The sequence below is a fragment of the Amycolatopsis sp. NPDC059235 genome, assembly GCF_042754125.1.
Taxonomy (GTDB): Bacteria; Actinomycetota; Actinomycetes; order Mycobacteriales; family Pseudonocardiaceae; genus Amycolatopsis; species Amycolatopsis albidoflava.
Genome location: NZ_JBHZAG010000009.1, coordinates 1 through 54,601, shown reverse-complemented (window position 1 = coordinate 54,601; position 54,601 = coordinate 1). Strand labels below are relative to the sequence as shown.

Below are 54,601 nucleotides of genomic sequence, written 5' to 3'. Positions count from 1 at the left end.
AGACCGAGCTGTACGCCGACAGTCACGACGGCGACCTCGCCGGTGTCGCGATGGCGATGTTCGTCCTGCGCCATCTCGGTCGCGGCGCTCCGCGACTCCGCCGTGCCGCGCTCGTCGGCCGGTTCCTCGCCACTGCGGGCCGGTCGGTGCAGCAGGTCATGCAGGCGCATTGCCAAAGCGCGAGCGAGCTGGCCGGACGGCTCGACCTCGGCGAGGACGTCTGCCGTCCGCTGCTGCAGTCCTTTGAACGCTGGGACGGCCGCGGCGTCCCCGGCGACGCCGGCGGTGCGGACCTCGACCCGGCGATCCGGCTGGTCCAGCTCGCCGACAACGTCGAGGCCTTCCACGACACCGCGGGCGTCGACGGCGCGGTCACCGTCGCCCGGGAACGCCGGGGCACGCAGTTCGACCCGGCCCTGGTCGACTGCTTCCTGAACCACCGCGGCGACATCTTGGCCGGGCTGGACCGGATCCAGGCGTGGGACGAGGTGATCGCCCTCGACCCACGGCTCGGCGTCCAGCTGTCCGACGACGAACTCGACCGTGCCCTGCAGGCGTTCGCCGACTTCGCCGACCTCAAATCCCCGCCGCGGCTAGGGCACTCTCGCGGAGTCGCCGCGCTCGCCGCCGACGGCGCGACCAAGCTCGGCCTCCCCGCGCCGGACGTCCGATTGGTCCGCCGAGCCGGCTGGGTGCACGACATCGGGATGATCGGCGTCCCGAGCGCGATCTGGAACGCGACCCGGCCGTGGTCGCTCGCGCAGGCCGAACGCGCCCGCACGCATCCGTACCTGACCGAACGGATGCTCGCCGGAATGCCCGGCCTCGCCGCGGTCGCCCGCTGCGCCGCGCAGCACCACGAACGACTCGACGGTTCCGGTTACCCGCACGGGCTTTCCGGCGACGCGCTGCCGATGACGTCGCGGATCCTCTCCGCAGCCGACGTCTACCACGCACTCGGCGAACCGCGCCCGCACCGCGCCCCGCTGGCTCCCGACGCGGCCGCGCGAACGCTCACCGCCGAAGCCCGCGCCGGACGCCTCGACCCCGACGCGGTGAGTGCGGTCCTGACCGCTGCGGGGCAACGGGTTCGCCGGACTCCGGACGGGTTGACCGCGCGGGAAACCGAGGTCCTGCTGCACCTGGCCCGGGGGCTGTCGAACCCGGAGATCGCCGCCGCGCTGACGGTGTCCCGCAAGACGGTCTCGACGCATCTGGAGCACATTTACGCGAAACTCGGCGTGACGACTCGGACGCAGGCCGCGCTGGTCGCGATGCGCCGTGGTTTGACGGGGTGAAAGATCGGGCAGTTACCCGATCCTCTGAGGTGCGTCGGGTCGTAAACCTGAGGCATGACAACACAACTCCAGGCCTCCCGCATCTCCAGAGCGGGCGCCTTCATCGAAGCATTGAGCAGACAGGACTTCGCGCGGATGTCGTCCGCAATGGACAGTGAGGTGCGGTTGACGGCCTTGCTGCCGCCGGGATTGCGCGAATTCCACGGTCCGGCCGAGATCACCGCCGCGTTCACCCACTGGTTCGGCGAGGTCTCCGATTTCGAACTCGCCGAGGGAGAGGTGGACCGGGTCGGCCCGCGGCTGCACCTGCGCTGGCGAGCGCGCGTGCGTGCGGAACGGCTGGGGGAGGGGTGGTTCGCGGTGGAACAGCAGGCGTACGTGGACGATGACGCGGACGGGCGGTTTTCGCGGATGGTGTTGCTGTGTTCGGGCTATTGCCCGGAGGACGGGGCACGCTGAGCGGGCCAGAGGTCCGTGAGGGGAACCCTGAGGGAATCAGAGTCCCTCAGGGTTCCCCTCACGGACGTCAGCACGCAGTCGTCAGCACACAGTCGCAGGGGCGCGAAGCGGGCATTTCGTCGCTGCTGACCGGCATAAGCGCTCACGAGGTCCGTCCGTCATCCGGCGAGAACCGAAGTCTCCCAAGCGAATCCGTCCGGATCCGTGATCCGCCCAGCGTTCCCGCCGATGGTCAGCAGATGCGAACCCGAACCCTCCTCCGGCACCCCGGCGTCCTTCGCCAACGCCTTCCGGCCGTAAAGGGCCAGCTTGATCGGGCTCGTCTCGAATTCCACATACTTGCGCCCGTAGCTCTTGCCCACCGCAAGCCCGTGCGAGACGTAAAACTGCTTGGTCGCCGCCACATCCGACGCGCCCAGCAGCAGCACCATCTGGTCGTATTCCCGAACCCCCGCGCTGGAATCCTTCTTCGTGGAAGTCGCGACCTTCCAGATCGCACCATCCGGTGCCTGCACAACCCCGCCGAAACCCCACAGCGACTTAGCGGCGGGCTTCAGCGAAGTGGCGCCTGCCGCAAGCGCGGCGTCCAGGTAAGCGACGGCGTTGGCGGGCTGGGAAACGGTGAGCGACAAGGTAAATCCGCGGAATCCGGTGCTCGGCGCGGCGGCCTGGCGGAAGCGGAGACGGTCGCCCAGATCGAACGCGGTGGTGTAGAAGCGCTCGGCGGCGGCGACATCGGGAACGTCCAGGGTGACAAAGTCGAATGAGGTCATGCCGTAAACGCTAAATCCGGCACCAGCCCCGACGCTTCTTGATTCCTGATCGCTTACCGAGCCGGACGCCCGGCCAGCCACGCTTCGCGCCGGCGCGGTGACGCTCGAGACAACCAAGCGTCCTCGACGACCTCGGTCAGCTCTTGCCGCGTCAGCGAGCCGAGGTGGGCGGCCCGGACTAGCACCGACAGATGGCCGTCGAAGTGCGGAGTGGTGAAAAACGGGCTGTCCGGGTCCTGGACCAGCGCCTGCTTGTCCGATTCGGACGGTACCCAGAACACGATCACGTCCGGATACCGCTGCCCGGTCTCCGGGTCGAAGGCGTCCGGCCGCGGCGTCCGGAAGAACACGAACGACTTGCCGCCGACCTGGTACACGGGGTTCTCCCGCGAGCCGCGCACCACCGTGACGTGGGGCATCCCCAGCGCCAGCTCGTGCACGTCCTCGACCCGCGCCCGCATGACCTGCACGATACGACTTCCAGCGCACCGCGTCAGGTATGAACAGGGCATGGTCACGCTGGATCGGCTCGTCAACGTCCTCGGTGGGTACGGCGCGCGGTTGTGCTGCTGTCCCGTCGCGCGCGAGGTCGCGTTGCGGGACGTGGTGATGGACGACCCCGCCGACCCGCGCGGGTTGCGCGGCGACGTTTACCTCGCGGTGGGCGTCGAATCGGTGCTCGAAGCCGTCGAACGGGCCGTTCAAGCGCGGGCGTCGGTCGTGTTGGTGCGCGGAGCGACGCCGCCGGGGCCGGACGAGGTCGCGAAAGCGGAGGACGGCCAGGTCGCGGTGCTGCTCGTGGACCCGGAGGTGTCGTGGGGACAGCTCGCGGGCGTCGTCTACGGCCTGGTGCTCGAAGGGCGCGAGACGGAATCCGGCCGCGGCCCGACCGACTTGTTCGCCCTGGCCGACAGCCTCGCCGACGCGCTCGGCAGCGCGGTCACCATCGAGGATCAGCTGTCGCGCGTGCTCGCGTACTCCAGCCGTCAGCAGGGCGCGGACCGCGTGCGGCTGGAGACGATCCTCGGGCGGCGAGTGCCGGACCAGGTGCGCGAGCTGTTCGAGCGCCGCGGCGTGTTCGCGCATCTCGCCCAGTCGGACGAGCCGTTGTTCGTCGAGGCTGATCCGGAGCACGGGCTGACCGGGCGCATGGTCGTCGCGGTCCGGGCCGGGCGCGAGACGCTCGGGTCGATCTGGGTGGAGTGCGAGGAGCCGCTGTCGGACGTCCGGCGCACTGTCCTCCACGACAGTTCCCGCACGGTCGGGCTGCATTTGCTGCGCTCGCGGGCGAGCGCCGACCTCGAACGGCAGGTCGAGTCGGACCTGGTGATCCGCCTGCTGGAAGGCACCCCGGACGCCCCGGCCGTGCTGAGCAGACTCGGTTTGCCGCCCGGCCGGTTCCGCGTGGTCGCGCTCCAGGCGCACATCGCCGACGAACGGCACGCCGCGCTGCTGCTCGCCTTCGAGCGCGCGACCACCGGATTCGGCTGGTCACGGCCGGGCCGGAGCACGCTGTTCAGCAACACCGTCTACACCGTTCTGCCCGGCGAAGACGTCGAGACCGCCCGCGCGTGGATCGACGGGATCCGCGACGCGTTGCCGACGCAGGTCACGGTCGCGGCGGGGATCGGCGCGCCCGCGTCCACCGCGGAGCTTCCGGCCAGCCGGCGGGAATCCGACGAATGCCTCGCACTGCACGACGTTCGCCCGGAACCCGGCGCGGCCGTCGCGTACGACGAGTCCTGGGACGACATCCTGGTCCTCCGCCTGCGCGCCGCCGCGGCAGCGGGACGGGCCCCGGCGCGCGGTCCGATCGCGGATCTGGCCAGGCACGACGCGGCCAACTCGACCAGTTATGTCGCGACCCTGCGCGCGTGGCTCGAGACCCAAGGCGACCTCACCGAAGCCGCCGAACGGCTCGGCGTGCACCCCAACACCATCCGCTACCGGCTGCGGAAGATGGCCGACGTGACGCCGCTGCGGCTCGACCTGCCCGCGAAACGGCTGGCGATGATCATCGAGCTCGCCGTCGCCGATCCGCAGGATTGACCGATCCGGACAATCGGTCTTGCTCCGTTTGGCCGAACTCGACAAAGACCGCCCGCCGGATCCGGGTCATCCTGGCCGCACCAGCACAACCAGCGGCACGGCGTGGCGGAGGAAGACATGGGCGATCTCGACCGGAGGGACGGCGGACCGCGTTCGGCGATCGTGGTCGGCGCGGGCATCGTCGGGCTGTCGACCGCCTGGTTCCTGCAGGAACGCGGCGTGCGGGTGACCGTCGTCGACCGCGAGGGCATCGCGGCGGGCTCGTCGTGGGGCAACGCGGGCTGGCTCTCGCCGGGGTTGTCGATCCCGCTCAACGAACCCGCCGTCCTCCGCTACGGCCTGCGCACCCTGCTCGACCGGCAGGCGCCGCTGCACGTCCCGGCCACTCCGGACCCGCGGCTGTGGCAGTTCCTCGCCCGCTTCGCGGCGAACTGCACCCACCGTTCCTGGAACCGGGCAGTGCGCGCGAACCTGCCGTTCAACGAGGAATGCCTTGAAGCGTTTGACATCCTGACCGCCAGCGGCGTGGACGCGCCGACCATCGACGCGCCGATCACTGCCCTGTTCGAGACCTCGGCGAAGGCCCAAACGCTGGTCAAGGAGCTGGACCGGCTCGGCGATGCCGGGCAGAAGGTGTCCTGGACCCAGCTCGCCGGGCCGGAACTGCGCGAGCACTTCCCGCAGGTCACCGACCGGATCGGGGCCGGCATCCGGATCGACGGCCAGCGGTATGTCGACCCCGGCCGGTTCGTCGAATCGCTCGCCCGGGCGGTGGTGAGCCGCGGCGGCACGATCCGGCACCGGTTCGAGGTCGCCGCGATCCGCAGGCACGAGTACGCCTACACCGTGCTGTCGGCGAACGGCCAGACGGTCAACGCCAACGCCGTCGTGCTCGCCACCGGCGCGTGGCTGGGCGAACTCGCGCACAAATGGGGCGTGCGCGTCCCGGTGCGCGCCGGGCGCGGGTACTCCTTCACCGTGCCGACCGACGATCCGGTGCCGAGCCCGATGTACCTGCCGGACATCCGGGTCGCGTGCACTCCGTACCAGGGCGGGCTGCGGGTGGCCGGGACGATGGAGTTCCGCAAGCCGGACGACCCGCTGTACCCGGCGCGCGTCGACGCGATCATCGCCTCGGCCCGGCCGCTGCTCAAGGGCCTGCGGTGGGACCAGCGCACCGACGTCTGGGTCGGCTCGCGCCCGGTCAGCGCCGACGGGCGGCCGGTGATCGGCCAGACCGGCGCGCCGGGGATGTACGTCGCGGGCGGGCACGGCATGTGGGGCCTCTCGCACGGCGCGGTCACCGGGAAGCTGCTCGCCGAGCAGATCGCCACCGGCAGGTGCCCGGAAGCGCTGCGGCCGTTCGACCCGCTGCGGTGACCTGGGCATGTCCGCCGAACCCGCCGGTCCGCCGCTGACCGGCGACGAGCACGCCGAGCTGATGTTCCTGCGCGCGGAGAACGCCTTGCTGCGCACCGAAAGAGACATCCTGGTGAAAGCCGCAGGCTGGTTCGCCGCCGACGCCGGCGTGCTCGACCGCCGCACCGAGCCCGAGCCCCGCTGACCGCCGCGGGACTCCTCGAAAGTCCGTGGGGGCTGGACGCCTCCTGCTAGCCCGGCCCCCACGGACGACATCCGAAAGGCACCTCTCATGTCGACGACCTCTTCGCGTCCCTGGCTGACCGCCGACGCGCACGCCCGCCTCGTCGCGGAACTCGCTGACCTGCAACGAGAACCCGAACTCGGCGAGGGCGCGGGCGAGCACGACCGGCTCGACCGCAGGCAGCACCGGCAAGCGCGGATCCGGCAGCTCCAGGACCTGCTGCAGAACGCCGTCGTAGGCGAAGACCCGCCGGACGACGGAATCGCCGAGCCCGGCATGGTCCTGACCGTCCGCTACGACGACGGCGGGGTCGAGACTTTCCTGCTCGCCGCCCGCGACGAGGGCGGCACCGACCTCGAGGTCTACTCGCCGGACTCGCCGCTCGGGCGCGCGCTGGACGGCGCCAAGCCGGGGGAGCAGCGGGAGTACGAGGTGCCGAGCGGCGCGGTCGTGCGGGTCACCCTGGTCGAGGCTTATCCCTACGGGCGCTATCAGAGCCATGGCTGAAGCCCGTTTCGTGGCTACCCTGAAAGAGTGACCGACGAAGAGCTCATCATCGAGTTCGCCCTCGCCCGGCTCGACAACCCGAGCCTCGACCTCGAGGAGGTCGCCGCGCTCCTCGTCCGCCGGGTCGGACCGGACCGGATGCTCGACCTCGCCGCGCGCAACCTCGAGACGCGCGGCGAACTGCGCGGCGCGATGTTCGAGTCGGCCGTCGAACACGTCTTACGCGTGGTCCTGACACTGCGCGGCCCGGCTGACTGAGCCGTGGACAATTCGCTGACCTGCGTGGACAACACCCCGCTTTGACCGTGGACAGCCAGCGGTTGAGGACAAAACGGGCGGCGCGCTGGGATGAGTGCACCGGGATTTCCCGGCTGTAACTCCATTCCGTTTCGTCCGAGGGGACACCCATGAAGATCGGCAAGACGCTGATGGCCGCCTCCGCGCTGGGGATCGCATTCGCCGGGATCGCCGCGCCCGCCGCGTCGGCGGACACCGCGGCTCCGGTGAGCGCGCAGAGCAAGCACACCGCGAGCATCAAGTGCACGAAGCCGTCCGGGAAGAAGGCCAACTACTCGTGGGGCGACGGCGCCACGAATGTCACCGTGTACTTCAACAACCACTGTTCGCACAAGGTGTCCGCGGGCATCGTGCTGAAGGACACGAACGGCGCGATGAGCGTCCAGTGCATGACCACCAACGGCGGCACCAAGGGCAAGAAGAAGTTCCACATCGGCCTTGACCACTCGGTCGTGCGCATCCAGAAGGGCTGCAAGCTCTGAGCCCGGTTCGCTGATCAGCCGGGCAGGCCCGGGGCTGCGCCGCCCCGGGCCTCCTGGCAACCTCCAAGGGTCGATGTCGATCATTGGAGGTGGCATGAGCGAGCCCGCGGCCGGGCAGCCCCAGGCCCGCCGAGGTCGCAAGCACCTCGTGCCCGACGCGGGCGCGGGTCCGGTCTCTCGGTTCGCCTGCGCGCTGCTGGACTTGAAGCGCGAAGCGGGCGACCCGTCCTACGACCGGATGCGCACGGAACTCGGCGCTGCGGCGTCGAAATCGGCGCTGTCGGCCGCCACGCGCGGACGCAGCGCGCCGTCCTGGCCGACGACCTGGGAGTTCGTCCGCAGCCTCGCGGTGACCGGCCTCGGCCGCGACGAGGAGACGGTGCGGCGCGAGTGGCTGGCGCGCTGGGAAGAGGCGGTCGAGGGGCAATCGGACCCGGCTTGGGCTGCTTCGGAGAGTCCGGCTGGGTCTGCGGGCGGTGCCGATTCCCGAGAGCTGGCAGCCGATGACCCTTCTCTCGTTGAGAGTCACCCTGTCGCTCCGGCCGCGGAACCGGCCAAGACCCGCCGCTGGGGTTCGATCGTCGTCGCGGCAACCGTTCTGGTCGTCCTCGGACTCGTCGCCGCGGTCGTAGTCCTGGCCACCCCGTCGTCCCGCGACAAGGAAGCCGCCGCCCCGCATTACCCGCTGCCCGGCGACTCGTCCGGCTTCGGTGGCGACGGCCTATCCGGCGACGTCACCTTCCCCGACGGCGCGAAAACCCGCTACGGCCAGACATTCACGAAAATCTGGCGGCTGAAGAACACTGGCTCAGTACCGTGGCGCAGCCGCTATCTGCAGGTCGCGGGCGGCACCACGGTGCTGTGCCCGTCCCCGCCGCGCGTGCCGGTCCCGGACGCCGAACCGGGGCAGCTGGTCGAAGTGAGCGTCCCGGTGACGCCGACCGGCACCGGCGTCTGCCACGTCTTGTGGAAGATGGTCGACGAACGGGGCGCGCTGGTGTTTCCGGACCGGACCGGGATTTTCTACCAGGTCACCGTCACTGTGGAGTAACCGGAGAACGCGCCGATAGTCCTTTTCGGACTGTCCACAATCGCGCATTGCCGCTGGTCACCGCCCTGGGCAAGAAAATCGTACCTTTTTCCCCGTTCGCTCGTTCCGGTCCCGCAGATTCCATTGTGGACATTTTCCGCCGATGCCCGCCGTGGTCGCGGGACGAATTGGCGAACCAGGAATGGCCGCCGGGAAGCGGTAGCGGTCACATGACAATGAGTATCCGAAGCGAACCCTTCGCAGGATCACCCCTCCGGGTGGGGCGAGGGGCAATCCGCCATCGGAGCCTCGGCTCCGGTAGCTCAGCGTGAGAAAAGCCCTTCGGCGAGGCCGCGTTACATCACTCTTTAGTGGTGAAATTGCGATAATTGTGGTCACTGGAACCGCCGGGCGGGCGCGCTGCGCGACGGATCTTGCTTTGCGTTTCCAGGGCGTCTTGATAATGTCGCGCTCTGCCAGCGACCGACAGTTGTGCTCGGTCACGCGTGGATTCGGGGATCCGTGCGGCGGCTCCATTCTTGATGTTCGGAAGGACAATTCATGCGTTCTGCCCTGCTGCGCGGACGGACCGTCGCGGTCGCTGTTCCCGCGCTGGCTTTGCTCGCCGCCGCCGTCGCCCCGCCGGCGCTCGCCGCCGGGTCGCCCGCCGGCTCGGCTTACGGCGCGTCCGCTTCGGTCTCGCTGCTGCCCGGCGTGCTCGGCGACAAGGGGATCACGGTCGACACCGGCAAGATCGCCCCGTCCTCGACGGAGGGCCCGGAGTCCGCGCAGGTGGTGAACGTGCCGCTGAAGGGCCTGGTCACGGCGAAGGTCATCAGCAGCTCCGCGAAGCAGGACGGCAGCAGCGGCCCGGTCGACTCGAAGGCCTCGATCGTCGACGCCGCGCTCCCGGTGCTCGCCCCGCTCGCCGGCTCCACCCCGACCGCCCGCGTGATCAGCTCCGAGTGCAAGTCCACTCCGGACGGCATCACCGCCTCGTCCGAGCTGGCCGGCCTCGACCTCGGCAAGATCGGCAAGCTCCCGGTGTCGACCAAGCCGAACCAGAAGCTCGGCATCGACGGCGTGCTGCAGGTGATCGTCAACGAGCAGATCAAGCACTCCGACGGCAGCCTCACCGTCAACGCGCTGCACATCAAGCTGCTCGGCGGCGACGTCACCGGCGCGCTCGGCAAGGGCGACATCGTCCTCGCCTCGGCCACCTGCGCCAAGGTCGCGGGCAACCCGACCACCCCGCCGTCGTCCACCCAGCCCTCCGAGCCGGGCAAGCCGGGCACCCCGCCCGCCGAAGGCCCCGGCCAGGTGACCGTCGTGCCGGTCGGCGCGCCGGAGACCGGCGACGGCACCCTGGCTTCGGTGACCGCCCGGTGACGCGTTCCCGGTTCGGGCTTTTCGCGCTCCTGCTGGCTTTCGTCGCGAACTTCGCCCTGCTGGGCTGCGGTTCGGCGGAGACCCCGCCTGCCGCGGCCCCGGCGAGTTCCGCGGCGGCCGCGCAGCAGGTCGCGGACCCGGTCTCGCTCGACGTTCCCAGCATCGACGCGCATTCGTCGCTGGTGCCGCTCGGCCTCAACGACGACAAGACCGTCCAGGTGCCGCCGGTCGACCAGCCGCTGCAGGCAGGCTGGTACCACTTCGGCCCCAAGCCGGGCCAGGTCGGACCGGCGGTCGTCCTCGGCCACATCGACGGCAACCACCAGAAGGGCATTTTCTGGCGGCTGCACGAGATGAAGCAGGGCGACAAGGTCGTGATCGGGCGCAAGGACGGGTCGAAGGCCTCGTTCACGGTGACCAAGGTGGACCAGATCGCGAAGAAGACGTTCCCCACCGAAGCCGTGTACGGCAACACCACCGACTCGCAGATCCGGCTGATCACCTGCGGCGGCGCGTTCGACCCCGAGAAGAAGAGCTATCTCGACAACATCATCGTGTACGGCACGCTCGACAGCTGAGCGACTGATACCGGGGCCTCGTCGTTTCGCGCTCGGGCGAAGCGGCGGGGCCCTTTGTCATTCCCCTGCTGTCATTCCCCGGCGAGCTCGTCGGTCGCGGCCCGGCCCGCTTCGGCGGTGCGGCGCAGGAATCCGGCGATCAGCATGAGCTCGTCTTCGGTGTAGCCGGCGCACAGGTCGTCCATCGCTGAGTTCATCCCGCCGTACACCCGAAACAGCTCCTGCGTGCGTCCCGGAACCGCCCGCACGGTGACCGCGCGCCGGTCGGCCGCGTCCGGATCCCGTTCGCGCACGATCCATCCGCCGCGCTGCAACCGGTCGAGGATGCCGGTCACGGTCGCCGGATGCAGGCCAGCGCGGCGGGCGAGCGCGCTCGGGCTCAGCGGTCCGGCGAACGAGATCAGCTCCAGGCAGTCGAGGTCGACGTCCTTGAGCTTCAGCTGTCCGCCGACCTGGTGGTTCAGCAGCGACAGCTGATTGCGCAGTTCCCGCAGCGACTCCTTGAGGGCCACCGTGGTGCGCCGCCTGCGCCGCGCCGTGTCCGTTCCGGATGCTCCGGAAGCCATCTGCTCCGCCTTCCCCTTTTCCCGCTGGTCAGCGTAGCCGGGTCAGGCGGCGGCGAGCAGCGCTTCCCCGGCCGGGGTCAGCACGGCGGGCACCGGCTGCCCGAGCCGCCCCGGTTCGCTCGCGCGCAGCAGACCGGCGTGCGCCAGCGCGTGCGCGGTGAACTGGTCGCTGCACGGCAGGCCGTCCACGAACAGATCCGGTTCGCAGCTGCAGGTCAGCCGTCCGCGCCCGGCGGCGACGGCACGCAGCATCGAGATCCCGCGGCGGGTGACGGTGGTGGTCATGGCTGCCTCCTCGAAGCGCTCTCACCGATACGTCGAACGGGCAGCCCGGATTTCGACCTAACCTGACGAGGGAAAGCCGACCGGAAGAACGCGGGAGCCCCCATGCTGATCGACGACCTGCACACCGTCCTGCCGGACGACCGGATCGTGCGGGACCCCGACGTGCTGCGCAGCTTCGCGCACGACGAGGCGGAGTGGGCTCCGTACGGCGAACCGGCGGTCCTGGTCCGTCCGCGCACCGCGGACGAGGTGCAGGCGACGGTGCGGCAATGCATCAAGCACGGCACGCCGGTGGTGCCGCGCGGCGCGGGAACCGGGCTGTCCGGCGGGGCGAACGCGCTGGCCGGATGCGTCGTCCTGGCGACCGACCGGATGACTGCGATCAAGGAGATCGACCCGGTGGAACGGCTCGCCGTGGTCGAACCCGGCGTGGTCAACGACGATCTCCGCGCGGCCTGTGCCGAACACGGGCTTTGGTATCCGCCGGACCCGGCCAGCTCGCCGTGGTCGACCATCGGCGGCAACGTCGCGACCAACGCGGGCGGCGTGTGCTGCGTGAAGTACGGCGTGACGCGCGATTACGTGCTCGGGCTGCAGGTCGTCACCGGCACCGGCGAACTCGTCCGGCTGGGCCGCCGCACCGCGAAGGGCGTGGCCGGGTACGACCTCGCCGGGCTGATGGTCGGGTCGGAGGGGACGCTCGGCGTCATCACCGAAATCACCGTGCGGCTGCGGGCGAAACGCGCGCCGGAGGCGACCGTCGCCGGGTACTTCGACTCGACCGTCGCGGCGGGGGAGGCGGCAGCGGCGATCCGCGCTGCCGGGATCGTGCCCTCGGCGCTGGAGCTGGTGGACCGGCATTGCCTGGCCGCGGTGGACGCCTGGAAGAACATGGGCCTGTCCGCGGACGCGAACGTGGTGCTGCTCGGTCGCAGCGACGTGCCGGGCGGGCACGAGGCCGCGGTGATGGTGGAGTGCTTCGAAAAGGCCGGGGCGACCTGGGCCGCGCAGTCGACCGACGAGGCCGAGGCGGACGCGCTGTTCGCCGCCCGGCGGCTGGCGTACCCGGCGCTCGAGCGGCTTGGCCCGGTGCTCACCGAGGACGTCTGCGTGCCGACGCATTTGGTGCCGGAAATGCTCGCCCGGATCGATTTGGCCGCACAACGGCATGACACGCAAATCGCTAATATTGCGCATATCGGCGACGGGAATCTGCATCCGCTGCTGATCACGCCAACCGGCGACGACGACGCGCAGCGCCGCGCACAAGGCGCGTTCGACGACATCGTCGCCGACGCGCTGGAACTCGGCGGGACGGTGACCGGCGAGCACGGCGTCGGCCTGCTGAAGCGTCCCGGGCTGGCGAAAGAGCTGGGACCAGCGGTTCTCGACCTGCACCACGCGGTCAAGAAGGCCCTCGACCCGCACGGGATCCTCAACCCCGGGAAGGTCGTCGGAGGTCCCGCACAGCGGTAACTCGACCGAGTGAAAGTAAACAGTCCACAAAGGATAGTCATCCGTTTGTGACCCTTGTCTCCCGGTCGTTTTCTTTTGTTGGTTGCCTACCGCAAGCAACTTGCTTAGCCTAGCTAAGGGAACGGCTGGGAGAGGGGTTTTCGACGGTGGCGGAGCGCAGGACGTATTCGATCGCGGAACTCGGTCCGCGGTACAAGTGGATCGCGCTGTCCAACACGACGCTCGGGATGCTGATCGCGACGATCAACTCGTCGATCGTGCTGATCGCGCTGCCCGACATCTTCAAGGGCATCGGCATCAACCCGCTGGAGCCGTCGAACACGAGCTACCTGCTGTGGATGATCATGGGATTCCTCGTGGTCACCGCGGTGCTGGTGGTGGCGTTCGGCAGGCTCGGCGACATGTACGGCCGGGCGAGGATGTACAACCTCGGCTTCGCGGTGTTCACCGTTTCCTCGATCATGCTGGCGATCACCTGGTTCGGCGGCGACGCGGCCGCGCTGTGGCTGATCGGCTGGCGGATCGTGCAGGGCGTCGGCGGCGCGTTCCTGATGGCGAACTCGTCGGCCATCCTCACCGACGCCTTCCCGGCCAACCAGCGCGGGCTCGCGCTCGGCATGAACGGCGTCGCGGCCATCGCGGGCTCGTTCCTCGGCCTCGTGGTCGGCGGCGTGCTCGCGCCGGTGAACTGGAACCTGATCTTCCTGGTGTCGGTGCCGTTCGGCGTCATCGGCACGGTGTGGGCGTACCTCAAACTGCACGACACCGGCGTTCGCCAGCACGCGAAAATGGACTGGTGGGGCAACATCACCTTCGCCGTCGGCCTGATCGCGGTGCTGGTGGGCATCACCTACGGAATCCAGCCGTACGGCACTTCGCAGACCGGCTGGGGCAGCCCGATGGTGCTGTCGTGCCTGATCGGCGGCGTCGCGGTGCTGATCGCCTTCATGGTGATCGAGACGAAGGTGCCCAACCCGCTGTTCCGGCTGTCGCTGTTCCGGATCCGCTCGTTCAGCTGGGGCAACCTGGCGAACCTGACGGCGTCGCTCGGCCGCGGCGGGCTGCAGTTCGTGCTGATCATCTGGCTGCAGGGAATCTGGTTGCCGCAGCACGGTTTCACCTTCGAGCAGACGCCGCTGTGGGCCGGGATCTACATGCTCCCGCTGACCATCGGCTTCCTGGTGGCCGCGCCGACGTCCGGCATCCTGTCCGACCGGATCGGCAGCCGCGCGCTCGCCTCCGGCGGCCTGGTCATCACCGCGGCGACTTTCTTGTTGCTGACGCTGCTGCCGGTGAACTTCGACTACTGGGCGTTCGCCGGGATCCTGCTGCTCAACGGCATCGGCATGGGCATGTTCTCCTCGCCCAACCGCGCCGAGGTGATGAACAGCCTTCCCGCCGACGCGCGAGGTTCCGGCGCGGGCATGATGACGACCTTCCAGAACGCGGCGATGGTGCTGTCGATCGGCTTCTTCTTCAGCCTGATCATCGCCGGCCTGTCGGACCACCTGCCGATCGCGATGTCGCAGGGCCTGACCCAGCACGGTGTTCCGGAAGCGGCCGCACAACAGGTCGCCCACCTGCCGGCGGTCGCGGTGCTGTTCGCGGCTTTCCTCGGCTACAACCCGATCCAGCAGCTGCTGGGCGGCCAATTGGGCAGTCTGCCCGCGGACCAGGCGAACTTCCTGACCGGACGCAGCTTCTTCCCGAACCTGATCTCGGGCCCGTTCCAGGACGGCCTCGCGGTGGCGTTCGGCTTCGCGATCGTGGTGTGCCTGATCGGTGCGGTGGCGTCGCTGCTGACGAAGGACACGAAGAAGTCGTCGGAGTCGGTGGGGGAGGAACTGGCCGCGGTGGCTGGGGAATCCGGTGGCGGGCCTAGCGAGCTGGTGTCTCCTCGGAGCGACCGCTAGCGGCTTCCGTCTTCCGGCCAGAGCACGGCTTGGGCGACGATCACGTTTTCGCCGTTGAAGGTCAGCGCTGGGCCCTCGTGCAGGCGGTAGCCGAGCGCGAGGGCTTCGCTGACCCGGCGGCAAAAGGCAGCGTCGTCGGGACCGGTGAGGACTCGGTAGGCGGGAAGACCGTCGGGGGGTTGGCTCATGGGGTCATGATTCCAGGTTGACCGCTGTGGCGGCTACGAAGATCGCGACGGACTTTCGTTGCTCCGGCGAGTTGTCTGTGGAATCGTTGCTGCCAGGCCAGGCTGAAAGCAGGTTGGTGCCTCGGGAAGACAGCGCGAGCGCTCTAACGCAGTCCGCGAGAGCCTTCCACTTGAGAGACTTCTCCTTGCTTCGCTTTGCCGGTCGGTCCGGCGAAGATCGAGTTCGCCGAAGGTTCAAGCCCCCGCTTGATCTCGTCCATAGTCGCGTCAGCGTAGCGGCTTCGCGCGGGAAGCACGGGCCACCAGCAACGCCGTCCCCAGCGCACCCACCGCACCCACGCTGATCGCCCCGAAACCCAGGCGGAACGCGGCATCAGCATCCGGCAACCGTCCGGCGATCAGCACCGCGAACACCGCGCCGCCGAGCGATCCGCCGACTCGCAGCAGGATCGTCACCTGCGCAGCCGCATCCGGAAGTCGTGACGGTTCGACAGTCTTGTACGCCGCGATCCCCATCGGCATGCTCACCAACGCCACCGAAGCCCCGTACCCGGCAAGCAAAACCTGCACCACCACACTAGGCGCATCCACCGACAGGAACGCGAACGGCACCGTGCTCACCACCGCCAGCGCCGCACCCACCAGTGCGACCGGCGCGGCACCATACCGATCCACCGCCCGCCCCGTCACTGGCGCGATCGCCGCAGTGGCACCGGCGAAGCCGAGCAAACTCAGGCCGGTGCCGACGAAATCCAAGTGCCGACCCAGCTGGAAATACAGCGTGACCACGATTCCGCTGCCGAAGATCAACGCCCCGTTGAAAGCAGCGGCCAGACTCGCCGCCCGGTAAAGCCGGTTGCGGTACAAGGAAAAGTCCAGCAGTGGATGCGGATGCCGACGACACCGCGCCACGAACCACGCCAGCAAGACGAGACCAGGCAACAGAATCGGCAACTCAAGCCGTCCGGTGTCTCCCCACGTGGTGATGGTGTAGAGGACCAGAGGCAGCCCAGCCGCGATCAGGGCCAGGCCGACGACATCGATCCCGCCTGTGGTCTCCCGAGAGCCGCGCGGCACATACCGGAGTCCGAGAACCAGGCCGACCGCCCCGATCGGCAGATTGATCAGGAACAGCCACGGCCACGAAAGTCCGTGCAGGATCAGCCCTCCGGCAAGCGGTCCGAGCGCGGGCGCGACGCTCACCGCGATCCCGAGCGTCGCCATGACCCGGCCTAGCCGAGCGGCGCCGACCTGTTGTCCCAGAACGGTTTGCCCGGCCGGGATCAGAACGCCCCCGGCCAACCCTTGCAGGAACCGGAAAGCGATGAGCGCCACGACATCCGGGGCGGCCGCGCACAAGCCGGACGCCACGGTGAACGCGGCGAGGGCGACAAGCCACACCCGGCCCGCGCCGAAGCGTCGCGCCAGCCAGCCGGTCAAGGGAAGCGACAGGGCGAGCGCGAGCAGGTAGCCGCTCGCAACCCATTGCGTCACCGAGAGATCCGCGCCCAGATCGCTGCTGATCGAGTCGAGGCCGATCGTCACTACAGAAGCGTCGAGACCGCTGGCGAACGCGCCGAACACGATGATCCAGCAGATCCGCCACGTCTCGCGGTCGATGGGGGCGGCGACGGTGGTCACGGCGAGACTCGCAAGGTGCGCAGCGCGGTCGACCAGTCGACAAGTTCCCCCAGCATCCGCGTCAGGATGCCTTCGTGGTGGTCCGCGGGCGCGAAGGTGCCAGGCTCGGCCAGGTCCGGGATGACGAAGTCGGTGAACAAACCCAGCGCGACCTGCGAACGCACGCAGGCGACCTTGACCTCGGCGAGCGTGAGCCGCAGGTGCTCCACCGCGCGCGTGCCGCCGTTGGTTCCGTAGCTGACGAAACCGGCGGCTTTGTCAGCCCACTCGGAAAACAGGAAGTCGATGGCGTTCTTGAGCGCCGCGGGCATGGAGTGGTTGTACTCGGGGGTCACGAAAACGAAGCCGTCGAAGCCGTCGATCAACTCGGCCCAGCGCTGGGTGTGATCGTTGCGGTAACCGCCGATCGCGGCGGGCAGCGGTTCGTCCAAGAACGGCAGGTCGATGTCGGCGAGGTCGAGCACCCGCACCTCGGCCCGGTCACCGAGAAAGGCGGCGGCGCGGTCGCGGGTCCATTCAGCGACCTGCGTAGCGCGACGGCCGGGTCGGGTGCTTCCGGAGATGACGGCGATGCGAAGCGGAGAAGTCATGCCCCGAAGGTACAACGATCGTTGTAGTTTTTGCAACGATCGTTGTACTTCGGCATACTGAGCCGGTGCGGACGGACAAACAACGTGCTCTGCTCGACGGCGCCCTGCGAGTTTTCGCCAGGGACGGCTACTCGCGCGCCAGCATCGACGTGCTCGCGGCGGAAGCCGGCGTCTCGTCACGGACGATCTACAACCACTACGGCGACAAGGCCGGACTCTTCCGCGCGGTGATCCTGGACAGCTCGGACCGCGTCGCCGAACGCCAGATCGCGGTCGCCGACAAACTGCTGGGCCGGATCGCGAACCTGGAGGCCGACCTCGTCGAATTCGGCCTCCAGTGGGCGAAACGCGACCCGGAAACCGAACCGCACTGGGCGCTGGTGCGGCAGATCCAAGCGGACTTCGACCACATCGCCCCGGAGACAGTCGCAGCCTGGAAGGAACGCGGCCCGACCCGCGTAAGGCAGGCATTGGCCGGACACCTGCGCAGGCTCGCCGCGGAAGGCCACTTCGAACTGGAAGACCCGTCGCTGGCCGCGGTACACCTCGTGCAACTCACCGCGGGCAGCGCCGCCGCGGCCGAACCGGGGGAAGACTGGGAAACGGTGATCCGGTCGGGGGTCGGGGTTTTCTTGCGCGCTTACGCGCCGGGGGCTACCAGCCGAAGCTGATGGGGACGTGCTGCCATGAACCAGGATTTCAGGAAGTTCGACGAATTCGTGCACGCGACCAAACCCGGAGGCCGGAGCGACCTCAGTTTCCTGGCGGAAACTCCCCGCGTCGAAGAGTTGATCGCTCGTGGGCTGCGGGAAAATCTGACCCGCTCCGACTGGCGGTGGTTCCAGACCTACCTTTCTCTGGCCGGGAAACGCCCCTCGGCCCAGTATGTGCCGGTGTTCGCCGAGGCGTTGGATCTGCGTGACGGGGGTGTCAATCCGGGGGACGTGCTCGCCTACCTGCTTGACATCAAGGATCCTTCGTCAGTGCCCGCGGTCGAACGCGCGTTGCACTGGCGGCCGGACTGGGACGAGTTTCACGACCTGGCGTTCAAGGCACTCGACGTGCTGCTGGCGGTCGATGACGATGCGGCGTGGCGGGTGATCGAGTCGGTGCGGGACGACGACCGGGAGCGCGTCCGCGAGATCGCGAGGAGGGTCCTGGCGAGACGCGCGAACGGCTGACCGGCGTCGAACCGCGTGAGGAGCCGGATCTCAGAAGCCGAAGCTGACTCGTTCGATCTTCACCGGCTTGGCGGGAAGACCGTCGAGCGGCCCGCGTTCGCTCGGGATGATCCCAGCCGCCACGATCCGGTCCAGCACGTCCATCCCGCGCACCACACGACCCAGCACCGAGTAATTCGCCGGAATGTGCGCGAACGAATGCACGATGAAAAACTCCGACCCGTTGGTCCCCGGCCCCTGGTTCCCCATCGCCACAGTGCCGCGCTCGTAAGTCTCCGCCCCGGTGACCTCATCCGGGAACTTGTACCCGGGCCCGCCCTTTTCGACCTCGTAAATATCGCCGCACTGCAGAACCCCGAGGCGCGCGGAGTTCGTCAGCCGCCAGCATTGCGAGCGGTCGTAGAAGTGCTGCAGCGCCAGGCTCGCCATGTTCGCGACGGCGCACGGGGCCGCTCCGCCGCTGTTGAGGCGGACGGTGACCGGGCCGTAGTTGTAGTGGAAGGTGACGTAGATCGTCCCGCGGGTGAGCGCGAACGGCAGCGGGCGCAGCACGGGACGCGCCGCCGGGTTCTCCGGCGTCGGCATGAAGGTGCATTTCACTACCGGCGGCTTCGCCGAGGGAGCAGCGCTGGCCGGGGCCGCGGTGCACAGGGAAAGACCGGCGATGACGGCGGCCGCGAGCGCGGCCCAGCGTGGCTTCATGGGCCCGGAAACTAGCGAATCAGGGGCCGCCCGCGCCAGGGCTTACTTGCGCCAGGCGGTGCGGCTCTTGCGCAGGTCGAGCAGCAGGAGCAGGACGATGAACGCGGCGAGCCCGACGAGCCACACGTTCTCGGTGTTGTTCTCGTGGTTGCCCTTGATCATCAGCAGCAGGATGACCGCGGACAGCCAGCCCGCGATGCGGGTGGCCTTCGGGAACGAGCCGTGCCAGCCCCACTCCGCCGACGGCTCGTCGCGCGGGTCGACCTCGGGGCGCTTCTCGACCGCCTTGCCTGCCACGACCACTCCTTCAAACCGCCAGACGTTGTGCCTCCGCATGATCCCACACCGCTGGCCGCCGCGCGGACACGACCCGGGCCATAATGCTTGCTGATGACTACTTCGCGAAGCGTCCTCGTGCTGGGCTCCACCGGGTCTGTCGGGACCCAGGCGCTCGACGTCGCCGCACGTAATCCGCATTTGTTCACGATCGCCGGCCTCGCCGCCGGCGGTTCCGACCCGGCGGCGCTCGCCGAGCAAGCGATCGCGCACGAAGTAGCGGCCATCGCCGTGACGAAGCCCACGGCGGTCGAGGACGTGCAGCTCGCGCTGTACGCCGAGGCGCAGCGCAGGGGGTACTCGAAGGGCGAGTTCCGTCTTCCGCGCATTCTCGCGGGCGCTGACGCGGTCGGCGAACTGATCGATTCGGTGCCGGTCGACGTCGTGCTCAACGCGGTGCCCGGCTCGCAGGGCCTCGACCCGACGCTGCGCGCGCTGGCCACCGGCGCGACGCTCGCGCTGGCCAACAAGGAATCCCTCATCGCCGGCGGTCCGCTGGTCCTCGCCGCGGCGAAGCCGGGACAGCTGGTGCCGGTCGACTCCGAGCATTCGGCGATGGCGCAGGCGCTGCGGTCCGGCGAGGACAACGAGGTCGCGCGGCTCGTGCTCACCGCGTCCGGCGGCCCGTTCCGCGGGAAGAAGCGCGCGGACCTCGGCGAAGTCACCGTCGAGCAGGCGATGGCGCATCCGACCTGGTCGATGGGCAGGCTGATCACCATCAACTCGGCGACGCTCGTCAACAAGGGCCTGGAGCTGATCGAGGCGTCGCTGCTGTTCGGCATCGAACCGGCGCGGATCGACGTGACGGTGCATCCGCAGTCGATCGTGCACTCGATGGTCACCTTCGCCGACGGCTCCACCATCGCCCAGGCGAGCCCGCCGGACATGCGGCTGCCGATCGCGCTGGCGCTGAACTGGCCGCACCGGGTGCCCGGCGCGGCCGCCGCGTGCTCCTGGGACACCGCGGCGAGCTGGACGTTCGAGCCGGTCGACAACGAGGCGTTCCCGGCCGTCGAGCTGGCTCGCGAAGCCGGTGCCGCGGGCGGCTGCCTGCCCGCGGTTTTCAACGCGGCGAACGAGGAATCGGTGGCCGCGTTCCTGGCGGGCAAGGCCGCGTTCCTGTCGATTGTGGACACCGTGTCGCGGGTGGTGTCCGACGCGGGCGAATGGCGGCGCGAACCCCGCGACGTCGCGGACGTGCTCGCCGCCGAGCAGTGGGCCCGCGCCCGGGCCGCCGAGCTGCTGGGATGAGCGCGACCGGTGCGCGAAGGCGGGCCGGTTGATGCAACACTGGTTTCACGCTGGCGGCGGATACTTGAACCCGTGACTTTCTCGGGTGGTCTCACCGCCTGAAGCCGTGGAAGAAGACGAAACCTGCCGCCACCGCATCGCGGGCCGCGGCTGAGGGGTGAGGTGCAGGGCCCGTGCTTGCCTATGTGATCGGCGTGGTGCTCTTCGCGCTCGCGATCTGTGTTTCGGTCGCGTTGCACGAAGCGGGCCACATGGTCACCGCCCGGATGTTCGGGATGCGGGTCCGCCGCTACTTCGTCGGCTTCGGGCCGACGGTGTTCTCGTTCCGGCGCGGCGAGACCGAATACGGCCTCAAGGCGATCCCGCTCGGCGGCTTCTGCGACATCGCGGGCATGACCGCGCTCGACGAGGTCACCGCGGAAGAAGCTCCGCGCGCGATGTGGCGGTTCAAGGCCTGGAAGCGGACCGTCGTGATGTCGGCCGGTTCCATCACGCACTTCCTGCTCGGCTTCATCGTGCTGTTCATCATGGCCGCGACCATGGGCCTGCCGAACGTGGACCAGAAGCCGATCGTCTCGACCATCTCCGACTGCGTGCGCGGCGGCACCACGGTCGACCAGGTCAACAACCCGGTCTGCCAGCCCGGCGACCCGGCCCCGGCGAAGAAGGCGGGCCTGCTGCCCGGCGACGTCGTGGTCTCGGTGGCGGGCAAGCCGACGCCGACCTGGGACGTGATGGTGACCCAGGTCAAGGCGGTCTCCGGGCCGGTCCCGGTGGTCGTCGAGCGCGGCGGGAAGCAGGAGACGTTCGTCGTGGACGTGCCGAAGGTGACCCGCCCGGCCGCGAACGGCGGCACCGAATCGGTGGGCGCGGTCGGCGTCGGCGTCGCGCGGAGCATCCAGTACGGCGTTGGCGGCGCGTTCGGCGGCGCGGCGTCGTTCACCGGCGACATGTTCGCCCGCACGTGGGACGGGCTGATGGCCTTCCCGAAGCGCATCCCGGCCGTCTTCAACTCGATCTTCGGCGGCGAGCGCGACCCGGACACCCCGGTCAGCGTCGTCGGCGCGAGCAGGCTCGGCGGCGAGGCGGTCGAGGCCGGGCTGTGGCAGGTCTTCCTGCTGCTGCTGGCCAGCCTGAACTTCTTCATCGGCGTGTTCAACCTGCTGCCGCTGCTGCCGATGGACGGCGGGCACATCGCGATCGTCTGGTACGAACGCGTCCGCGACTGGCTGCGCGGACTGCGCGGCAAACCCGCGGGCGGCCCGGTCGACTACACGAAGCTGTCCGCGATCACGATGGTCTTGGTGGTGATCGGCGGCGGCGTCACGCTGCTCACGGTGACCGCCGACATCGTCAATCCGATCCGCCTGCAGTAACCGCGCGCACCGGCCGGGTCACGCGTGCGTGCCCGGCCGCCCGAGAAGGGGTAACGCTGCTCACCGCGTCGGCTGACTTCGTTGAAACGCGCCCGGGTGGGGTGGGTACGCTGGAAGCGTGACCGTCGCGTTAGGTATGCCCGCTCTGCCCCCGCCCGTCCTCGCCGAGCGTCGCAAGACCCGCCAGCTGATGGTGGGGTCGGTGGGCGTCGGCAGCGACCACCCGATCTCGGTGCAGTCGATGACCACGACGCTGACCTCCGACGTCAACGCCACCCTGCAGCAGATCGCCGAGCTGACCGCGGCGGGCTGCGACATCGTGCGCGTGGCGTGCCCGTCGGCCGACGACGCCGAGGCGCTGCCCGCGATCGCGAAGAAATCGCAGATCCCGGTGATCGCCGACATCCACTTCCAGCCCAAGTACGTGTTCGCCGCGATCGAGGCCGGGTGTGCCGCGGTGCGGGTGAACCCGGGCAACATCCGCAAGTTCGACGACCAGGTCAAGGAAATCGCGCAGGCCGCGAAGGACCACGGCACGCCGATCCGGATCGGCGTCAACGCCGGGTCGCTCGACAAGCGGCTGCTCGAGAAGCACGGCAAGGCCACCCCGGAGGCGCTCGCCGAATCGGCGATGTGGGAGGCGTCGCTGTTCGCCGAGCACGATTTCCACGACATCAAGATCTCGGTCAAGCACAACGACCCGGTCGTGATGGTGCGCGCCTACGAGATCCTCGCCGAGCAGTGCGACTACCCGCTGCACCTCGGCGTCACCGAGGCCGGGCCGGCGTTCCAGGGCACGATCAAGTCCGCCGTCGCGTTCGGCGCGCTGCTGCGCCAGGGCATCGGCGACACCATCCGGGTGTCGCTGTCCGCGCCGCCGGTCGAAGAGGTCAAGGTCGGCGCGCAGATCCTGCAGTCGCTGAACCTGCGGCCGCGGAAGCTGGAGATCGTGTCGTGCCCGTCGTGCGGGCGCGCGCAGGTGGACGTGTACACGCTCGCCGACCAGGTCACCGCCGGGCTGGAGGGGATGGAGATCCCGCTGCGCGTCGCGGTGATGGGCTGTGTCGTGAACGGCCCCGGCGAGGCGCGCGAGGCCGACCTCGGCGTCGCGTCCGGCAACGGCAAGGGCCAGATCTTCGTGAAGGGCGAGGTCATCAAGACCGTGCCGGAGCACGCGATCGTGGAGACCCTGATCGAAGAGGCCATGCGGATCGCCGAGGAATCCGGCGAGAGCATCGGCGAGGGCGCGCCGAGCGTCACCGTCGGCTGAGTTTTCCGTCTGTGAAGGGCTCCTTGAGGGAATCTGATTCCCTCAAGGAGCCCTTCACGGCTTTTCGGGGTCAGACGCGCTCGAGAAGGACGACCGGGACCTGTCTCCCGGAAGCGGCCTCGAACTCGGCGAATTTCGGGACCAGCGCGATCTGCTGCGCCCAGATCCTGGCGCGTTCTTCCCCAGCGGTGAGCCGTGCCTCAACCGGGATTTCTCCCGCGCCAGCCTCGATGACAGTCCGCGGATTCGCCATGAGATTGCGGTACCACGCCGGGTCGTGCGGACTGCCGCCGTGCGTCCCGAAAACGGCCCAGTCGTCCCCGACCGGCTGGTAGAACAGCGGGCTGATCCGCGCTTTCCCGGTTTTCGCGCCGACGTGGTGCACGAGAATCAGCGGCATTCCCTTTTCCGGAAAACCCGGCATATGCGGCGGTATCGGGCGGCCCGCGGCGGATTCCTCCGGACTGCTCCACGCGACATATCCGGCGTTCTCCCGGAATTCGGCGCGGATCCGGACATTCCAGTCTTCGAGGGTGGGCACGGCATCTCCTTCACTAGGCGGAGCACTTGCTCCGCAAACTAGCACACTAGGAGGAGCGCATGCTCCGGGTAAGCGAGTATGCTCGTCGCATGGCCGTGGCTGAACCGCACACTCCTGCCCGCCGTCGCGCCCTGCGCGCGGACGCGATCCGCAACCGGGAGGCGATCGTCGAGGCCGCCGCCGAGGTCATGGCGGAGCAGGGAGCCGCGGTCGACGTCCGCGAGATCGCGCGGCGCAGCGGGGTCGGCATGGGCACGCTGTACCGGCACTTCCCGAAGAAGGAAGACCTGGTCCGGACGGTTTTGGACCAGGACTTCTCCCGATGGGCCGAGGCCGCGCGCCAGGCGGCGATCGAGGCGGAGGACCCGTGGGCGGCGCTCACTGACTTCTACCGGCAGGCGTTGTCCGGCTGCGCCCGGCACCGCGCGATCATGGAAAGCTTCGCGCTGACGGGGACTGATCCCGATCCGACGGGGATTCCGCAGCTGCGCGCGGTGCTGGAGGAGCTGCGGGCGCGGGCGGCGGAGTTGCTGCGTCCCGGGGTCACTACGGAAGATTTGGTGCTGTTGCTGATTTCTCTGGGGTATGCGGCGCAGTTCACGGATGAGTGCCGGCCGCACATGTGGAACCGGTTGCTGCTGATTTCGCTGGACGGGCTGCGGGCTGAGCACCGCGAGCCGTTGCCGGAAAGCTAATCGCCTCCGCCGGGGGCGACGGTGAGCCCGTGGCGCGGATCCGGCACGGCTTCGAGCGCCGCCTTCACCGCGGGCTGGTCGCAGAATTCGTCGCGGATGGTCTCGGTCCTGAAGGCGATCTCGAAGACGACGCCGCGTTCGTGCGTCCGCCACGACCATCGCACGGCGCGGTCGATGATCGCGGCTTTGAGGAGCGCGTCGAAGTAGGTGCGGCGCCAGGCGCTCGCCGGGGCTTCTCCGTCGAGCACTTCGATGAGCAGCCAGGGGTCTGACATTATTCGGCGTCGCTCAGGAGGAGAAGCGCGTAGTAGGCCAAGAAATGCTGCACCGCATACGGTCCCTCGGTCACCTGCGATAAGGAGGCCTCCGCATGCTCCCGCGAAGCCGCCTCGATCGCCGCAATCCGGATGTCCCCACTCGGCAACGCCGCCGCGATCCGCCGCCAGCACCAGGCGCGATGCAGATTGAGCCCGTGGAGATGGGCGATCAACCCGTCGGAAGCATCGGTCACTACAGCCGGGGTGAACAACGCTGCCGGGTTTCGGTCGGCGATTCCGGGCAGGAAACCTTCCAGCCAGACCCCGAAATCGGCGGCCGGCATCAGGCGGCTCATCAGCTCAGCCTCGGCCAGCGCCGGGGTGAGGAAGTCGGCTCCGGACGGCTCCCAGGCGCCGGGGTAGTCGCGGTCCGAGCCGAACCAACGCCAGGCCGTCTTGGTGATCACCTCTCGCAGTCGCGGTTCGCCTCGGGATGCCAGGTAGTCGGCGTACGGCAGCGCGCGCGAGAGTCCGAAAGCGCCGTTCTCGTGCAGGCCGTAACGGATCGGATAGGTGACCTTCGGCAGCCAGTCGAGAAAGCGGGAGACGAAAAGCCTGCTCAACGGCTGGAGGGCAGCGGACCAGCGCGCGGCGTCAGGGTCGTCCCAAGTGGCGGTTTCCCTGGTCAGAGCCAGCAGGATCGACCAGCCGTACGGGCGCTGGGTCGTGCGATGGTGCTCCGGCGCGAAGCAGGCGGCTTCGGCGGCCAACGCGGGCTCGGTCAGGTGCGCATTCAATACGTCTCGGATCTCGTCGGCCGGGACGAGGGCAGGGTAGCGGCGCAGCAGATGTGCCAGCACCCAAAACATTTCGACGCACGAATGCCAGTCGAAGCTGCCGTAGAAGCACGGGTGCAGCTCGCGGACCGGCGGAACGGGAGCGTCGTCGATGCGCCAGTGGCTCTCGTAGTGCGGATACTCGCGCACGACGTTGGTCAGCGCGATTTTCGCGAACTCACCGGCGTGCGCGCCGGATAGCCCGGCCATGTCAGCCGCGCAGGTGATGTTGGGCGGCTTCGCGGATCTGCAGCCGCACGTTCTCCAGCGAGGCCGCGACCTCGTCGATCTGCCGGATCGCGATCTGCACCGACCCCTGGATCGCCGTCGCGGAGCCGGTTTCGCCGAGCAGGCCGAGCACCTGGGCCTGCAGGGCTTCCAGTTCTTCTTTGGTGGCGAGGGCGATTCCGGTCGGCACTTGGTCGGCCAGCAGTTCGAGCTGCTGCGCCTGTTCCTGGATCGTCATCGGGCTTCTCCTCATCGTGGGGACCGCTCTCCCGTGGTAGCAGAATTCGCCCGCGTCCGGGGCTAGCCTGGTCGCGTGAGTCACAGCTGGGCCGCCCGTCCGCCGCATCCGGTGCTGCGGGGCCTGGTCACGCGCTACGTCGGTTACGCCCAGGAGAACGGCACCCTCGGGGTGCACCGCGGGCTGCCCTCGCGGCACCTCACGCTGGTGATCAGCCTCGAAGAGCCGATCCGATACGCCGGGCTCGCCGGAGCCGGAGCGCTGCAGAGCGTCGTCGGCGGCCTGCACACCGAGCCCGCGCTGATCACGCAGGGCCGGGTGCAGCGCGGCGTGCAGCTGGAGCTGGACCCACTGGGAGCGCGGACTCTGCTGGGCGTCCCGGCCGCGGAATTGACCGGCCGGGTCACCGACCTGACCGACTTCGGCGGCGACCTGGCCCGCCTGCCGGACCGGCTGGCCTCGGCCGAGGATTGGCGTGCCCGATTCGCGATTCTCGACGAGGTGCTGGCCGCTCGGGCGGTCGAGCGCGCCGATCCGCCGCCGGAGCTGAACCGCGCGTGGCACGAATTGCGCCGCAGCGGCGGGTTGCTGCGGGTCGGCGATCTGGCGGACGAGGTCGGCTGGAGCCGCCGGCATCTGGGAGAGCGGTTCCGCGCGGAGCTGGGGCTGGCCCCTAAGCAGGCGGCGCGCGTGCTGCGTTTCGAGCGGGCGGTGGGGTTGTTGCGTAGCGGGCGTCGTGATCTGGCCGGGATTGCTTATGCGGCTGGGTATTACGACCAGGCGCACTTCACGAACGAGTGGCGCTCGCTGGCGGGGTGCTCGCCGCGGACGTGGATGGCGGAGGAGCTCCCGGCGCTGAGCTATCAGACCGACGTCGACGATCCCGTTTGAGCGCGGTCCATTCCTGCTAACGCGGAATCAAGCCAGGGTGTCCTTTCGGAATGGTCAAATGGCGCGATCGCCGGTAGTTCACGTCGCAGAACGGGCACTGAGTCAGCGGTCCGGACTCGCGGCGCTTGCTCAACGGCTCGAACGCCACTGTCGCGGTTTCGCCGCACAAAACGCTGGCATCCGCGCACCTTTCCCACCGGATTTGCAGCCGACAGTTACCACCGTGAGGCTAAGAGCGATTGCTACGCTGGAGGGGCACCAAAGGGACACCGCAGGCTCACGGCAGGAGTGCCTCGCATGGACGGCCCAGAGCAGCCCGGAGACAGCGTTGCCGAGCGGCTCAAGCGTGCCCGCAAGCTCAAGGGACTCGACCAGCGTCAGCTCGCGCAGCGCATGAGCTTCTCGCACTCGCTGGTCAAGAAGGTGGAACAGGGCGTCAAACCGCCTAGTGCCGCTTTCGTCGCAGGTGCGGCCCGCGCGCTCGGCATCAAGGTGTCCACGCTCTATGGAACCAGCGAGAACGAGGTTCTGGACGAGCCGAGCCAACAATCCTCGGGCATTGCCGACCTGCGCAGCGCACTAGACGCATATGACGAGCCCCGCCCTGAAGGCGACGCGCTCACTCTCGACGACGTCACGGCTCGGCTCGTCGCGGCTTCGGACAAGGTGGCGGCGCTCCAGCACGCCGACGTGTTGTCGGAGCTGCCGAACCTCCTGCATCATCTGTACGTCCTCGCCGGCGAACCCGGTCGCGCCGGAGAGCTGGGCCGGGCCGCTCTGCACGACGCCTACCGGATGTCGGCGACTGTCGCCGGACGCTTCCGGCAAGCCGACCTCGCCGCGATCGCCTCCGAACGGCACGTTCAGCTCGCCCCGCGTACCGGAGACCCGCTGCGGATCGCCATCAGCGCGTACCACCGCAGCACGCGTTATCTGCAGCATGGCGACTACCGCAACGGTCTTCGCCTGCTCGACCGCGCTCGGGAACACGTCGGCACCAGCACGGCCGGTCGCGCCGTGGCGATCCAGTTGGACCTTCGCTCGGCGATCATCGCTGCCCGTGCCGGAGACACCGCCGAGGCGGACGACTACGTCGGCGAGGCGCGCTCTTATGCCAGGGAGTTTCGCCCACCGTCCGCTCCTTACTACGGAGTGGATGCGAGTGCGACGAACATCGTCGTCCATTGGTGCGCGACACCGGTCGAGAACTACAACGGCACCGAAGCAGTCCGACGCGCTTCTGCTGTCGCGGTTGTCGATCCGCGTCGGCCGGAGCGGGTCGGGCACCACCACATCGACATGGCCCGCGCGTGGATGCTCCACGGCGACCGCGAGCGGACGCTCGCCGAATTGAACGCGGCCAAGGAGGTGGCGCCGAACGCGACCCGGCACCATCCTTCAGTGGTGGAGACCGTGCGGATCCTCGCCGCGTCCGAGCGCCGCACCACCGAATCGCTTGCCGGGTTCGCCCGCTGGGCAGGCATCCGCATCTGAACGAATCCGTACCGCTGCGGCGTCGCGTCCTCAACGGAGGAGCTCCCGTTTCTCCAAGACGAGACAAAGCCCGCCGCCGCAGAATTGTTGGCATGACACCACAACCGACAGTCTGGCCAGCTTTCCGTTACAACGACGCCAGCGGCGCGATCCGTTTCCTCGCCGACGTCCTGGGCTTCGAAGAAACCCTCGTGGTCCCCGGCGAGAATGGCGTCGCGCATGCCGAACTCCGTTGGCCCGAGGGCGGTGCCGTGATGCTGGGCAGTTGCGGCGGGCCTGCCGACGGAGTGCACGACGAGATGAAACCTGGCACCAGCGCGGTGTACGTGGTCTCGGATCGAGTGGACGAAATCTACGCCCGCGTGCGCGAAGCCGGTGCCGAAATCAGCCTGGAGCTGCACGACACCGACTACGGCTCGCATACGTTCACCGTCCGCGATCCTGAGGGGAATGCTTGGACGGTCGGGAGTTACCGGGGCGCTTAGCCCTCGGGGTAGAAGACGAACAGCGTGCAGCCGGTCGCCGTCGCGGGGACGTGCCACGAGCCAGCGGGGGCGTGGATGAACGTGCCGGCCGGGTAGTCGCGGGCGCCGTCGTTGAAGACGCCGGAGACGACGAAGACTTCTTCGGAACCGGGTTCGTGCACGTCACGTTCGGGCCATGTGCTGCCGGGGTCGAATTCAACAACGTTGGCGTGCGCGCCGTTTTCGCCGGTCCACAGCGGACGGAGGCGGATGCCGGGGAACAGCTCCTTCACCGGGGCATCGTCGACCGCGACCGAGGTGTAGCCCGGCTGGGCAAGGATTTCGGGGTGCATGAGACCCAGCTTGGCTTTCCCGGCGCACGCGGGACAGTGTCAGGAAAGACGTCATAGGGTACTTTCTTGCCATGCATCGCGTGGTGGCTCTCGTCCAGCCGGTGCAGTCGACGTTCGAACTCGGCTGCGGCGTCGAAGTGTTCGGCACGACCCGGGGCGGGGTGCCGCAGCACTACGAATTCGAGGTGTGCACGGAGAATCCCGGGCCGGTGCCGACCACGGCCGGCTACGAAATACACGTGTCCAGCGGGCTTTCGGCGCTTTCCAAGGCCGACACGGTGCTGATCCCGGGCTGGACGCCCGTCGAGACGCCGCTCTCGCCGAAGGTGCGCCGGGCGTTGCTGCGCGCGCACGAACGCGGCGCGCGGCTGGTCACGATCTGCTCGGGTTCTTTCGCGCTGGCCCAGACCGGCCTGCTGGACGGAAGAACGGCGACGACGCACTGGGCGCGGCTCGACCAGCTGCAGCGGGATTTCCCGAAACTGCGGGTGGAACCGGACGTGCTTTACGTCGACCACGGCGATGTCGCCACGAGCGCGGGCGCGGGAGCGGGCATCGACCTGTGCCTGCACCTCGTCCGGCGCGATCACGGGGCGGCGCACGCGGCGCTCATTTCGCGGCACATGGTGATGCCGACGCATCGCGAGGGCGGGCAGGTGCAGTACGTGCCGCGGCAGGTGTCGGCGGACGCGTCGTTGGACGGGCTGCTCGACTGGGCGGGAGAACGCTTGGGTACGCCGTTGTCGGTGGAGGATTTGGCTGCCCGCTTGACGATCTCCCCGCGGACGCTGGCCCGCCGGTTCGCGGATCAGCTCGGCACAAGCCCGGGTGCGTGGCTGCTTTCGCGGCGGGTGGCGGAGGCGCGGCGGTTGCTGGAGGAGACGGATCTGCCGGTGGACGCGATCGCGGCGCGGGTCGGCCTGGTGTCGGCGGTGAACCTCAGGCGTCGGTTCCGGGCGCAGGTGGGGACGACGCCGGGGGCGTATCGAAGAGCCTTCCGAATAGGGTGATCGGCGCGTACCGGCAGGGAGGTCCAGTACGCGCCGATCACCGGGGTTACGCGGTGGTGGTTTGCACCGTCACCGCGGGGCCGACGCCGGTTCCGGTGACGGCCGCGATCGTGAAGGTGTAGGCAGTCCCGGACTTCAGCCCGTCCACGACGCGGGTCAGGCCCTTCTGCGTGGGCTGGCTGACGATCGCGTCGCGTCCGGTGACCTCGATGGTGCGGCCGTCGGACACGGTGATCCGGTAGCCGATCACCGGGGTCGACCCGGTTTCCTTCGGCGGCGTCCAGTGGATGCTCGCCGCGTCGGCGCTCGGCAGCGCCTTCGCCCCGGTCGGAACAGCCGCGAGCTGGGTGCCCGGCTGCCCGACAGTGACCGGTGCCGACGGCAGCGACGGCAAGCCGACCCCGAACCGGTTTTGCGCGGCGACCGTGACCGTGTACGTCTGGCCATCCGTCAGCTTCGGGATCACCGTGTACCCGGTGCGCGCGAAGTCCTTGGCAGACACCGAAGCCGTGACACTGCGCTTGCCGTCGGAAGCGGTGAGCAGGTAGTCCTGCACCGGCGCACCGTTCTCCGCGACCGTCGGGTTCCAGGTCGCGTACAGCTGGCCGGACACCGAGAACGTGCCGATCCGCGTCGGAGCCTGCGGAGCGGACGCGCCGTCGATCCGGCGGTTCAGCACCGAGCGGTGGCCCGGTTCGATCCCCGCGTTGTCCACAATGGACTTGGGCGCGGCGGCGGGGTTGTTCAGCAGGTGGTTGCCCGACGTGATGACGCCCTTCTTGTCGCCGTCCGGATCGCCCTGCTCCCAGTAGTTTCCGGAGATGACGGTCGGGTCGTTGTTGCCGAGCGAGTCGCGGTAGTCCACGTGCGTGGAGGCGACGTTGGCGTACGCCGCGTGGTAAAGCACGTTGCCGGAAACGGTTTCGTAGGTGCAGCCGTTGTCGGTGTAGACAGACTTGCCGAGACCCCACTGGTCGTAGATGACGTTCCCGGTCACCTTCTCGCCCTCGGCCTGCGACGGCCCGGTGATGCCCTGGGTGTAAATGCCGCCGCCGTCGTCCAGCGAAAGCATGTAGTCGTGGATCAGGTTGTTGGACACCACGTTGTTGCGCGAGACATTCGGCGTCGCGGCCTGCTTGATCTTGTCCGGCCAGCCGCCCCAGCCCATCGAGATGCCGGAGTACGCGACGTGGTCGATCTGGTTGTGCGAAACGACATTGTCCTGCGAGTACCCGTTGACGATCGGCACTCCGCCGGTGAACTCGCGCGGCATTCCGTACAGGTGGTTGTTGGTCACCTTGACCCGCGCGGTCAGGTCCGCACCAGCGGCGGTGGGCTTGCTGACGCCGCCGATTTCGACGCCGTTGCCGGAGATGTCGGTGAACACGCTGTCGGACACGCTGCTGTCCTGCGCACCCTCGCCGAGGTCGAGCCCGGCCGCGCCGAGGTGCGCGAACACGGTGTCCTGGAACTCGATCCGCTGCCCGTGCGACATCGAGACGTTGCCGGGTTCCTTCGTCCAGTCCGCGTACGGGCAGGAACCGCCGGGCGTGAACTGGCACAGGCCCTGCGTGGCCCAGCCGCGTTCGCCGGTGATCCGGTAGCCGGCCTGGATTTCGGAGAAGCCTTCCGGCGACGACGGTTCGAGCCAGGTCGCGTAGGAGAACTGGATGCCGCGGAAAGAGATGTCGTGGATCGGCGCTTCAGCGGTGCCACGGCCGTCCACGAGCTTCTCCAGCGCGGGCATCTCGACGTCGGCCCAGTGCAGGTTTTCGCCCTTGCGCGGCAGGTAGTACACGGTGTGCGCGGCGCGGTCGAGGTACCACTCGCCAGGAGTGTCCAGCAGCTCGAACGCATTCTCCACATAGGACGGTTGGCGTCCGTTGGTGAGATCGCCCGGGCCGACCATGTTGACCGAACGGCCGGGGATGTCGGCGAACATCACGCGCCGGGTCGAGTTGTCCCAGCACGGCTGGGCCATGGTGATCGTCGTGCCCTGCGCCGAGGCGACCGGGCAGCGCGGCTCGGTCCACTGGCCGAGGCCGTTGCGCTCGACGTTCCACAGCTCCTCGCCGCTGGTATAGACCAGTTCGAGGTCGCTCGGGTTTCGCCAGTGCGCCATCGTGTCCGCGGACGCGGCGTACCCGGTGTCGGTCGCCTTCACGGTCACCGGAAGCCGCCCGGACGCCCGCTGCGCGCGAACGCCGTCGACGTACAGCTGGCGGGTGTTGTCCAGCCCGGCTGGCGCGGGCGCGGAGTAGAGCCCCGGTCGTCCGGCGACCGGACGCCAGCCGCTGACCTGCTTGCCGCCGCTGACCACGGTGCCCGGCGAACCCTGCCAGACGATCCGGTGGCCGTTCGAGCCGGAATCGGCCGCGTCGAGTTCGAGCGGCTTGTCGAGCCGGTAGGTGCCGGAGGAGACGTGCACGGTCAGGTCGGAGTTCAGGTGCGCGGCGCGTTGCCGGACCAGCTGCTGGGCGCGGGGGAGCGTGCGCACCGGCGACCAGACGGCGCCGGACCCGGAATCGTTGCCCCACGGCGAGACGTACACGTCCTGGCTGCCCGGCCACGCGGCCGCCGCACCCGCGGGCAGCAGCGCGGTCGCGGTCAGCACCGCGGCGGCGAGCCCGAGGGCGCGCCTCCCGCTGGCGCGCGCTGGTCTGAGCTTCATCCGGGACCTCCGTGTTCGCCAGTGAACGACGCGAGTCAGCGCCGCAAGAAAGATAGGATCTATTCGCGATCGTGTCGAGAGGATTCGGGTGGATATTCCGAGCATTCACGGTGGTGAACGGGGTTGATCCGGTCGGCGGGTTCCGTCCCGGCTAGCGGTCAGTGATCCGATGAATCATTGCTGACCCCGGTTCGGCGCGCGTACAACGAAGCGATCCCCGGGAGAGGTGGTCGCGATGAAGCGAAGGATCGGTGTGCTGGCCGCAGCGGTGGCGGTGCTGGCCGGTGCGCTGGCGGGAACAGCGGCGGCGGACAGTCAGTCGATCGAATCCTGGACGCCGGTGGCGAGAACGCCGCCGATGGGCTGGAGCAGTTGGAGCGCGCTGCGCCGGAAGTTCACCGAGGAGACGATCAAGGCGCAAGCCGACGTCATGCACGATCGGCTCGCCGCTTACGGCTACCGGTACATCAACATCGACGCGGGCTGGAACGACCACGTCGACGAATTCGGCCGCGTCGCGCCGGACCCGAAGAAGTTCCCGAACGGCATCGCCTCGCTGGCCCGGTACCTGCACCAGCGCGGCCTGAAATTCGGCATCTACCTGGTGCCCGGAGTCCCCGCGCAAGCGGTTGCGGCCGATTCGCCGATCGAGGGCACGCCGTACCGGGTGCACGACATCGTCACGGCAGGCGCGGGCAACACCGCGGACGACAAATCCGCGAAACTCGACTTCAGCAAGCCCGGCGCGGCCGCGTACGTCCGCTCCCAGGCGCGGCAGCTGGCGTCGTGGGGCGTCGACTACATCAAAATGGACTTCGTCGGGCCCGGCGGCGGGAAGATCCCCGCGGACAACCGCGAGGACATCCGGCAGTGGCACGCGGCGATCCAGGCCAGCGGCCGTCCGATCCACTTGGAACTGTCCAATTCGCTCAGCATCGCCGAGGCCGCGACCTGGCAGCGCTACAGCAACGGCTGGCGGATCGAAGGCGACATCGAGTGCTACTCGCATTGCGTCGGCCTCACGAACTGGGACGTGCGCGTCAAGCTGCGTTTCGCCGACGCTCCCAAGTGGACTGGCTTCGCGGGCCCCGGCCATTGGAACGACCTGGACTCCATCGAGATCGGCAACGGCGAAGCGAACGGCATCACCCCGGACGAGCGGCAAAGCGTAATGACGCTGTGGGCGATCGAATCCTCGCCGCTGCTGCTCGGCACCGACCTGACCAAACTCGACCCGGACGACCTGAAGCTGCTCACTAACCGCGAAGTGCTGGCCGTCGACCAGGCAGGCCGACCGGCGCGTCCGGTTTCGCAGGCAACGCAGCAGCAGGTGTGGTTCAGCCCCGACGGCCACGGCGGAGTGACGGTCGCGCTGTTCAACCTGGGCTCGACGGAGGCCCCGGTGACCGCGTCCTGGCCGGATCTGGGACTGCGCGGCCCGGCCGCGGTGCGGGATCTGTGGACGCATCGGAACCTGGGGGTGAGCCGGGACAGTTTCACCGCGACACTCGCGCCGCACGCTTCGCGGCTGCTGCACCTGGTTCCGCGGCCTCGCTGAGCCGTCCGTGAAGGGCTCCTTGAGGGAATCAGATTCCCTCAAGGAGCCCTTCACGGACAACAACCTCGCTCTGGTGCGGGGCTGGCTCGGCGGGCTATTGCGAGTGAGCCGTCCGTGAGGGCCACCTTCACGGACTCTGATTCCCCCAGGGTTCCCCTCACGGACTCCAGGGGGACAGCTCCGGAGGCGCCCGGGCGGGGTGCCTCCGGAGCGCTGTGCGGCGGGTTCGAGCACCGTCGGTGGCGGAGCCCGCCGGGGCGCCGCCGTTCGGGTGCGAGGTTCATTCATCTCAGCGTGTCGCCTGGCTCGCGTTCCGTTCACCCGGTTCATCTGGCACTCTGGACCCCGTGTTGCGGCTTGCAGGTGCACGGCTGCTCGATGATCGGGACTATCCGGCGGTGCGCGCTGCACTCGCCGCCGACCCGGTGGGCAGCTGCATGGTCAGCGCCCGGGTCGAGGCGGCCGGTCTCGACCCGTGGCGTCTTGGTGGCGAGCTGTGGGCGGCCGACGCCCGTCCGGTGCGCGCCGGGCGGCTCACCGGTTTGTGCTTCGCCGGACCGAACCTGATCCCGTTGCGCGGCAACGCTTCGGCGCTGCGTTCGTTCGCCGACCGGGCGCTGCGCCGCCAGCGCACCTGCTCTTCGCTCGTCGGGCCCGCGCCGCAGGTGCTCGGGCTCTGGGACGAGCTGTCGTCGGAATGGGGGCCGGCCCGCGAGGTGCGCGGCGACCAGCCGCTGATGGCGCTCGAAGGCGATCCGCTGGTGCCCGCCGATCCGCAGGTCCGCACCGTCCGCCCGCACGAACTGGACCGCTACTTGCCCGCGGCGGTGGCGATGTTCATCGAGGAGGTCGGCGTCGACCCGCGCGCCGGCGACGGCGGGGCCAGCTACCGCGCCCGGGTGAGCGAGCTGATCTCCACCGGCCGCGCGTTCGCCCGGTTCGAGGACGGCGAGGTCGTGTTCAAGGCCGAGATCGGCGCGATGTCCGCGCGGGTCGGCCAGATCCAGGGCGTCTGGGTGCATCCGGACCGCCGCGGCGGCGGCTTGGGCACGGCGGGCACCGCGGCGGTGGTGAACCGCCTGGTCCACGGCCTCGGCCGGACGGCGAGCCTGTACGTGAACGGATTCAACGCGCCCGCGCTGGCGGCGTACCGGCGGATCGGGTTCCAGCAGGTCGGGCAGTACGCGACCGTGCTGTTCTGAGCTGGCTGCGCCGCGATCGGGTGACGTCGTAGTCTGGGGTCATGTCCGTTCGCGCCCCGTTGAAGCCCGGCGTCCAGACGCCGCGCCGTGCCGTCCCCGCCGACATCGCCCGCCCCGAGTACGTGGACCGGCCGGCGCCGAAACGGGACACCGGCAACGGAGTGCGCACGCCCGAGGTCATCGAGGCGATGCGGGTCGCGTCGAAGATCGCCGCGCAGGCGCTCGAGGAGGGCGGCAAGGCGGTCAAGCCGGGCGCGACCACCGACGACGTCGACAAGGTCGTGCACGAATTCCTGCTCGACCACCGCGCGTACCCGTCGACGCTCGGCTACCGCGGCTTCCCGAAGTCGTGCTGCACCTCGCTGAACGAGGTGATCTGCCACGGCATCCCGGACTCGACCGTGATCGAGGACGGCGACATCTGCAACATCGACGTGACGGCGTTCATCGGCGGCGTGCACGGCGACACCAACGCGACGTTCCTCGCCGGCGACGTCTCCGAGGAGGTGCGGCTCCTGGTCGAGCGCACCCGCGAGGCGACCGCGCGCGCGATCAAGGCAGTCCGCCCCGGCCGGCAGTTGAACGTGATCGGCCGCGTGATCGAGGCGTACGCGAAGCGCTTCGGCTACGGCGTGGTCCGCGACTTCACCGGCCACGGCGTCGGCCCGGCGTTCCACACCGCGCCGACGGTGCTGCACTACGAGGAGCCCTCGGTGCAGACGCTGATCGAAGAGGGCATGACCTTCACGATCGAGCCGATGATCACGCTCGGCACCATCGACTACGACGTGTGGAGCGACGACTGGACGGTCACCACGAAGGACAAGAAGTGGACCGCCCAGTTCGAGCACACCCTGGTCGTGACCGCTAACGGCGCGGAGATCCTGACGCTCCCGTAATACGAGCTGTCCGTGAAGGGCTCCTTGAGGGAATCTGATTCCCTCAAGGAGCCCTTCACGGACGTTCACGGGCCCGATGCGAACAGAGCGCGTTTTCCTGAGTACAGAACGCTTACTTCGCCTGCCAAACCGGCGCGCGCTTCTCCACGAACGCCAGCGTTCCCTCGCGGACGTCCTCGCTCGTCATGACCCCGACGGCGTTCTCGCGGGTGTTGTCCCACGCGCTGTCCTCGGCCGAGATCGCACCGTCCACAATGCCCAGTGCGACGCGTTTGCTGGCCTGCACCGCCAACGGCGCGTTCGCGGCGATCTTCTCCGCCAGCGCCAGCGCTTCGGCCAGCACGTCGGCGTCCGGGACCACGTGGTTCACCAGCCCCAGCGTCGCCGCGCGGGCGGCGTCCAGCGGTTCGCCGGTGAACATCATCTCCATCGCGATCTTCTGCGGGATTTGCCTCGGCAGCCGGAACACGCCGCCGGCTGCGGCGAAGAGGCCGCGTTTCACCTCGGGCAGTCCGAATTTCGCCGATTCGGCCGCTACCACCAGGTCGCTGGCCAGCGCGAGTTCGGTGCCGCCGCCGAGGGCGAAGCCGTTCACCGCGGCGATCGTCGGCTTCGAGATCGGGTGCCGCGCGTAGCCGGCGAAACCCCATTGCTCGTTGCCCGGCGCGGCGAGCGATTCCCCGCGCGACACGGCTTTCAGGTCGGCTCCGGCGCAGAACGCCCGCTCCCCCGCGCCGGTCAGCACGACGACGCGCGTTTCCGGATCCTGCTCGGCCCGTTCCAGCGCGGTGCCGACGAGTTCGCTCAGCTCGGCGTTGACCGCGTTCATCGCGTGCGGCCGGTTGAGCGTGATCACCAGGACGTGTCCGCGCTGGTCGACGAGCGCGGCCGGGGCGTCATCGGGCATGGTCTGCCTCCTCCGCCGGCGCGAAGACCGGCACCTTCTCGTGGTCAGGGTCGGGACCGGAGGGCACGAAGACTGCCCGCACCGGCAGCTGCCAGAGGTCCGCGTCCGGGTCGGCGTCGAGCCGGCACCACCACCACGGTCCCTCGGCCAGCTCCACGATGCCGACGACCACGCGCTCCGGCTCGCCGCCGTCGCGCGCCCGCTTGTGCACCACCGACCACGACACCACCGTGCCGGTTCCCGCCGCGGCCGTCCACTCCAGATCCTCGTCGGGGTCCGGGACCGTGCGCGGGTCGAGGTACTCGCCGGTGCTGCGCCGCCGCAACAGCCGGAACTCGCCGAGCGCGGTGCCGTCGAAGAACGCCGCGGACTCCTCGTCGCGGGCGACTGGGTTGATCCGCACTGTCATCCCTCCGTTCCGAGCACGAGCGTGCTGTGGTGGTCCAGAATGCCGCCGTTGCCGGAAACCAGCACGGTGTCGTGCTTCGGCACCTGGCGTTCGCCGCCTTGGCCGCGGGCCTGGATGATCGCCTCGGACAGCGGCGTCATGCCCCACAGGTAGTACGACGACAGCTGGCCGCCGCCGGTGTTCACCGCGAGCTTGCCGTCCGGGCCGAGCATGCCCGGCGTCGCGACGAATTCGCCGCCTTCGCCCTTGCCGCAGAACCCGTAGTCCTCCAGGGTGAGCAGCGCGGTGAAGGTGTAGCAGTCGTAGATTTCGGCGACGTCGATGTCCTCGATGGTCACTCCGGCCATCTCCATCGCCGCCGGGCCGGACTGTGCCGCGCCGCTCACGAGGCCGAGATTGTCGTTGCGGCGGAAGGAGTTCCCCGGGTGCGCCTGGCCCCAGCCGAGCACCTGGACGGCAGGCTGGGCCAGCGTCGCCGCTCGTTCCGCCGACGTCACGATCACCGCCGCACCGCCGTTCGACACCAGGCAGCAGTCCAGCAGGTGGAACGGTTCCGCGATGAACCGGGACGCTTGATGGTCGGCCAGGGTGATCGGCTCCCGCAGTTGCGCCAGCGGGTTCTTCGCCGCCCACGCGCGCTGGGCGACCGCGATCGCGCCGAGTTGCTCGCTCGTGGTGCCGTAGGTCTTCATGTGCCGTCGCGCGGCGAGGGCGTAGAACGAGTTCGGTCCGGCGAAACCGCTGGAGCCCAGCAGGCTTCCCCAGCCGGTCGGGGTCGTGCGCCGGCCGCCGTAGGCCGCGCCGGTCGCCTTGCCCTGCTTGAGCGGGGCGTCCGCGAACACGCACGCGACAGTGTCGGCCATGCCCGCCTCGACAGCCATCGCGGCGTACTGCACCATCGCGCCCGCCGTCGAGCCGAACGCCTGCATTTGGGTGAAAAGCCGCAGGTCCCGCAGTCCTAAGTCGACTTGCAGGCTCAGGTCCACTCCGGGCGTCGTTCCGGCGGACACCAGCAGCCCGTCGATGTCGGACAGCCCGATCCCGGCGTCGTCCGCCGCTCGCCGCACCGCCTGCGCGGCGAACTGCCGCGCGCTCGGACCGTAGACTTTGCCCAGCTCAGTGAGCCCGAGACCGGCGATTGCCGCCCTCCGCCGCGCCGGGGTTTCCCGCCTGCTCGTCATCTCGTCGCACTCCGTTCCCGACCGGTGGTCGCCCCTCCACGTTCGCATCCCGCTGACCCGGCGTAAACGACCGGTCGGGACACCGGCAGATGAGCGCCCGCGACACGTGCGCCGATGTCCTTTCCGGAAACCTGCCGGTGTCGGAATCCGTGATGTACATCGCCGTTTTCGCCGCCCAGCATGGGAATCGAGACCCGACGACGGGAAAGGCGGTCCGGCGATGGCGATCAGCGCCGCGGAAACCGAACAGCTGCGGGAGGCGGTGCGCGACCTGCTCGCGGACCGCTGCACGGAGGCGGACGTACGCCGCGTGATGGCGACCGACTGCGGCTACGACCCCGAACTGTGGAAACAGCTGGCTGAGCTGGGGTTGCCCGGCCTGCTGATCGCGACGAAATACGGCGGTGTCGGCCTTGGCGCGGAAGAACTCGAAGCGGTGTCGGAGGAAATCGGGGCGGCGCTGCTGCCGTCGCCGTTTCTGTCCAGCTCGGTGCTGACCGCGACGCTCATCGACGCGGCTGGGTCCGAAGAGGACAAACGCCGTCTGCTGCCCGGGCTCGCCGACGGATCCTCGATCGGAACCGTCGCGATCAGCAGCACCTGGACGCCCGAAAGCGTTGCGGTACAAGCGAACGGAACTCTCACCGGGACCACGTCCTACGTGACCTTCGGCCAGCTCGCCGACGTCATTCTCGTCGTCGCTCGCACCGGCGATGGCATCGGCGTCTTCGAGGTCTCCCCCGACGCGTCCGGCTTCACCCGCACTGCGGCGGAGGTATTCGACCCGACCGTACGGCTGTCTCAATTCACCTTCGCTGACACACCGGCGCGGCGAGTCGGTACCGCAGGTTGGGAAGCCGTGCAGAAAGCCTTGGACCTCAGCGTCATCGCGCTCGCCGGGGAACAAGCGGGCGGCGCTCGCAAGATTTTTGAGACAACCGTCGAATACCTCAAGACCCGCGTGCAGTTCGGCCGCGCGATCGGCAGCTTCCAGGCGATGAAGCACCTCGCCGCGGACCGGCTGCTGGACGTCGAATCCGCGACGTCGGCCGCCCGGCACGCCGCGGCCGACGGCAGCCCGGGCGCGATCGCACTCGCCGGATTCGCGTGCGCGGAAGCGTACGAAACCGTTGCCCTGTCCGCGATCCAGATGCACGGCGGGATCGGCTTCACCTGGGAACACCCAGCGCACCTGTACCTGCGCCGCGCCCGCTCCGGCGCACAGCTGTTCGGCGGCTCGCGGCTGCACCGGGAGCGCTACCTCGTCTCGAAGGGGGCCTGACTCATGACCACCACCCTGCCGACCGCGGACCAGCTCCGGGAAGAAGTCCGCGCGTGGCTCGCCGCGGAATGGACCGGGCTGGCCCCCGCCAAGGATCGCTGGAGCACCACCCCGGAACGCGTCGCGTGGCTGGAAAAGGTCGTCGCCGCCGGATACGCCGTGCCGACCTGGCCGGTCGAATGGTCCGGCCGCGGCTACCCGGCTGAACTGGCCGACGTCATCGCCGCCGAGTTCGAGGCAGCGAACGCACCCGGTGCGCGCCAGGACAAATACAGCATCCCGGCCAACACCGTCCTCGCGTTCGGCACCGAAAAGCTCAAGAACGACCTGCTGCACGACGTCCTCACCGAACGCTCCCGGACCTGCCTGTTCTACAGCGAACCTGGTGCCGGCTCCGACTTGGCCGGAGTCCGCACCACCGCAGTCCGCGACGGCGACCGCTGGATCGTCAACGGCCAGAAAGTCTGGACCTCCGGCGCGAAAACCGCGGACTACGCGCTGCTCATCGCGCGCACCGACTGGGATGTCCCGAAGCACAAGGGCCTCAGCTACTTCGTCGTGCCGATGCACCAGCCCGGCGTCGACATCCGGCCGCTGGTGCAAATCACCGGCGAAGCGCACTTCAACGAGGTGTTCCTGACCGACGTCGAAATCCCGGCGGACTACCTGGTTGGCGAGGAAGGCAAGGGCTGGCGCGTGTTGCAGACCGCGCTGGCGTACGAACGCTCCATCATGGGCGACGGCGCACGGGCGTCGCGGCACGGATCGATCGCCGACGACCTCGTCGAGCTGGCCAGGGAACGCGGCCGCCTCGCCGATCCGGTCATCCGCGACAACCTGGCCACCGTGCTCGCGTTGCGCGAGCTGAACGCGTTGAACAACGCCCGCGCGAAGGCCGCGGCCGAACAGGGCACGTCGAGTTCGGTGATGTCGCTGGGAAAGCTCGCGATGTCCGGCATCCTGCACGCCGAAGGACGCCTGCGCACCGACATCGCCGGTCCGGAAACGCTGCTCGCCGGGGACGAGAACCCGGTCGCCGACGACGTGAACTTCCTGGCGCTCAACGCGTTTTTCACCTCCATCGGCGGCGGCACCGACCAGATCCAGCGCACCATCATCGCCGAACGCGTCCTCGGCCTGCCCAAGGAACCCGAGATCGACCGCGACCTGCCCTTCCGCGCCGTCCGTCGCAGCTGAGCCATCGAGGAGGCTGGTTCCCTTGTCCGACACCTACGACCCGCCGCTGTCCGGGGTCCGCGTGCTCGATCTGTCCTCCGGCCCGATGACCGCGACCGGACGGCTGCTGGCCGATCTCGGCGCACGCGTCACCCGGGTCGTCCTGCCCGGCGTCACCGACGAACGCACCACCGGACCGGTCGTCGACGGCGTCGCGATCGGCACCGCCATCGACCGGCACGGCTTCGCCCACGCCACCGCCGAACCCGGCTCGCACGGCTGGGAACAGCTGCTGGCGGACGCCGACCTGCTGATCGAGACCACTCCGCCGGGTTCGCCCGCCGAAGAACTCCTCGACCTCCCCGGACTGCGCACCCGGCATCCCGCGCTGGTCATCCTGTCGATCAGCGACTTCGGCCGCGCCACGACCCGCCGGCACTGGCAGGCCACCACGCCGGTGTTCCACGCGCTGACCGGCGAACTCTCCCGGTCCGGCATCCCCGGCCGCGCGCCGCTGCTGCCGCCCGGCGAACTGCCGTACCACGTCGCCGCCGCGCAAGCCGCGTTCCAGGCGGTGAGCCTGTACCTCGACCGGCTGCGCACCGGACGCGGCGACCGCATCGACTTCTCCGTCCTCGACGGCGCGATGCAGGCGCTGGACCCGGCGTTCGGCATGGTCGGCAGCGCCGCCGCCGGGGTTCCGTTGAGCGACCTTCCGCGCGGACGCACCGAAGAACGCCACCGGTACCCGATTTTCCCTTGCCAGGACGGGTATCTCCGGATCTGCCTGCTGTCGCGGCGGCAGTGGCGCGGGATGTTCGAATGGATGGGCAGCCCGGCCGAGTTCGCCGACCCGAAGTACGACCAGGTGCGCGAACGCTACGCGTCGCCGGACCTGCTGCCCGCGATCGGCCGCTTCTTCGCCGACCGCACCCGCTCCGAACTGGAGTGCGAAGGCCAGCGCCACGGCGTGCCGACCGCCGCCGTGCTCACCCTTGCCGAGGCCCTGCACACCGACCAGCTCGCCGCCCGCGGCTTCTTCCGCGACACCGAACTGTCGCCCGGCCTGACCGCGCCAGTCCCGGCCGGAATCACCGAAATCGACGGACACCGCGCCGTCGCCGGCCCGGACACCGGCGCACGGGTTGCCGCCGCGCCGATCCTCGCCGCTCGCGCCCGTCGCGGCGAAGGCCGTCCGCTGGAAGGAATCCGAGTCCTGGACCTCGGTGTGATCGTGGTCGGCGGCGACACCGGACGGCTCTTCGGCGACCTCGGCGCGGACGTCATCAAGATCGAGAACTCCGCCTTCCCGGACGGTTCCCGCGCCGCGCTGCCGGGCCTGATGTCGCACGGTTTCGCCGCCGGGCACCGCAACAAACGCGCCATCGGCGTCAACCTGCGGGATCCCGAAGGCCAGGCGCTGGTGCGGCGGCTGGTCGCGCAGTCGGACGTCGTGCTGACCAACTTCAAACCCGGCGTCATCGCCTCGCTCGGCCTCGACCGGGCGGCGTTGTCCGAGGTGAACCCCGGGATCGTCGTCGTGGACAGCTCCGCCTTCGGCCCGACCGGCCCATGGGCTCAGCGGCTCGGCTACGGGCCGCTGGTGCGCGCCGCGACCGGACTCACCAGCGAGTGGATCTATCCGGGCGAGCCAGGCACGTTCAGCGACGCCGTCACGGTCTATCCCGATCACGTGTGCGCCCGGATCGGCGCGCTGGCCGCGCTGGCGCTGCTCGTCCGACGCGAACGCACCGCGGAGGGCGGCGCGGTGAGCGTCGCGCAGTCCGAGGTGATGCTGAGTCATTTCGCGGACCGGATCGCCGCCGAAGACCTGGCCCGCCGAGGACACTGCTTGGCCGGCCCCGCGCACGACGCGCCTTGGGGCGTGTTCCCGACCGACGGCGATGACGATTGGCTGGCGGTCACCGTCCGCGGCGACGCGGATTGGGGCGCGTTGTGCTCGGTGCTGGACCGCCCCGACCTGGCCGCCGACCCTGGCCTGGCCACCCGGTCCGGCCGAGCCGCTGCCCGCGCCAGGATCGACGCGGCGGTGGCCGAGTGGGCGGAGCGGCGTTCCGCGTTCGAGGCGATGGATCTGCTGCAGGCCGCCGGCGTTCCGGCCGGGGCCATGCTGCGGGCGGCCGACCTGCCGGAATGGGAGCAGTATCGGGAGCGGCGCGCGTTTCGGGAGGAGCTGCATCCGTACGCGGAGGAGCCGTATGTGCTGGAGAACGTGCAGATCCATGCGGCGCATGTCGCCGATCCGCCGGTGGGGCAGGCTCCGTTGCTGGGCGAGCAGACGTTCGAGGTCGCGGCGGAGTTGCTCGGGTTAGATGTGGCGGAGACGGCTGGGTTGGTGGCGCGCGGTGTGTTGGAGGCACCGGAGGACAGCGATGGGCGGGCCGCTCGCGCGGGGTGACGTTTCGACGGTCTCGTCGCTCGCCGGATTCCGGCGGCGAGCGCACCGGCCGCCATCCGAAGCCCGCAGCCCACGCGGCGATTCACCCCGGCCCCTCCGCCAAGCCGCACAGGCCAGGCAACCCCCGGCCCGCCCGAATCCCGCGACACCGCACGAACAGGCCGCCTCAGCCAAGCCCCGCAGATCCGCCCGGCCCTCCGCGGACCCGTCCGGTCCCAGCCCGCCCCGACAACCGGCCGAGCTCCCCTTCCCCGCCGTATGATCGCCGAAAACCCGCCCGCCCCGCTGGACATTGGACGATGGAGATCGACTTCACCCGGCTCAAATACTTCGTCGCGGTCGCCGACGAGCTCCACTTCAAGCGCGCGGCCGACCGGCTGCGGATCACCCCTCCGCCGCTCAGCAAGCAGATCAAGCTGCTCGAACGCGAACTCGGCGGCCCGCTGTTCGAGCGGCACTACCACGAGGTCCGGCTCACCCCGCTCGGCGAAGCGCTTCTCGGCCCGGCGCGAGCGATTCTGCGCCAGGTCGACGGGCTGAAGGACATCGCGGCGGGAGTCCTCGAAGACGGCACTCCGATCCGGGTCGGGGCCACCGCGTACGCGCCGTCGGATCTGCTCGAAGACCTCGAAACCGCGGTCGGCGGGCTGGCCGCTCCGGCGACCTTCGAGGTGGCCGGGTCAGCCGCCGAGGTCACCGCGAAGCTGGTGTCCGGGCATCTGGAACTCGGGCTGATCCATCTCGCGGTCGAGGATCAGCGGCTGCGCGCCCGCACCGTCGCGGAGTACCAGGGCGCGATCGCGGTCCGCGCGGACGATCCGCTCGCCTGCCGCGACCTCGTCCGCATCGAGGAACTGCGCGACCGCGAGGTGGTCATCGACTTCGCCCGGCCGAACCCGGTCATCCTCGCCGCGCTGACCAGGAAACTCGCGAAACGCGGCGTCCGGAACATCGTCCGCGCGGTCAGCGGGCGCGGCGGCGAACTCGAAATGGCCGCACAGGTGTTCAACCGGCGGCTGGTCGCGCTCGTGTCCTACGCGCCCGCGTCGTTCATCGGCCGGATGTTCTCGCCGCCGGAGTTCAAGCTGGTCCGCATCGACGAGGACGGCTGGGAACCGAGCCGGCTCGCGCTCGCCTGGGCCGCCGACCGCGCCGACGGACCGCCCCGTCCGGCCGACCTCGCCGAGGATCTCTCCGCGAAACTGGGCCCGATCCGCCGCGGCTGACCAAGCCCCCGTGGTCGCCGACCATCCACTGTGGACGGCTAGGACTCCACGAACCTGGTCAGCAACCGGCCGAACTCCACGACGTCGCGGCGCGACCAGCCCCGCAACCGCTCCTCGAGCCGTTCCCGTTGCGCCGCACGGGTAATCGCCAGCGCGCGGTGCCCGTCTTCGGTCAGCTCGAGCCGCTGCCTGCGCGAATGCCGCGGATCCGGGCCGCGCACCAGCAGCCCGGCGGTCTCCAGCTCCGCCAGCTGCCTGCTCACCGTCGAGGGGTCGAGCCCGTACTCCTGAGCGAGATCCGCCGCGTGCGCGCAGTCCGCGAGGTCGATCGAGGACAGCATGGTGTACGGCACGAACCCGAGCCCCTCGTACAGTTCGTTCGAGCGGACCCGGGACCCGCGGGAAAACAGGATCATCGCGCGGTGGATAGCGTCCAGGGCATCGCCGTCGCGGTCTTCTCCCGGCATGTCCCCGCATGCTAGAGATGCACCATACAACTGTCAACGCGGCTCGGCGGCGATCCCCCGGCCGAGCAGATCCTCCGCGTCCGCCCCGGCCTCTTCAAGCAGCGCACGGGTATGCGCGCCGAACGCCGGAACGTCGCCCATCCGAGCCTCGACGTCCGCGAAGGTCACCGGCGGCAGCAGCGCGTCGACCGCGGCGTGTTCGGTGCCGATCGTCCGCCAGCGGTCGCGGGCGCGCAGCTGCGGGTCGGCGACGACGTCGGCCACCTGTTTTACTTGCGCGGCAGGGATTCCGGCCTTGGCCAGCCGCTCGTCCAGGTCCACTGTGGACCATCGAGCGGTTTCGGCGGCTACTGCCGCGTCGCATTCCGCGCGGTGTTTCACCCGCTGGACATTTGTGGTGAATCGCGGGTCTTCGGCCAGGTGCGGGGCTTCCAAGACTGAGGTGACCAGCGTTCGCCAGCCGCTGTCGTTCTGGACGCCGATCAGCATCTGGCCGTCTTTCGTCGGGTACGCGTCGTAGGGGGCGATCGAGGCGTGGCTCAGGCCCATCCGCGCGGGCTGGCGGCCGGAGTACATCTGGCTGTACATCGCGTAGCCCATCCACTCGACAGTCGCTTCGAGCATCGTCACCTCGATTGCCGCGCCTTGGCCGGTTCGCACGCGGCGCAGGAGGGCGGCCAGGACCGCTTGCGCGCAGTACATTCCGGAGGCGATGTCGGAGGTGGGGATGCCGGTTTTGACCGGGGTTTCCGGGGTGCCGGTGATGCCGATCAGGCCTGCTTCGGCTTGGACGAGCATGTCGTAGGCCTTGCGTTGTTCCCTCGGGCCGCCGGCGCCGTAGCCGGAGAGGTCTACCGCGATGAGTTCCGGGTGGCTGGAGCGGAGGTCGGCGGCGCTGAAGCCCAGGCGAGCGGCTGCGCCTGGGGCCAGGTTTTGGACGAAGACGTCTGCTTGGGCGATGAGCCGCTTGACGACGTCGCGACCTTCGTTGGTTTTCAGGTCTATGGCTAGGGATTCTTTGCCGCGGTTGAGCCAGACGAAGTGGGCGCCGGTGCCGTGGACTACGTGGTCGTACTCGCGGGCGAAGTCTCCGCCGTCCGCGCGTTCGACCTTGATCACGCGCGCGCCGAGATCGGCGAGAGTGCGGGTGGCCAGCGGGGCGGCGACGGCCTGTTCGATGGAGACGACGGTGAATCCGTCCAGCGGGAGGTTGGCGGGGGCTGGGTGCATGCCCCTTACTATTCCTCGACTTTCGGCGGCACGCTGGGGTGAGCCGTGTCGCGGCGGGTCGTGAGGGGAACCCTGCGGGAATCAGAGTCCGTGAAGGTTCCCCTCACGGAACGAGTCAGCCGCGTGGGTCGAAAGGGATCCCGGAGGGCTTCGACTTCTCCAGCAGGTCCTGGTACCGGCCCTCGCTGATCTTGATCGTCGCGGCGCCGAAATCGGCGGCCATCAGGCGGTCGCGCAAGGTTGTCGACGGCCAGCCGTCCCAGCCGACCAGGGGTGGGTACCGCCAGGTGTGGTAGTGGTTTTCCGGAGGTTCGTCGTGGGCGTCGGCAAGGCGGAAGAAGTGCGTGCCGGGGCCGTCCTTGTGGTAGACGGCCTTCGGGTGGGTGCCGTCGAAGGCCACCTTTGAGCGCGGGTACGTCACCTGCGACGAGTGCTGCGTGGTCGTCACGTACTCGACCTGGTTCGACGACTGGTCGATCCACGAGATCACGTGCTCCCAGTCGTGCCGGTGCCCGCCCAGGCCGCTGCCGTCCACTGCCTGGTCCTTTTCGAAGTAGCTCGCGTAGACGACCGCGCACCAGCCGTGGTCGCAGGTCGACCGGGAGTAGGTCTGGGAGTTGTCGAGGTCGGACTTGTCGTGGCAGTTGCCGTTGACCGCGCCGGTCGTTTTGAGGCCCGGCGCCAGCGTGCCGTCCGGGCCGATCGCCGGCGTGGCGTAGCAACCGTCGCCGTCGTAGTCGTAGGCGGGCGAGAAGGTCTGCTCGTACCCGTTGGCGTTCTGCGGCAGGTTGTGCGGCGGATCGGCGTACGCCGCGGACACCGGGACCAGCAGCGCCATGGCCACCGCCACCGTCACGATCGGGAGTTTCCTCATGTCCGGATGGTGACATCGCGAACGCGGACGGTGAAGGGGCGCAAGGGAAGCATTCGATGGCCGCACGGCCCTTCAGTCCGCGAGCACCTCCGCGCCCCGGTGCACGCGCAGCAGGTCGGCCCGCACGAGGTCGGCCAGCAGGCGTTCCTCCTCGTCCACGTCGGCCGGACGTGCGGGCAGTTCTCCGCTGCCCGCCAGCGCGCCCGCGGCCGCCGAGGCGAAAGAAGCCATGGTCGGCGACTGGCCGTCTCGCTGGAGCAGCGCGCCCGCCGACGCGGCGAGGCCGCGCAATCCCTGTCCGGCTTCCTCCAGCGCTTCTCGCTGCTCCGGCGAGGGCTCCCGGCTGCCGGGTTCGGGGCTCAGCAGGTCCTGATGCGTTCGCGCGGCCGCACGGAATCGCAGCCCGACCTCCCGTCGTCCTCCCCCGCCGCGCAGCCGTTCCGCCACTGACGCCAGCAGCTCGCCGGTCTCGGAGACGGCTTCGGAGAAACGGTGCGCCACTGAAGGTTTCGGCACACCAGGCACCGCGGCGAAGCCGAACAACAGCCCGATCACCACCGCCAGCGCCACCAGCAGCAGGTACTCCACGAGCACCGAAAGCGCGTCCAGATGCCGTGTCGTGGCGTTCATCCCGACGCTCATCAGCACCATGCAGCCGTTGAACACCATCGGTTTCACCTGCATGAACGGGAAGCCGACGAGCAGCGCGACAATTCCCAGCGGCAGCAACGCCCCTGGCGGCAACAGCCACAGCGCGACCGCCAGCACCACGGCCCCGGCCGCGGCACCGGCGGCGCGCTGCCACGCCTTCGCCAGCGTGTCCCGCCATTCCGGCTGCATGAGGGCGAAGGTCGTCATCAAGAATGACACCGTGAGCGGGTCGCCGGGTCGGAACGTCGCGATCACCGCCGCGACCAGCATGCCCAGCGCACACCGCACCGCGTGCCGCAATTGCGCGGACCGCCACGAGAACACCCCGGTCGCTTCGCGTCGCAGTGCCTCACGGACGAGATGCCGCGGGAAGTCCACAATGGACTCGTCGCGGGCCAGTACCGCTTCCCGGATCGCGGACAAGCCTGCCCAGGCTTCGTCGAGCAATGCGCTGGTGTCCCCGGGCAGCGCGACATCCGCGTCGATCCGTTCGATCTCCGGCGGGTCAGAAACAGTCTTGGCCCGCACGGCTTCCGCGAGCGCCGCGACCTGTTCGTCCGCGGCGTCGAGGACCCGGGACACCGCCGTCGCTTGCTCCTCGTCGAACGCGCGCAGCCGGTCCCGCAGCAACGCCGCCGTCCCGTGATACCGCGCGCCGCCGGCGAGAACCCGCGCCTGCCACGCTCGCGGCCGGTCGGTCACCCACAATCGCACCGCCCGCTCCGCGCTCGCGCGATCCGGGCCGGCGAGTGCGTCGGCCAGCGCGGTGCGGGTCGGTTTGCCGGGATCGCGCAAGCCCATCAGCAACCGCAGCACGAAGACGACTCCGACGGCCAGCGCCGGAGCACAGATGATCTGCACCGGGCTGGCCGCGCCGCTCAACTGGAAGCCGTAGCCGAACACCGAAGCCATGCCGAGCCCGAGCCCGACCGTCACGTACCGCGACCCGAGCGCGGGCACCACCGCCGCCGCGAACACCACCAGCACCAGCAGCGCGATCGACGCGACCGGCGACACCTCGCCCAGCAACCGCGGCCCGGCCCCGCCGATCACCACCGCGGGCGCGAACGCGGCGAGCAGCAGCAGGTCCGGCCGCAGCGGCCCGCCGGTGGCGGCGATGAAGCAGAACAACGCGGTCAGCCCGGCCAGCATCGCCGTCCCGCCGAGCCCGAGCGCCACCCCGAGCCCGGCCGTGCCGCCGACGACCACCAGAATCGCCACGAGCATCCCGCCGCCGCGCGCAATCGCGTTCATTCCGCCCCGTTCCGTCACCGCGCAATGCCGCCGGGTAGCCTCGCACGCCGCGACCGCGCGCCGGACAGCGACTCGCCAGCGGCAGGTCAGACAGTCGCGCGCGCCGGCGGCAGCGTCAGCAAGTTGTGCACCTCGCTGTGCTCCGACCCCGGCAGCCCGTCCAGCGCCCGCAACGCCGAGGCCCGCGCCGCCACCTCGGCCTCGGTCCGCGGCGACATCAGCGCCGACCCGCCCGTCGCCAATGCCTGATTTGCCTCCACGAACTCCCGCGACCGCTTCTCGTACGCCGCGAAAGCGACGTCGTGCGGAGCGTCCGCCAGTTCGTAGGCCAGCAGGTACGCGCCGATCATCGCGAGGCTCGACCCCTGCCCGGACAGGAACGACGTCGCGTGCGCGGCGTCCCCGGCCAGCGCGACGCGGCCTTTCGACCACACCGGCATGTGAATCTGGCTGACCACGTCGAAGAACAGATCGTCGGCCGAGCGCATCGCCTCCACCATCCGCGGCACCTCCCAGCCGAAGCCCTCGAAGCGGCTGGCGACCAGATCGCGCTGAGCGTCCGGGTCGGCGAACGCTTCGAAGGGCGCGTCGGCGCGGGTGAACACCAGGAACCCGTGCACCTGGTCGCGGTCGTGGTCGCCCGCGGCGTAGAGCGACGCCGACCGGCCCGCTACCGCCCAGGACATGCCCTCGTGCGACAGGCCGAGATGGTTCGGCAGGGTGAATCCGGCGAAGCAGTAGCCGAGGTAACGGTGGAACGGCTCCTCCGGCCCGAAGGCGAGCGAACGGGTCTTCGAGTGCAGTCCGTCCGCGCCGATGACCAGGTCGAACGTCTGGCTCCGGCCGCTGGAGAAGGTCACGTCGACCCTGTCGCCGCGGTCGTCCAGCGCGGCGATCGACTCCGAGAAGCGGAACTCGACGTCGTCGCGGACCGCGTCGTACAGCGCGCTGGTGAGGTCGCCGCGGGCCAGTTCGATGTCATACCCGGATTCGTCCCCGGTGATCACGGTCGGTGCGACGCTGTTCAGAACGCCGCCGTCCCCGTCGAGGAACGTCAGCCGCCGGGTGTCGACGTGCCGCGCGCGCACCGTCTCCTCCAGCCCCATCCGCCGCAGCACCTCGACCGCCGGGCCGCGCATGTCGATCGGGTATCCTCCGCCGCGCACGGCCGACGCCTTCTCCACCACGGTGACCGCGAAGCCGTACCGGTTCAGCCAGTACGCCAGCGCCGGGCCCGCGATGCTCGCCCCCGAGATCAGCACACTCCTGTTCATGGTTCTCCCCTTCGCCTCGGCAGGCGGTAGATGCCTACCTTAGGTATCATTTTCGAGACCGGCCGGAACCGCCTCGTGCGATCCCGGTGAGCCAACTGTATACCTAACTTAGGTATCTAATCAAGGAGCCCGCGATGTCCGCCGTCCCTTCCCTGCTCCGGGACCTGCTTCCCCGGCTGAACGAGCTGAGCGGGTCGCTGCGCCGGGGCAAGCTGTTCGAGCGCGCGGTCGAGGCCACCGGGCTGCCGCTGGAACGGCCGGCGATGACCGTGCTCGGCATCCTGCACATCGAGGGGAAACCGCTGCGGGTCGGCGAGATCGCGACCCGGATGAACGTCGTCGGGCCGCACGTGACGCGGCAGGTGCAGGGGCTGGAAAGCCGCGGGCTGGTGCGGCGCGTGGCCGACCCGGACGACCAGCGGGCCCGGCTGATCGAGCTGACCCCGGAAGGAAAAACCGCCTCCGAACGCTACGTCGGCGTGATCGAGGGCTGGTTCGCCGGCGCGATGAGCGACTGGACAGCGGAAGACCGCCAGCTCCTCGACCGGCTGGTGACCCGGCTGGTCGAGGACCTGACGGCCCGGTTGTCCGATTTGGACTGAAGCGGGTTACCGCGACAGCCGCAGGAACTCCTGCTGCTCGCGGTCGTAGCGCTGGGTGAGGCCGTTTCCGTAGCGGTCCCACCAGTTCTGCGTGTGCCCGTTCTGGCGGGTGGTCGTGTCGCCGTAGACCTCCCGGTCGTATTCGATCCGGGCGTCGTGGAACTGCTGCTGGAATTCTTGCGGCGACAAGCCCTGCAACTGCTGCACCGCGGCCGGGTCGAGCGTGCGCGCGCTCTGCACGATGTCCGCGCCGCCCATGTGGTTCAGGATCGCCCGGACGCCGCCCGCGCCGCGCATGTGCGCGCCGGACATGATCGCGGCCTGGGTGCCCGCGTCGGAGAATTCCAGCGCCCCGGCGTGCCGCGCGTTCGCGGTCATCAGCTGCGCGACCACGGCGTGCTCCTCGGCGCTGCCGATGCCGTACTGCTGGCGGGCGGCCATGATCTGGTCGTAGCCGTTGTGCATGTTCTGCCGGAAGCCGTACGCCTCCGGCACCCCGCCCTGTTCGCCGGTCGCGCCCTCGGACCGCATGATCGAATCGACGACCCGGTCGTCCAGCTGCTGCGGTGCGGCACCCCCAGCAGCCGCACCGCCGCCGCCGGCCGCCCCTGCTCCCCCGCCGCCCGTTCCGCCGCCGTAGCCCTGTGCCACCGCGGTGTCGGCGTCGGCGTAGTTCTGCGCCGCGTGCTGGACTTTCCCGTTGACCTGTTCGATCAGCTTCACGAAATCGCCGAGCGACGACACGAGTTTCGACTGCAGCAAGGTGTTCGCCGCGGCGACCCCGCTGCCGATGCCCGCGAACGACAAGGCGTCGATCACGAGCGTCTCGAGGTCGCGCACGGCCGAGAACGCCGCTGAGCCGAGGCCTTCCACGTTCTTCACGATCGCCGACACCTCGGCCGGCAGCACCCGGTAGGTTCCCGCTGTCATGCCAGTGACCATCGCGCACCGGCGCCGTCGCGCCCACGGCCGAATTACCCACTTTCGAATGGGATCGATTCCTTGCCCGCTGGGTACCTCGGCGGCATGGAGTCCGACGAGGACCGGCACGACCGGACCGACCACGAGATCGAGCTGCTCGCCGAGCGGCTCTGGGCCTGGTCCCGCGAACCCGCCGACGACCAGGCGCCCGGCCTCGGGCAGCTCGCCGCCGCCGGGTTCGAGGTGACCGGCGCCACCGCGGTGTACGGCGGCGGACGTCCGTGCGTCGCCCTGCTGCTTCCGTCCGACCGGCTCCGCGAATTCGGGCACAACCTGGTCGCCGCGGCGGTGCTCGGCGCGGCGCTCGCCACCGCCTCGACGCTGGAATCCGGTTCCGTCGTCGTCACCGACCGGCCCGCCGACGGGATCGACGCAGTGCTGACTTTCCAGCCTGGCGTGCACACCTGGGCCGCCGCGCCGCTCGCCGCACGGACCGAGCTGCGGGTGACCGTGCACGGGAATTCCGGCCCGGCGCCCGAGGACAGCACCGACGCGGTCGCCTCGCTGGTGCAGGTCTTCACCGCGATCGCCGCACTGCGCGCCCGGCTTCCGGCGGGTGCCGCGGTGCAGGGAATCGTGACGCACGGCGGGGAATCCACCGACTTGGTGCCCGATTTCGCCGAAGCCCGCTTCGGGTTGCGCGCGCCGGATTCGGAGGCGCTCGGCCGCGTGGTCGCCGAGGTGACCGCGGCCGCCGAAGGCGCCGCGATGGCGACCGGGACCAAGGCGAACGTCGAACGGTTCGGCCCGATTCACGCACGGTTCCAGGACAATCCGGTGCTGTCCGGGCATTTCGCCCGGCACCTCGCGGCGTGCGGGATCCACGCGTCGCCCTCCGGCGCGACGGCGGTCCCGGGTCGGCCCGAGGTGGGCGACGTGAGCGTGCGGATGCCGACGATCCATCCGTCGGTCGCGCTCCACGATCCGGTGCGCGCGGTCGGCAGCCGCGCGTTCGCTGAGGCGACCGGTTCGCCGCGAGCCCGAACCGTGCTGCTCGCGACGGCCTCGGCGCTGGCCCGGACCGCGTCGGACCTCCTCGCGCATCCCGCGCTGATCCGGCAGGCCTGGGACAATTTCGCCGATCGCGCGCGGCGGAGTGGCTAGAGTCCTCTGGCATGGGGACGACTGATCTATCGCTGCCGGACGGCCGGAATCTTCGAGTGCACGACAGCGGGGGCGACGGCTTTCCGCTGGTGTGGCACCACGGAACTCCGCAGTCCGGCCGCCTGCTGTCACCCGTGGTGGAGGCTGCCGCCGCGCGAGGTTTCCGGGTGCTTTCCTACGGTCGGCCTGGCTACGGCGGGTCCACCCCGAACGTCGGGCGGACGGTGGGCTCGGCCGCCTCGGACGTGCGGCAGCTGGCGGACGCGCTGGACCTGCCGCGGTTCGCCGTGATGGGAGCGTCCGGCGGCGGCCCGCACGCGCTGGCTTGCGCCGCCGGGCTGCCGGATCGCGTGACTGCCGCGGTGTCGCTCGCCGGTTTGGCTCCGTTCTCCGAGGATTACGACTGGTACGCCGGAATGGCCGACGACAGCTCGCTGCGTACTGCCCGGAAGGGCCGGGAAACCCGGCTGCGGCACGGAGAAACGCAAGAATTCGACCCGACGAGCTTCACCGACGCGGACTGGACGGCCTTGCGCAGCACGTGGGGGCCGCTGGGCGAGGACGCCGGCGCTTCCGGCGACGTGGCCGCGGAAGCCGACGACGACCTCGCTTACGTGGCGCCGTGGGGATTTTCCGCCGCCGACGTGCGGGTTCCGGTGCTGCTGGTGCACGGCGGCGAGGATCAGATCGTCCCGGTCAGCCACAGTGAATGGCTCGTGCGGAATCTGCCGGAGGCTGAGCTGTGGTTCCGGCCTCGGGATGGGCATATTTCGGTGTTGAACGCGCTTCCTACGGCGCTTGACTGGGTGCGCAATTTTCTCGGCCGCTGACGCTGCTGTCTGGGAGGGGAAACTTTGCGAAACCGTGGTTGCGTGGGGCACCCCGAAGTTTGATTGTCCTGACGGTCTGGGGGTGCTTGTCAAGGCGGGAAAGATGCCTTGACAACCACCCCCAGACCGCAGAGGAGGCTTCGTATCGGGGTTGGGG

57 protein-coding genes (1 of these 57 cut by a window edge) are annotated in these 54,601 nt (G+C 69.5%); 33 read left to right on the top strand and 24 right to left on the bottom strand.

Annotated features, from left to right (window positions below):
* On the top strand, positions 1-1,298 hold the 3' portion of the coding sequence (locus ACFXI3_RS08810) for an HD domain-containing phosphohydrolase (RefSeq protein ID WP_378399047.1). The gene continues 238 nt to the left of window position 1, outside the view; the window shows 1,298 of its 1,536 coding nt (coding positions 239-1,536); the start codon falls outside the window, past its left edge; the stop codon is at positions 1,296-1,298.
* A 54-nt stretch (positions 1,299-1,352) separates the two neighbouring features.
* Positions 1,353-1,757 (top strand): nuclear transport factor 2 family protein, encoded by a 405-nt coding sequence (locus ACFXI3_RS08805; RefSeq protein ID WP_344286044.1) that lies wholly within the window; start codon positions 1,353-1,355, stop codon positions 1,755-1,757.
* 158 nt (positions 1,758-1,915) lie between these two features.
* On the opposite strand, the gene ACFXI3_RS08800 is transcribed toward ACFXI3_RS08805, so the two are convergent.
* Positions 1,916-2,530: a glyoxalase gene (locus ACFXI3_RS08800; protein WP_378399045.1), complete on the bottom strand. Its 615-nt coding sequence runs from the start codon at positions 2,528-2,530 to the stop codon at positions 1,916-1,918.
* A gap of 53 nt (positions 2,531-2,583) precedes the next feature.
* Entirely contained in the window at positions 2,584-2,991 is a 408-nt protein-coding gene (locus ACFXI3_RS08795; protein WP_378399043.1) for an MmcQ/YjbR family DNA-binding protein, read from the bottom strand.
* Between the two features lie 49 nt (positions 2,992-3,040).
* Here ACFXI3_RS08795 and ACFXI3_RS08790 point away from each other — a divergent pair, with 49 nt between their 5' ends.
* From ACFXI3_RS08790 to ACFXI3_RS08750, 9 genes are all read left to right on the top strand, one after another.
* Entirely contained in the window at positions 3,041-4,579 is a 1,539-nt protein-coding gene (locus ACFXI3_RS08790) for a PucR family transcriptional regulator (protein WP_378399041.1), read from the top strand.
* Between the two features lie 117 nt (positions 4,580-4,696).
* On the top strand, positions 4,697-5,959 hold the full coding sequence (locus ACFXI3_RS08785) for an NAD(P)/FAD-dependent oxidoreductase (protein WP_378399039.1): 1,263 nt from the start codon (positions 4,697-4,699) through the stop codon (positions 5,957-5,959).
* A 7-nt stretch (positions 5,960-5,966) separates the two neighbouring features.
* Complete coding sequence (locus ACFXI3_RS08780) at positions 5,967-6,143, top strand: hypothetical protein (RefSeq protein WP_344286049.1); 177 nt, start codon at positions 5,967-5,969, stop codon at positions 6,141-6,143.
* Positions 6,144-6,230: 87 nt separating this feature from the next.
* The gene (locus tag ACFXI3_RS08775) at positions 6,231-6,689 is read left to right on the top strand and encodes a GreA/GreB family elongation factor (RefSeq protein WP_378399037.1); all 459 of its coding nucleotides are present in this window, start codon (positions 6,231-6,233) and stop codon (positions 6,687-6,689) included.
* Between the two features lie 27 nt (positions 6,690-6,716).
* Positions 6,717-6,947: a hypothetical protein gene (locus tag ACFXI3_RS08770; protein ID WP_116200055.1), complete on the top strand. Its 231-nt coding sequence runs from the start codon at positions 6,717-6,719 to the stop codon at positions 6,945-6,947.
* 149 nt (positions 6,948-7,096) lie between these two features.
* Positions 7,097-7,468 carry a hypothetical protein gene (locus tag ACFXI3_RS08765; protein ID WP_378399035.1) on the top strand — a complete coding sequence of 124 codons (372 nt, stop codon included), beginning with the start codon at positions 7,097-7,099 and terminating at the stop codon, positions 7,466-7,468.
* A 94-nt stretch (positions 7,469-7,562) separates the two neighbouring features.
* Positions 7,563-8,519, top strand: a complete 957-nt coding sequence (locus ACFXI3_RS08760; protein WP_378399033.1) for an NBR1-Ig-like domain-containing protein — start codon at positions 7,563-7,565, stop codon at positions 8,517-8,519.
* A gap of 540 nt (positions 8,520-9,059) precedes the next feature.
* Complete coding sequence (locus ACFXI3_RS08755) at positions 9,060-9,887, top strand: choice-of-anchor P family protein (protein WP_344286053.1); 828 nt, start codon at positions 9,060-9,062, stop codon at positions 9,885-9,887.
* Positions 9,884-10,465 carry a class F sortase gene (locus ACFXI3_RS08750; RefSeq protein WP_344286054.1) on the top strand — a complete coding sequence of 194 codons (582 nt, stop codon included), beginning with the start codon at positions 9,884-9,886 and terminating at the stop codon, positions 10,463-10,465. The genes ACFXI3_RS08755 and ACFXI3_RS08750 overlap by 4 nt, the downstream gene beginning before the upstream one ends.
* 71 nt (positions 10,466-10,536) lie before the next feature.
* Here the strand turns inward: ACFXI3_RS08750 and ACFXI3_RS08745 are convergent, their stop codons facing one another.
* Positions 10,537-11,031 (bottom strand): MarR family transcriptional regulator, encoded by a 495-nt coding sequence (locus ACFXI3_RS08745; protein WP_344286055.1) that lies wholly within the window; start codon positions 11,029-11,031, stop codon positions 10,537-10,539.
* A 42-nt stretch (positions 11,032-11,073) separates the two neighbouring features.
* On the bottom strand, positions 11,074-11,316 hold the full coding sequence (locus ACFXI3_RS08740) for a hypothetical protein (RefSeq protein WP_378399031.1): 243 nt from the start codon (positions 11,314-11,316) through the stop codon (positions 11,074-11,076).
* A gap of 102 nt (positions 11,317-11,418) precedes the next feature.
* Here ACFXI3_RS08740 and ACFXI3_RS08735 point away from each other — a divergent pair, with 102 nt between their 5' ends.
* The gene (locus ACFXI3_RS08735; protein ID WP_378399030.1) at positions 11,419-12,792 is read left to right on the top strand and encodes an FAD-binding oxidoreductase; all 1,374 of its coding nucleotides are present in this window, start codon (positions 11,419-11,421) and stop codon (positions 12,790-12,792) included.
* A gap of 146 nt (positions 12,793-12,938) precedes the next feature.
* The gene (locus tag ACFXI3_RS08730) at positions 12,939-14,705 is read left to right on the top strand and encodes an MFS transporter (RefSeq protein ID WP_378399028.1); all 1,767 of its coding nucleotides are present in this window, start codon (positions 12,939-12,941) and stop codon (positions 14,703-14,705) included.
* Here ACFXI3_RS08730 and ACFXI3_RS08725 read toward each other — a convergent pair.
* The 3 genes from ACFXI3_RS08725 to ACFXI3_RS08715 form a co-directional block, all read right to left on the bottom strand.
* Positions 14,702-14,893, bottom strand: a complete 192-nt coding sequence (locus tag ACFXI3_RS08725; protein ID WP_378399026.1) for a DUF1737 domain-containing protein — start codon at positions 14,891-14,893, stop codon at positions 14,702-14,704. The two genes, ACFXI3_RS08730 and ACFXI3_RS08725, sit on opposite strands and share 4 nt — an antisense overlap.
* A gap of 267 nt (positions 14,894-15,160) precedes the next feature.
* Complete coding sequence (locus ACFXI3_RS08720; protein ID WP_378399024.1) at positions 15,161-16,534, bottom strand: DHA2 family efflux MFS transporter permease subunit; 1,374 nt, start codon at positions 16,532-16,534, stop codon at positions 15,161-15,163.
* A complete protein-coding gene (locus ACFXI3_RS08715; RefSeq protein WP_378399023.1) occupies positions 16,531-17,124 on the bottom strand; it encodes an NADPH-dependent FMN reductase in 594 nt (197 codons plus the stop codon). The genes ACFXI3_RS08720 and ACFXI3_RS08715 overlap by 4 nt, the downstream gene beginning before the upstream one ends.
* 65 nt (positions 17,125-17,189) lie before the next feature.
* On the opposite strand from ACFXI3_RS08715, the gene ACFXI3_RS08710 reads away from it, so the two are divergent.
* Positions 17,190-17,795: a TetR/AcrR family transcriptional regulator gene (locus ACFXI3_RS08710; RefSeq protein ID WP_344286062.1), complete on the top strand. Its 606-nt coding sequence runs from the start codon at positions 17,190-17,192 to the stop codon at positions 17,793-17,795.
* Positions 17,796-17,810: 15 nt separating this feature from the next.
* The gene (locus tag ACFXI3_RS08705) at positions 17,811-18,305 is read left to right on the top strand and encodes a hypothetical protein (protein WP_378399022.1); all 495 of its coding nucleotides are present in this window, start codon (positions 17,811-17,813) and stop codon (positions 18,303-18,305) included.
* Between the two features lie 30 nt (positions 18,306-18,335).
* Here ACFXI3_RS08705 and ACFXI3_RS08700 read toward each other — a convergent pair whose 3' ends face one another.
* Both ACFXI3_RS08700 and ACFXI3_RS08695 read right to left on the bottom strand, forming a co-directional pair.
* Positions 18,336-19,007, bottom strand: coding sequence for a peptidylprolyl isomerase (locus ACFXI3_RS08700; protein ID WP_378399021.1), 672 nt, complete (start codon positions 19,005-19,007; stop codon positions 18,336-18,338).
* A 42-nt stretch (positions 19,008-19,049) separates the two neighbouring features.
* Entirely contained in the window at positions 19,050-19,304 is a 255-nt protein-coding gene (locus ACFXI3_RS08695) for a DUF2631 domain-containing protein (RefSeq protein WP_067591018.1), read from the bottom strand.
* A gap of 93 nt (positions 19,305-19,397) precedes the next feature.
* On the opposite strand from ACFXI3_RS08695, the gene dxr reads away from it, so the two are divergent.
* From dxr to ispG, 3 genes are all read left to right on the top strand, one after another.
* Positions 19,398-20,594, top strand: coding sequence for a 1-deoxy-D-xylulose-5-phosphate reductoisomerase (dxr, locus tag ACFXI3_RS08690; protein ID WP_378399019.1), 1,197 nt, complete (start codon positions 19,398-19,400; stop codon positions 20,592-20,594).
* Positions 20,595-20,767: 173 nt separating this feature from the next.
* Positions 20,768-21,970: a M50 family metallopeptidase gene (locus ACFXI3_RS08685; RefSeq protein WP_378399018.1), complete on the top strand. Its 1,203-nt coding sequence runs from the start codon at positions 20,768-20,770 to the stop codon at positions 21,968-21,970.
* Positions 21,971-22,088: 118 nt separating this feature from the next.
* Complete coding sequence (gene ispG, locus ACFXI3_RS08680; protein WP_378399016.1) at positions 22,089-23,240, top strand: flavodoxin-dependent (E)-4-hydroxy-3-methylbut-2-enyl-diphosphate synthase; 1,152 nt, start codon at positions 22,089-22,091, stop codon at positions 23,238-23,240.
* Between the two features lie 70 nt (positions 23,241-23,310).
* Here ispG and ACFXI3_RS08675 read toward each other — a convergent pair whose 3' ends face one another.
* Positions 23,311-23,781: a nitroreductase/quinone reductase family protein gene (locus tag ACFXI3_RS08675; protein WP_378399015.1), complete on the bottom strand. Its 471-nt coding sequence runs from the start codon at positions 23,779-23,781 to the stop codon at positions 23,311-23,313.
* An 89-nt stretch (positions 23,782-23,870) separates the two neighbouring features.
* On the opposite strand from ACFXI3_RS08675, the gene ACFXI3_RS08670 reads away from it, so the two are divergent.
* Positions 23,871-24,476 (top strand): TetR/AcrR family transcriptional regulator, encoded by a 606-nt coding sequence (locus ACFXI3_RS08670; protein WP_378399013.1) that lies wholly within the window; start codon positions 23,871-23,873, stop codon positions 24,474-24,476.
* Here the strand turns inward: ACFXI3_RS08670 and ACFXI3_RS08665 are convergent.
* From ACFXI3_RS08665 to ACFXI3_RS08655, 3 genes are read right to left on the bottom strand one after another with little or no spacing between them, the layout of a single operon-like run.
* Complete coding sequence (locus tag ACFXI3_RS08665) at positions 24,473-24,751, bottom strand: hypothetical protein (RefSeq protein ID WP_378399011.1); 279 nt, start codon at positions 24,749-24,751, stop codon at positions 24,473-24,475. The two genes, ACFXI3_RS08670 and ACFXI3_RS08665, sit on opposite strands and share 4 nt — an antisense overlap.
* Positions 24,751-25,779: a DUF2891 domain-containing protein gene (locus ACFXI3_RS08660; RefSeq protein WP_378399010.1), complete on the bottom strand. Its 1,029-nt coding sequence runs from the start codon at positions 25,777-25,779 to the stop codon at positions 24,751-24,753. Before ACFXI3_RS08660 ends, ACFXI3_RS08665 begins: the two co-directional genes overlap by 1 nt.
* Before the next feature lies 1 nt (position 25,780).
* On the bottom strand, positions 25,781-26,035 hold the full coding sequence (locus tag ACFXI3_RS08655) for a hypothetical protein (protein ID WP_378399009.1): 255 nt from the start codon (positions 26,033-26,035) through the stop codon (positions 25,781-25,783).
* A gap of 75 nt (positions 26,036-26,110) precedes the next feature.
* Here ACFXI3_RS08655 and ACFXI3_RS08650 point away from each other — a divergent pair, with 75 nt between their 5' ends.
* The 3 genes from ACFXI3_RS08650 to ACFXI3_RS08640 all read left to right on the top strand — a co-directional run bounded on the left by ACFXI3_RS08650 (position 26,111) and on the right by ACFXI3_RS08640 (position 28,905).
* The gene (locus ACFXI3_RS08650; protein WP_378399007.1) at positions 26,111-26,926 is read left to right on the top strand and encodes a helix-turn-helix domain-containing protein; all 816 of its coding nucleotides are present in this window, start codon (positions 26,111-26,113) and stop codon (positions 26,924-26,926) included.
* A 297-nt stretch (positions 26,927-27,223) separates the two neighbouring features.
* Positions 27,224-28,420, top strand: coding sequence for a multiprotein-bridging factor 1 family protein (locus tag ACFXI3_RS08645; protein ID WP_378399005.1), 1,197 nt, complete (start codon positions 27,224-27,226; stop codon positions 28,418-28,420).
* A gap of 92 nt (positions 28,421-28,512) precedes the next feature.
* The gene (locus ACFXI3_RS08640) at positions 28,513-28,905 is read left to right on the top strand and encodes a VOC family protein (RefSeq protein WP_378399003.1); all 393 of its coding nucleotides are present in this window, start codon (positions 28,513-28,515) and stop codon (positions 28,903-28,905) included.
* On the opposite strand, the gene ACFXI3_RS08635 is transcribed toward ACFXI3_RS08640, so the two are convergent.
* Complete coding sequence (locus ACFXI3_RS08635) at positions 28,902-29,237, bottom strand: cupin domain-containing protein (RefSeq protein WP_378399001.1); 336 nt, start codon at positions 29,235-29,237, stop codon at positions 28,902-28,904. The genes ACFXI3_RS08640 and ACFXI3_RS08635 overlap by 4 nt on opposite strands.
* Before the next feature lie 71 nt (positions 29,238-29,308).
* Between ACFXI3_RS08635 and ACFXI3_RS08630 the strand changes: the two genes are divergently transcribed.
* Positions 29,309-30,247 carry a GlxA family transcriptional regulator gene (locus tag ACFXI3_RS08630; RefSeq protein ID WP_378398999.1) on the top strand — a complete coding sequence of 313 codons (939 nt, stop codon included), beginning with the start codon at positions 29,309-29,311 and terminating at the stop codon, positions 30,245-30,247.
* Between the two features lie 46 nt (positions 30,248-30,293).
* On the opposite strand, the gene ACFXI3_RS08625 is transcribed toward ACFXI3_RS08630, so the two are convergent.
* Positions 30,294-32,918 carry a fibronectin type III domain-containing protein gene (locus tag ACFXI3_RS08625; RefSeq protein ID WP_378398997.1) on the bottom strand — a complete coding sequence of 875 codons (2,625 nt, stop codon included), beginning with the start codon at positions 32,916-32,918 and terminating at the stop codon, positions 30,294-30,296.
* 235 nt (positions 32,919-33,153) lie between these two features.
* Here ACFXI3_RS08625 and ACFXI3_RS08620 point away from each other — a divergent pair, with 235 nt between their 5' ends.
* The 3 genes from ACFXI3_RS08620 (at position 33,154) to map (ending at position 36,577) form a co-directional block, all read left to right on the top strand.
* Positions 33,154-34,476 (top strand): glycoside hydrolase family 27 protein, encoded by a 1,323-nt coding sequence (locus tag ACFXI3_RS08620; RefSeq protein WP_378398995.1) that lies wholly within the window; start codon positions 33,154-33,156, stop codon positions 34,474-34,476.
* A gap of 347 nt (positions 34,477-34,823) precedes the next feature.
* Positions 34,824-35,678, top strand: coding sequence for a GNAT family N-acetyltransferase (locus ACFXI3_RS08615; RefSeq protein ID WP_037820337.1), 855 nt, complete (start codon positions 34,824-34,826; stop codon positions 35,676-35,678).
* 41 nt (positions 35,679-35,719) lie between these two features.
* On the top strand, positions 35,720-36,577 hold the full coding sequence (gene map / locus ACFXI3_RS08610; RefSeq protein ID WP_378398992.1) for a type I methionyl aminopeptidase: 858 nt from the start codon (positions 35,720-35,722) through the stop codon (positions 36,575-36,577).
* A gap of 112 nt (positions 36,578-36,689) precedes the next feature.
* Here the strand turns inward: map and ACFXI3_RS08605 are convergent, their stop codons facing one another.
* The 3 genes from ACFXI3_RS08605 to ACFXI3_RS08595 are packed head-to-tail and all read right to left on the bottom strand — an operon-like array spanning position 36,690 to position 39,074.
* On the bottom strand, positions 36,690-37,484 hold the full coding sequence (locus ACFXI3_RS08605) for a crotonase/enoyl-CoA hydratase family protein (RefSeq protein ID WP_378398990.1): 795 nt from the start codon (positions 37,482-37,484) through the stop codon (positions 36,690-36,692).
* Positions 37,474-37,893 (bottom strand): OB-fold domain-containing protein, encoded by a 420-nt coding sequence (locus ACFXI3_RS08600; protein WP_344285060.1) that lies wholly within the window; start codon positions 37,891-37,893, stop codon positions 37,474-37,476. The genes ACFXI3_RS08605 and ACFXI3_RS08600 overlap by 11 nt, the downstream gene beginning before the upstream one ends.
* Positions 37,890-39,074 carry a thiolase family protein gene (locus tag ACFXI3_RS08595; protein WP_344285057.1) on the bottom strand — a complete coding sequence of 395 codons (1,185 nt, stop codon included), beginning with the start codon at positions 39,072-39,074 and terminating at the stop codon, positions 37,890-37,892. The genes ACFXI3_RS08600 and ACFXI3_RS08595 overlap by 4 nt, the downstream gene beginning before the upstream one ends.
* A 220-nt stretch (positions 39,075-39,294) precedes the next feature.
* On the opposite strand from ACFXI3_RS08595, the gene ACFXI3_RS08590 reads away from it, so the two are divergent.
* From ACFXI3_RS08590 to ACFXI3_RS08575, 4 genes are all read left to right on the top strand, one after another.
* Positions 39,295-40,356, top strand: coding sequence for an acyl-CoA dehydrogenase family protein (locus ACFXI3_RS08590; RefSeq protein ID WP_378398987.1), 1,062 nt, complete (start codon positions 39,295-39,297; stop codon positions 40,354-40,356).
* Between the two features lie 3 nt (positions 40,357-40,359).
* A complete protein-coding gene (locus ACFXI3_RS08585) occupies positions 40,360-41,553 on the top strand; it encodes an acyl-CoA dehydrogenase family protein (RefSeq protein ID WP_378398985.1) in 1,194 nt (397 codons plus the stop codon).
* 22 nt (positions 41,554-41,575) lie between these two features.
* Positions 41,576-43,951, top strand: a complete 2,376-nt coding sequence (locus tag ACFXI3_RS08580) for a CoA transferase (protein WP_378398983.1) — start codon at positions 41,576-41,578, stop codon at positions 43,949-43,951.
* Between the two features lie 299 nt (positions 43,952-44,250).
* A complete protein-coding gene (locus ACFXI3_RS08575; protein WP_344285046.1) occupies positions 44,251-45,177 on the top strand; it encodes a LysR family transcriptional regulator in 927 nt (308 codons plus the stop codon).
* A 38-nt stretch (positions 45,178-45,215) separates the two neighbouring features.
* Here ACFXI3_RS08575 and ACFXI3_RS08570 read toward each other — a convergent pair whose 3' ends face one another.
* The 5 genes from ACFXI3_RS08570 to ACFXI3_RS08550 all read right to left on the bottom strand — a co-directional run bounded on the left by ACFXI3_RS08570 (position 45,216) and on the right by ACFXI3_RS08550 (position 50,927).
* Complete coding sequence (locus tag ACFXI3_RS08570) at positions 45,216-45,644, bottom strand: MarR family winged helix-turn-helix transcriptional regulator (RefSeq protein ID WP_378398981.1); 429 nt, start codon at positions 45,642-45,644, stop codon at positions 45,216-45,218.
* Positions 45,645-45,677: 33 nt separating this feature from the next.
* A complete protein-coding gene (locus ACFXI3_RS08565; protein WP_378398979.1) occupies positions 45,678-46,874 on the bottom strand; it encodes a CaiB/BaiF CoA transferase family protein in 1,197 nt (398 codons plus the stop codon).
* A 115-nt stretch (positions 46,875-46,989) separates the two neighbouring features.
* Positions 46,990-47,748 (bottom strand): NPP1 family protein, encoded by a 759-nt coding sequence (locus tag ACFXI3_RS08560; RefSeq protein WP_378398977.1) that lies wholly within the window; start codon positions 47,746-47,748, stop codon positions 46,990-46,992.
* 72 nt (positions 47,749-47,820) lie between these two features.
* Positions 47,821-49,653, bottom strand: a complete 1,833-nt coding sequence (locus tag ACFXI3_RS08555) for an FUSC family protein (RefSeq protein WP_378398975.1) — start codon at positions 49,651-49,653, stop codon at positions 47,821-47,823.
* Positions 49,654-49,739: 86 nt separating this feature from the next.
* Positions 49,740-50,927, bottom strand: coding sequence for an FAD-dependent monooxygenase (locus tag ACFXI3_RS08550; protein WP_378398973.1), 1,188 nt, complete (start codon positions 50,925-50,927; stop codon positions 49,740-49,742).
* Between the two features lie 134 nt (positions 50,928-51,061).
* Between ACFXI3_RS08550 and ACFXI3_RS08545 the strand changes: the two genes are divergently transcribed.
* Entirely contained in the window at positions 51,062-51,529 is a 468-nt protein-coding gene (locus tag ACFXI3_RS08545; RefSeq protein WP_344285031.1) for a MarR family transcriptional regulator, read from the top strand.
* 6 nt (positions 51,530-51,535) lie between these two features.
* Here the strand turns inward: ACFXI3_RS08545 and ACFXI3_RS08540 are convergent, their stop codons facing one another.
* A complete protein-coding gene (locus ACFXI3_RS08540; RefSeq protein ID WP_344285028.1) occupies positions 51,536-52,459 on the bottom strand; it encodes a hypothetical protein in 924 nt (307 codons plus the stop codon).
* 72 nt (positions 52,460-52,531) lie between these two features.
* Here ACFXI3_RS08540 and ACFXI3_RS08535 point away from each other — a divergent pair, with 72 nt between their 5' ends.
* Together ACFXI3_RS08535 and ACFXI3_RS08530 are read left to right on the top strand one after the other, a co-directional pair.
* Positions 52,532-53,614 carry a hypothetical protein gene (locus ACFXI3_RS08535; RefSeq protein ID WP_378398970.1) on the top strand — a complete coding sequence of 361 codons (1,083 nt, stop codon included), beginning with the start codon at positions 52,532-52,534 and terminating at the stop codon, positions 53,612-53,614.
* An 11-nt stretch (positions 53,615-53,625) separates the two neighbouring features.
* Positions 53,626-54,444 (top strand): alpha/beta fold hydrolase, encoded by an 819-nt coding sequence (locus tag ACFXI3_RS08530; protein WP_378398969.1) that lies wholly within the window; start codon positions 53,626-53,628, stop codon positions 54,442-54,444.
* Positions 54,445-54,601: the final 157 nt, after the last annotated feature.

Bases quoted from the DNA above. Each gene is read 5' to 3' on its own strand.
- ACFXI3_RS08805 (WP_344286044.1), top strand. From the start codon at position 1,353: ATGACAACACAACTCCAGGCCTCCCGCATCTCCAGAGCGGGCGCCTTC.
- ACFXI3_RS08800 (WP_378399045.1), bottom strand. From the start codon at position 2,530: ATGACCTCATTCGACTTTGTCACCCTGGACGTTCCCGATGTCGCCGCC.
- ACFXI3_RS08795 (WP_378399043.1), bottom strand. From the start codon at position 2,991: ATGCGGGCGCGGGTCGAGGACGTGCACGAGCTGGCGCTGGGGATGCCC.
- ACFXI3_RS08790 (WP_378399041.1), top strand. From the start codon at position 3,041: ATGGTCACGCTGGATCGGCTCGTCAACGTCCTCGGTGGGTACGGCGCG.
- ACFXI3_RS08785 (WP_378399039.1), top strand. From the start codon at position 4,697: ATGGGCGATCTCGACCGGAGGGACGGCGGACCGCGTTCGGCGATCGTG.
- ACFXI3_RS08780 (WP_344286049.1), top strand. From the start codon at position 5,967: ATGTCCGCCGAACCCGCCGGTCCGCCGCTGACCGGCGACGAGCACGCC.
- ACFXI3_RS08775 (WP_378399037.1), top strand. From the start codon at position 6,231: ATGTCGACGACCTCTTCGCGTCCCTGGCTGACCGCCGACGCGCACGCC.
- ACFXI3_RS08765 (WP_378399035.1), top strand. From the start codon at position 7,097: ATGAAGATCGGCAAGACGCTGATGGCCGCCTCCGCGCTGGGGATCGCA.
- ACFXI3_RS08760 (WP_378399033.1), top strand. From the start codon at position 7,563: ATGAGCGAGCCCGCGGCCGGGCAGCCCCAGGCCCGCCGAGGTCGCAAG.
- ACFXI3_RS08755 (WP_344286053.1), top strand. From the start codon at position 9,060: ATGCGTTCTGCCCTGCTGCGCGGACGGACCGTCGCGGTCGCTGTTCCC.
- ACFXI3_RS08745 (WP_344286055.1), bottom strand. From the start codon at position 11,031: ATGGCTTCCGGAGCATCCGGAACGGACACGGCGCGGCGCAGGCGGCGC.
- ACFXI3_RS08740 (WP_378399031.1), bottom strand. From the start codon at position 11,316: ATGACCACCACCGTCACCCGCCGCGGGATCTCGATGCTGCGTGCCGTC.
- ACFXI3_RS08735 (WP_378399030.1), top strand. From the start codon at position 11,419: ATGCTGATCGACGACCTGCACACCGTCCTGCCGGACGACCGGATCGTG.
- ACFXI3_RS08725 (WP_378399026.1), bottom strand. From the start codon at position 14,893: ATGAGCCAACCCCCCGACGGTCTTCCCGCCTACCGAGTCCTCACCGGT.
- ACFXI3_RS08715 (WP_378399023.1), bottom strand. From the start codon at position 17,124: ATGACTTCTCCGCTTCGCATCGCCGTCATCTCCGGAAGCACCCGACCC.
- ACFXI3_RS08705 (WP_378399022.1), top strand. From the start codon at position 17,811: ATGAACCAGGATTTCAGGAAGTTCGACGAATTCGTGCACGCGACCAAA.
- ACFXI3_RS08700 (WP_378399021.1), bottom strand. From the start codon at position 19,007: ATGAAGCCACGCTGGGCCGCGCTCGCGGCCGCCGTCATCGCCGGTCTT.
- dxr (WP_378399019.1), top strand. From the start codon at position 19,398: ATGACTACTTCGCGAAGCGTCCTCGTGCTGGGCTCCACCGGGTCTGTC.
- ACFXI3_RS08670 (WP_378399013.1), top strand. From the start codon at position 23,871: ATGGCCGTGGCTGAACCGCACACTCCTGCCCGCCGTCGCGCCCTGCGC.
- ACFXI3_RS08665 (WP_378399011.1), bottom strand. From the start codon at position 24,751: ATGTCAGACCCCTGGCTGCTCATCGAAGTGCTCGACGGAGAAGCCCCG.
- ACFXI3_RS08660 (WP_378399010.1), bottom strand. From the start codon at position 25,779: ATGGCCGGGCTATCCGGCGCGCACGCCGGTGAGTTCGCGAAAATCGCG.
- ACFXI3_RS08655 (WP_378399009.1), bottom strand. From the start codon at position 26,035: ATGACGATCCAGGAACAGGCGCAGCAGCTCGAACTGCTGGCCGACCAA.
- ACFXI3_RS08645 (WP_378399005.1), top strand. From the start codon at position 27,224: ATGGACGGCCCAGAGCAGCCCGGAGACAGCGTTGCCGAGCGGCTCAAG.
- ACFXI3_RS08640 (WP_378399003.1), top strand. From the start codon at position 28,513: ATGACACCACAACCGACAGTCTGGCCAGCTTTCCGTTACAACGACGCC.
- ACFXI3_RS08635 (WP_378399001.1), bottom strand. From the start codon at position 29,237: ATGCACCCCGAAATCCTTGCCCAGCCGGGCTACACCTCGGTCGCGGTC.
- ACFXI3_RS08630 (WP_378398999.1), top strand. From the start codon at position 29,309: ATGCATCGCGTGGTGGCTCTCGTCCAGCCGGTGCAGTCGACGTTCGAA.
- ACFXI3_RS08625 (WP_378398997.1), bottom strand. From the start codon at position 32,918: ATGAAGCTCAGACCAGCGCGCGCCAGCGGGAGGCGCGCCCTCGGGCTC.
- ACFXI3_RS08620 (WP_378398995.1), top strand. From the start codon at position 33,154: ATGAAGCGAAGGATCGGTGTGCTGGCCGCAGCGGTGGCGGTGCTGGCC.
- map (WP_378398992.1), top strand. From the start codon at position 35,720: ATGTCCGTTCGCGCCCCGTTGAAGCCCGGCGTCCAGACGCCGCGCCGT.
- ACFXI3_RS08605 (WP_378398990.1), bottom strand. From the start codon at position 37,484: ATGCCCGATGACGCCCCGGCCGCGCTCGTCGACCAGCGCGGACACGTC.
- ACFXI3_RS08600 (WP_344285060.1), bottom strand. From the start codon at position 37,893: ATGACAGTGCGGATCAACCCAGTCGCCCGCGACGAGGAGTCCGCGGCG.
- ACFXI3_RS08595 (WP_344285057.1), bottom strand. From the start codon at position 39,074: ATGACGAGCAGGCGGGAAACCCCGGCGCGGCGGAGGGCGGCAATCGCC.
- ACFXI3_RS08590 (WP_378398987.1), top strand. From the start codon at position 39,295: ATGGCGATCAGCGCCGCGGAAACCGAACAGCTGCGGGAGGCGGTGCGC.
- ACFXI3_RS08585 (WP_378398985.1), top strand. From the start codon at position 40,360: ATGACCACCACCCTGCCGACCGCGGACCAGCTCCGGGAAGAAGTCCGC.
- ACFXI3_RS08575 (WP_344285046.1), top strand. From the start codon at position 44,251: ATGGAGATCGACTTCACCCGGCTCAAATACTTCGTCGCGGTCGCCGAC.
- ACFXI3_RS08570 (WP_378398981.1), bottom strand. From the start codon at position 45,644: ATGCCGGGAGAAGACCGCGACGGCGATGCCCTGGACGCTATCCACCGC.
- ACFXI3_RS08565 (WP_378398979.1), bottom strand. From the start codon at position 46,874: ATGCACCCAGCCCCCGCCAACCTCCCGCTGGACGGATTCACCGTCGTC.
- ACFXI3_RS08560 (WP_378398977.1), bottom strand. From the start codon at position 47,748: ATGAGGAAACTCCCGATCGTGACGGTGGCGGTGGCCATGGCGCTGCTG.
- ACFXI3_RS08555 (WP_378398975.1), bottom strand. From the start codon at position 49,653: ATGAACGCGATTGCGCGCGGCGGCGGGATGCTCGTGGCGATTCTGGTG.
- ACFXI3_RS08550 (WP_378398973.1), bottom strand. From the start codon at position 50,927: ATGAACAGGAGTGTGCTGATCTCGGGGGCGAGCATCGCGGGCCCGGCG.
- ACFXI3_RS08545 (WP_344285031.1), top strand. From the start codon at position 51,062: ATGTCCGCCGTCCCTTCCCTGCTCCGGGACCTGCTTCCCCGGCTGAAC.
- ACFXI3_RS08540 (WP_344285028.1), bottom strand. From the start codon at position 52,459: ATGACAGCGGGAACCTACCGGGTGCTGCCGGCCGAGGTGTCGGCGATC.
- ACFXI3_RS08530 (WP_378398969.1), top strand. From the start codon at position 53,626: ATGGGGACGACTGATCTATCGCTGCCGGACGGCCGGAATCTTCGAGTG.